Here is a 45316-nt window from a genome sequence, read left to right as displayed (position 1 = left end):
GGTGAATAGTGTTCTCTCGATTTCATTCAATACCCCCGATTGTCTCATCGTAACAATCGGGACTGTCTGTGAAAATCAGGATACCTCACAGATCGTCGAGCGCTGGATCCTGGCCCGTCTACGCCATCAGACCTTCTTCTCGCTTGCCGAACTCAACCAGTGCATCCGTGCCTTGCTGAACGAACTCAACGAGCGTCCGTTCAAGCAACTGCCCGGTAACCGACGTGACGCATTTGAGCAGTTGGACCGCCCGGCACTGGGACCACTGCCGGTGCATCCCTATCGCTATGTCGCCATCAAAACGGTCAAGGTCAACATCGACTATCACGTCAGCTATGAGCAGCACCATTACTCGGTGCCACACCAGTATGTGGGTCAGCAACTGGAGCTCCATGCAGGCGACACACTGCTTCAGGTCTATCACCAGCAACAGCTGGTCGCGAGCCATCCACGTAAAACCATCCCGGGGATGAGCACGCTCCCTGAGCACATGCCGGAACGTCACAGCAAGCAGCAACGCTGGACCCCTGGGCGTCTTAAACAGTGGGCTGCTGACATCGGACCGGGCACCTTGTGCTGGGTTAGCGAACGGCTGGAAGAGAAAGCCCATGCCGAGCAGGCATACCGGCTCTGCCTGGGGCTACTGAGTCTTAGCTGGGAGTATCCGCCATCACGGGTCGAGGCTTGCTGCCAGTTGGCTAACCGGGAAGGACTGGTGCGGCTCAAGCAGCTCAAGTCGGTGCTGGCCAGTGGCCGCGACCAACTGCCCGCAAGCCCGCTGAGCTACCCAGAGTTGCCGCAAGAGCACGAGAACATCCGCGGCCCCCAGAGCTTCCACTAAAGAGGATACGCCCCATGACCCAACAAACCCTGACCCGCCTGAGAAACCTGAAACTGACCGGCATGGCGGATGCCGTGCAACAACAACTGGAACAGGCGAGTACCTACGAAGGGCTGCCCTTCATCGAGCGGCTAAGCCTGCTGGTCGAACACGAACAACTGAGCCGGGAGCAGCGTAAGCAAACTCGGCTGGTCAAGCAGGCAAGGCTCAAACTCCAGGCCACGGTGCAGGAGCTGGACTACCAGTCAGCACGCAACCTGGAGCGGTCACAGGTCGCAAACCTGGCCCAAGGAGAGTGGCTGCGCCGGGGCCAGAACCTGCTCATTACCGGCCCCTGTGGCTGTGGAAAAACCTACCTGGCTTGTGTGCTGGGCTACCAAGCCTGTCAGCAAGGGCATAGCACTCGTTACTACCGGCTGCCACGTCTGCTGCTTGAGCTGAGCCAGGCCAAGGTAGATGGCAGTTACGCCAGACTGCTGGGCCAACTGGCAAGGATAGAGCTGCTGATCCTGGATGACTGGGGACTGGAGGCGGTGAATGCCGAACAGCGCAACGCACTGCTGGAGATCATGGATGATCGGTATGGGAAATACTCGACGATAGTGGTCAGTCAGCTGCCAACTGAAGAGTGGTACGCGAGCTTGGGTGACAACACCCTAGCAGATGCGATCCTGGACCGGCTGATGCACAACGCTCACCGGCTGTCACTGAAGGGAGAATCGATGAGGAAGAGGAGAAGTGAGTTGACCCAATCTGAACAGTCGAGTTAGAAACGAGATGACGTGAGCGCGTTAAGGATCAGGGTGTTCACGTTGGCCGGAATGGCTGTTCAACTTCGCCGGAATACGCAGAATATCCCGGCCATACTTTGCGACTCTCTCTATCCCTCACGCTCCCTGACCAGAGATAAGGATTACCGGATATTCAATCAGCAGAGAGCTTGGCTCTTGCCGAGCGGCGCCCCGTGAATCGTGAGCGACATATCCGAAGCGCATATCTGCACGACGCATACAAATAGCGATATCACGCAGTTAATCCTGCACGACAAAATTAATCGCAAACAGCGAGGGATATTGAGCAAAGTAACAGTGCGGTGAAACGACGGTAAAAAGGATACAAGCGAGGATGTAGATAACAGTGGGGCGAAGGGGCAGATTGGATAACCACGAGTAAAACGGCAAAAATAATGCCGCTCAAAGGCGGCATTATTCAATCTCTGAACCTGACGAATTAGATCAGGAAATCGTTCAGGTCTTTACCCAGTGCTACTTGAGCAGCAATGGCTTTCGGCATACGGCCTTGACCGGTCCAGGTTTTTTCCTGGCCATCTTCTTCGTACTTGTATTTAGCCGGACGCGGAGCACGCTTGCTCTTGGCAGCACCAGCCGCAGCAGCCGGAGCAGTGGCAGTTGCCAGCAGCTCGCGAGGATCAATACCAGCCTGCTGCAGCATTTCGGTGAATTCATTCAGCTTGCGCTGACGCTCTTCCTGTTCAGCGCGCTCCTGTTCAACAGAATCGGCGCGCTCTTGGTAAACCAGGTCAAACTTCTCTTTAGCTTCCAGCAGTTGCTCAAACGGCAGCTCACGAATAGCCGCACGCAAACTGCGAATGTTCAGCAGAACTTTCAGAAACTCGTTCATTATTTCCTCACAAAAAAGTCCGTTACAGGGATAACTGTTTCAGAATAGCATGGACGATTCGCGAGAACATACAGTTTTTCTATATTAACGTTCTTTTTTTCTTAAATTTCACCATCAAGATCGAATGCTTGCCACTATCAATAACAAACTGGCTGGAATGCAGATCTTCTGGATAGAGTGGTGATTACCATCTTGTGTTCAAGAAACATCAGTATTTCAAGACTCATTAATTTCCAGTTCAGCATCCAACAAAACTAACTCGGCAACCTGACTTATAAGCCTGAGCGCACATTTCTACCATACGTTCAACATCATGTGACAAGACTACGCCTATCTGTTTAGCAATGAACATGTCTAGATCCTGTCCCGTCCCCCGATGATGAGGGGATATCCCAACTGACTATCAACCCATTCGGCACCACCAATAAAATTACATATTAATCAATTGGTTGAGAACAACGAATGACATTTCAAATATGCTTTTCTTAGCCCGTTTGACAGACGTATTCGTCCGAAAACAGACTGTTCGGATACTGGAAGTCCAGAAGGTCAACAATAAAAAAGCCAGCCGTTTTAAGGGCTGGCTTTCTATGTAGCCAAATAGCACTATTTATTTTTGGTGATATTCTTGCCTGATTGATCAACACCGGTAATCACTGCCTGTGAAGCAGACCCAGTTAAAAGGGGCTCGGTTGGATAGAGCTTAAGTGCTTCTGCCCGCATCGCATTGGCTTCCTCCGTACGACCCAATGCATTAAGTGCGATCACCATATTGGCGTATATGTTGGCACGGGGTGTATGGCGTACGAATGCCTGCCCCCACTCCAGATAAGCTCCCAGTTCGGTCTTGTTGTTTGTCTGCAAACCCACCATCAGACGAACCGAGTTCACATCAAACTCGACTCGGGTCAACCAAGCCATGGGATTGATGATATCAAGTAGCAAGGTCGGCTCTTTATACCCACCTCTTTCGTACTTGGTGACTACCCATGCGGTGTGAATTGCTGTGAGCATAAAGGGAACAACCAGCAGCGGGATAGCGATCGCCATAAATCGCAGCAACAGCCATGGGCGGCAATCCATATCCCACCATGATGAGAAACCCTGACTCGCCAGGTTGGTCTCCTCAATTTCGGTATCGATGATATAAATCAGCATCAGCAACAGCCACCACAACACGATCGCATGGTAGAGCGGGTATTCCGTCTGGGTATGAAGCAAGATCGGTGTAACCAGAGCAAGCAATCCCATGGCATTTACCCAACGCACACTCGCCAGACGCCATAATAATACCCCCCCCATGATCACCATGCCGACCATGGGCGCAATACCGCCCTCAACAACCCAATAGAGAAACTCGTTGTGGGGGTGGTCAAGATTGTACTCAATCTGCACCATGGACGGATTCAGTGCTTTATCAGCCATGTAGTGATGAAGAAAAACAGATTCAAAACTGCCGTATCCCCATCCACTCCAGGGAGCCTGTGCAATCAGTTTTACAGCATAAGGCCAGTAAATAGAGCGCATACCACCGGACTGATAGATCTCTAATCCGCGTTTTGCTCCAGCCAGCCAATATTGTGATAACAGGCCAATCGCTACAGCCAAAATAACCAGGCCCACTATACGCCATAAAAGCCGCTGTCGATAAAGCTGAGGCATCAGTAAAAACAGTGCTAGCAGGCCGCCTAACTGCCCCACTCTAGATTGCAAAGCAACGAGCAGCAGTGCTGCAGATAGAATGACACCATAGCGCAACGCCATCAGCAATCGACCACCCGCTCGGCGTAATTCCAGCCAGATAGCAAGGGCAAGGCCAGTTGCCATAAATGTCGCCATCACATTTGGCTGTTGAAAGATCCCGTAAGGGCGATTGGCTTTGGTGTCATAGCCAATCCAGTTACCTGGCGTTAAGAGGTAGAACTGCACCAGACCCAGCACTGCCTCCATCGCGATCGCGATCAGGATGAGATAAAGCAAGCGATCACGCTGCGCCTTATCAAAGCGCCATTGATAGAGTCCAAACAAAAACAGCAGACCAGCAAAAAGCCCCAGTAATCTGGGGATGGCATAATCCTTGAGTGAAAATCCTAGATAAAGCATAGGGAGCAGCAGTAAGAAAGCCCCTACCCATAACCCAGCCTGTAATGAAGAAAATACCAGACGCTGGCGTAAGGTCACCTGCCACAATCCCAGCCCAATAGCCAACGAGGCAAACACCCATCCCCATGTGTTAAAGGGCAGATAAAGCCCTGCACCACCAGGGTTGTGCATAAAAAAATGCATGCCCAATAGCCAATAAAGCACACTTAAAGTCATCATGGTTCGCTTTAACGTCACAACCCAACTCCTTAAGCCAACCTAACATTGAAATGGCAACGAAGATATAGATAAAAGAAAGAGGGCTAACAGCCCCCTCTGCTAAACCACAAATATTATGAATCTTCTGGCCGACTAAAGGCGTGACGAACAAGAACAATCACTATACCCAACATACCGCCAAGTAAGGTGCCCAAAACAACAATCAGTGGCCGTTTCGGCTTGTCTCTGGTAAAGGGCTCTTCTGGTGAGTCGATGACATGAAATGATGAAAACTTCGAATGCGCCAAATTTAATGCTTTCAAGCTATTTAGCTGCTGGCGAACGTTGGCCAGCTCAGGATTTAATATCTCAGGAACTTTTATTCCATTTAGAATTCGCAGTTTTTCTGCCAGGCCCTTACTGCCTAAATCAATGTTAAATATTGATTCTAAGCCAATACGTTCCAAAGGCCTATCCACTCCTGCCGCCTGACTAATTTGTAGACTGTATTTGGTCTTTAGAATTTCATCTTGGAGAGTTTTAAGCGCATCAGATTTTATATTTTCATACTGAACAGACAGAACTTGTATACGACCATTCAAAATACTATTAAGCTCTTCATTTTTTTCTGCAATCTGCTGCGCCTGAATAAAATCCATATACCTTAATAAGCGCTGATTCGCCAATTCAGCACTTTCAGCAGAAAATCTCAAGGTAAAATCAGGGCTAGTTTTATCGAAAGGTATCGCTACTATATCTTTGCTGAGCTCATTCATTAATGCACGCTCACTGCGACTATCCTTGATCTCAGCTCGTTTAACTTCTTCAGCAAAAACACCTTCATTTATAAGGAATGCTTTTTTATTGCTCATACTATTAAATGCTGCAATAAAGCTTTTATATATTTCAGGACGTTCCAAGGTCGAAAAATCGATCTGTTCAGCAGCTTTGAGAGGCATACTACCTTTGATCTGTGCAACCCCCAGCGCCAAAGCATCCACCTGTTTAATTGATGGTTCGCTGATCAAGGCTTGACTTGTCCACACTTGACGAGCAAGAAAGGCATAAATAGAAGAAACACTTAAAAATATAAAAGAAAGTAACAGTATCAATAATTTATCGCGCCATAAAATAGAAATAATATCGCGAAGATCTATTTCATCTTCTGCTGAAGAAAAAGCGTTTGGCAAGACATTTTTTGATATCATTCAATCACCGATTATAAAAAACTTTCCAAAAAAAATACCACATTATACTATAAAACACCTCATTCCAATGAGGTCAGACTATAAAGTGCGGTCTTGCGTGACAACATCTGTCCACCATCACGAGTGAGCGGAACCCAACCGATAGAACCTTTAGTTGTTGTCGGGTGGATCAGCATCAGATCGAAGGGAATTGTGACATAAATGCCTTTGGTGAAGCTACCTTCACCATACTCTTCAGAAGATACGTCTGTCAGTGTGGCATAAGCACCAAGCATAACCCCTGAGTCAAACAGTTTTGAAAAATCAAACGTCGCCCCCTTATCACCAGCCAGATATCTCCCTACAGCAATTTTGGCCGTGATGTTGTCAAAATAGGGCAATTGCAAGTAACCAGTCAGGTGCCCAGTAACCACATCGTAATCTGCCATCTTGAGGGTGTTATACCAGTCCCTCTGTTTTACCCAGTTGGTATCAATACCAACCGCCCATGACTGTCCATAAGGACGATATAATGCTTCTCCTCCCACACCTGCATACATCATCTCAAGATAACCACCATACACTTGGCCATACCAGTCTGTAGATAACTGTTGTATATTAGTCAACTGCAAGTTGTTTAATAAAACATTTGATGAATCTACATACTCACGGATCCATGTTCTGACTCGTGGTAATGCCTCACCATCAGCAGGCGGCGTTTTATAATTAAACTTATCGTAATTATTAACAACATTAAGAAAAACCGTGCTATCCAATGATATCTGTTCAGACAAGTGCCAACTGGCATTACCATTTATTCCGAACTGATACATATAAAAAGACTCAGGCCCCCCAAAGGATTGATTCAAGTCAGAGTCAATTGAGTATGATATTCTATCCTTTTCCTCTTGAAATACTTTCTTGCTACTCTCATAGTCTTTACTGATAGCGCTAGTATAGAACTGCGCTTCATGCTCCTGCCCCAAAGTCTGGGTCACATTAGCGGCTCGCACCGATGGCAGATCGATAGTCGTTTCTTGTAGCTTGAAATCATCCTTGCTATCGAGGACATGGACCTTACGTACTGATTCGGGTAAATAATTTGCCGCCAGCAAACCGGTTCGGAGTGTAGATTCATCTCTATTTCTGTATTTAACCTGCTCGGCAATAATCGTTACCGATGCATCATCTTGATATATAACAGTATCTTTCCAACCTGCATTACTATTCAAGTCACTGGAAAATTGCTTCCAGTCTACATGTGCCACCGTATCTGGCACATTTTCAACCTGATATCTTTGGCGAGGGTCATCAATATGTGCTGATTTAAGTTCATTGAAATTGGTTCGCATGGTAATCCCCCACATCAAGGTATTCCCTCGCTGCCAACTCAGATGCGTATCTATATTGTCAAATACTCTATAGACTGCACCAACATTCCATGGCGATGTTTGTTTTAATGGATCATAGCTCGCGGCAAACTCTCGGCTATAATCGTTACCATCATACTCCAGTTTCAATCGTAGAGGATGCCATGGCGTTTGATATTCAACGCCACCAAATAGTGCAGTTGTCCCATGGAAGAGGCTATTCCATTCAAACTTTCCACCACTTCCTGAAACACCTTGGTTCCGCTGACACCAGCTATCTTTAATTTCACAGAATGGATTATTGATATTGCCACTTTCGGCCATATTGCCCCACCCCATGCCAAGAGTGAAATCGAAAGGCCCATAGCGCTTACTCGCAACGACATATTCACTATCAAACAACCCGGTGCCCATCAAATCTCTGAAGCCAAGAGCAACTTGGGGGGCCCATTTAGACTCCCGCATCAGTCTGAATTTGAAGTCTATTCCTTTATCTTTATAGGTTTGATCACCACTAAAATCTTCGTTTTGACTGTAGAGTTGTGTTCTCACATCAGTATAACGCAGGGTAGCTTCAAACCAATCAAAGGGTTGAACAGAAATAGACCAACGACGATATTGATCATTATCAAAATAGTTGGCGCTGAACTCCCCCTCTTTTGCCATTCTGGCAGTCGGCATCTGCATCAACCCCACACCACCAAAATCACTCTGCGATGGGCCATATGGGTCATTAGCAGAGCTTGCAGCATGCACAACACTACTTACGAAAAGCGCAATAAACGTTACTCTTGGTATCATCACTCAGGCATCCGGTTGGCAAGCAGATTAGCAATACGCAGATTTAGATTCTTATACTTGGCAGGTAACAAGTCTGTATCAAAACCGACAAATAACGTTGCTCCAGCCATCGGCTCACGATGTAATTGGTTCCAGACAGCAACAGGCACCAGCGAGACCTCGCCTGTTGGTTGAATCAAATATGCTTGAGCCAGATCGGCCCCCGCTAACAGCGAATATGCTTGCCAGTAATCAGCTAAACCAGCACCTTCGCGTAAAAGTTGTCTGGAGGCTCCATTAATTAGACCAGTAAAATAGATAAACTGACTACGAGGAGAGATGAACAGTGTGTAATCACCAGATAAGAGAGGATTCTTATCTTCATGAGCACGATTGATAACAGGATCGATTGTTATGGGTAATCGCCCTGTAACATTAAGGCGGTCAATCTCAATTAAAAGTTGCTGTGAAGATTGTACCCATGCCCCCATATTACCATCACGCATCCACTGTACTTGCAACGCCTTCAGGTCATTCAAGAGATTGATCTTAGCTGATATTATATTAGCGTGAGACTGAGGATGACTTATCTGCGCACTGCGCCAATACGTTTCAGAGGGTAATTGTGAGGATACTAAAAGATCAGCAAGCCTAGCCCCTGATAATAACTTCACAGTGGCAACTGAATGATTGGAGTAAACTACATTTACTTGACTACCTGGTTCTGCACTATGCACCGTGATGGCAGGCAATAACAAAGCGAAAAGAGTTTTAAATTTCATGATAAATATGGTTTCAAAATGGTCATTTTAATAACTGGCATATCAGGCCCCAGCTGCTGTTCTGTTCTTAGCACTTCGCCATTATGTTGATCAACCCAATATTTGTTTAACCACTGTTGATTGAGTGATGGAATATCAATCAATTCTTCAAACATCAAGGTTTGATAAGATTTCCCGAGTATCACAAGTGTGTCTGCTTGAGGAGGATTAACATTTACACGCACCTGATAGCCGCTTACATAGTCTTTAGTCCATTCACTTCTATACGACCAAGGCTGGTAGGCTTGTCGGCATTCTTCATTAGTTACGGAAAACTTGAGAAGACGCAAAGGATCAGAACTGGCTCCGATTTCATGAATACTATAGAGGTCATTATCCAAGCCAACAGTCTTAATAATACGGCCATACTTGGTAACAAAAATATTTTTGTCTGCACCCATCCAAGTAAGTGAGCTATCTGGATCAGCAAATGCTAATACTACAAATGCTTGTGGGCTATCACCTACTTGCAGATAGGCGCTGGCGTAGGGGATCTTACTCACTTGTTCAGCAGTCAGTTCAACATCTGGATTACCCCAAGCAGCATATCGTATTGTTGCAAATGTATTGGACCCAGTGGTCGAGCATCCACTTAATAAAAACAACCCTAAAAATATCAATTGACGATTGAAAACCATATCAACAGAGCTCGGTTTGAAAAGAAGAGCGCTAAAAAATAAGGCTACCAAAGGTAGCCTTATTTTTTAAGAATAAATATTCACAATTACTTGGTAGCAGTATTGGTATTGGTATTGGTACCAGTACCTGCATTGTCTTTGCTGGCTTCAGAAACAACCAGTGCGGTCAACGCAGCAACACCGACACCAATGGCAACTGCAGTGGTAGTGCCAATTGCTGCGCCAGTAGCAGCAACACCACCGGCAGTGCCACCAGTGGTAGTAGTAGCTGCTGCAACTTCTTCAGCAGCAAACGCATTAGTTGACAGAGCCAGCAAAGCGGCCAGAGTCATAGCTGACTTTTTCATGCAAACATTCCTTATCATGAGTGAGTTAAGAAGATATAGAATAATCCCAAATTGAGAATTTGACCAGCGCTCACGTGGTACATTTGAGTCAAACTCTCGTTTTGTATAGCTACCACACAAGCCACACTTATGCCACCTTACGACGCATAACGTGACGACCCAGCAGCAGCACAACACCGAACAAAGTGCCTAGTAAAGTACCAAGTACCACGATAAGCGCGCGCTTGGGCTTTAATTTCTCTTCAGCCACAACCGCAGGGTCCAGGGTTTTGAACACATACTCCTGGTTGACTTCAGCCAGCATCAGCGTTTTGGTCTGATCCTCAATCAGTTGATAAAAAACCTTCTGCATATCAGCTACTGGTGTCTTTTCAAGCTGGGACTTAAGGTAAGTAATGTTACGGATAGCATCATTCTGATCGCGCGTTTTCATGGTCGCGTTGAGATCTGACACCAACCAGTCAACCCACTGCTTAGCAAGTTGTGGGGAGTAGAAATCAACCACAACAGTCACCAACCCGGACTTGTTATCCTGGCTGACACTCGCAAGCTTGCGAAATGCCTCGACCAGCTCCCAATCCGTAGGCTCCACAGACTTTCCATTCGGCACTTCGCGAACCCACTTTTTATGGGTTAAGTCATAGATGTCTTCATTAATAATGAGCTCACCAGTTACTTTGTCTGCCCTTGAGGCTGCAATTAATGGCACCTCCAAGTGATGTTCTCGGATAAAGTGGCTTAAAAACTGACGTGATTTACCTATTTCAACAGTAATCGCCGTTTTATCGGCCTTATCACTCTTCAGATTGATACCAGCTAAATTGGCCAGCCCGCCAAACTGGGCAGCCATAGCAGCAAGCCCACCACCTTGTTGTTCAGATGACGGAGCAAGTAATGCTTCTGCTCGATAAACATTAGGGAGTGATATGGCAATAAAAATAGATATTACAGCACCGAGCAGGGTAGTCATAAATAGCCACAACTTTCCCCGCCGCAGAGCCATGAACAACTCACGTAAATCTATCTCATCATCTGTCACAGGGGGCATAGCCAGTGAAAATGAAGGCTTTTCTTTTCTGTTTGTCATATAAAACCGGATGTTAAAGAGGCCAGGCATTCTGCTTCGTCACCTGGCCAGTTAGTTATCAAAAAAAGTCAACATTACTTGACTGCACTCCAAGCAACACCCAGTTGATAGAGGACCTGGGTTGCAGAAGTCATTATGCTCAAATTATCCAGATAGTCAGAATCCACAGGCACGATAATACTGTCACCAGGCTCCAACCCTTTCCGACTACCAAACCAGCTATCACCAGGCAACATGACACTCCCATTTGCTTTTATGACATAGATACGATCGGTATCCGCTTGTTTCTTGGTTCCACCTGCGCGGCTTAGATAATCCTTAATACTCAACCCACTGTCATAAATGTGAGTAGAGGGAAACTGTACCATCCCTTGAATTGATACCACATTTTGCAAGGCCGGCACGTAAACCTTATCACCATCTTGTAGCATAACATCGGCATTCTTTTCACCGCTTAAAATAGCAGGCATATCAATCGTCATACGTCCAATAGCCTTGGTATTTTCCAGGTGATTGACAACTGTCATAGCCTCAGCAGGAGAGCTATTGTAGTTTGCTATGCTGGATTGCCGGCGCAACGTCATTGTTGCAATTTCTTGTTTCAATTCATCGCGCAATAACTCAAGACGTTCAGCTTCTTGCTTACGCAGTGCTTCCCGTGCAAACACAGTTCCATTTGGATTTGCATAGGGCGTGATACCACCAACCCGCTGAATCAAATCATGCAAACTTTCGCCACGGCGAACAGTATAAGTCCCCGGGAATTTGACTTCGCCAAAAACTTGAACAGTTGCCTCCTCACGCCATTGAGGATGCGGTAATACATTCATGCTATCTTTGGATTGAACCAATGGCGAACCGGTCACCCGATTTGCCGTAGCCAAATCCAGCCGTTGATTTTCAATCGAGATGTCGTTGCCGCGCTCGTTGACACGGGATAACTCAATTATATTAGCCTTTTCATTAAAACCGCCAGCCGCCAAGATCAAATCATGAGTGCGGCTATATCGCGTTAAAGGATAAATCCCCGGATATTTTACCTCGCCACGCACCTCGGCAATCTGCACCGGCTTACCTTGGGCAGCTTGCGCTTTCAAACGCTCCAGAACTGGGGATAGCAAAGCTTGACGAGAAGCACCGACAATTGCTTCGGTCTCTGTTGAACCGGACACCTTCGACAAAGTCATTTTGTCCTGTTTACTAATTTCACTAACTTTAACATCGGCACCAGTACTATTATCTACGGCGTCAGCTTGCTGCTGAATTCGTTGCTGAGTCAGCTGGTTAAGCCCCTCGGAAGAAGGGTGACTATTAGCCACTTGCTTCAATCTATCTGTTGCATCATTACTAAAAATCAACACCTGATCGCGCGGCTGTAAGCGGATATCATCCTCCCCACCAGGCATTTGCAATGCACGCCCCAAATTGAATTGCAGCACCTCAATATTTCGCTGAGCATCCATTTCACGCACAACCAAGGCATAGTTGAGGTCTGTCACCGAAGTCAGGTCGCGTTCAGCGCTTTGCAGCACACGACTGATCCGCATACCAGGCTCAAAACTAAAGACACCATCACGGACTACTGCACCTTTCACTACAACAGCCTGACTGTATTCTGTGGTGCTTGGCTTGACATTAATTTTATCGCCATCGCGAACGACAAACTGGCGATCATGCTGACTTGACAAGTTCAGGTTGAAAACCCGCATACCACTCTCACCATAACGAGTGACTGACACCTCATTCAGTGCCGAGGCTTTCATCCCACCTGCCAATCCCAACACATTACTCAGAGCAGCTGGACCACTCAGCTCGTAAATAGCAGGGCGTTTGACAAGACCATCAATACTCACCTCATTGCCCTTGGCTGGGACAAAGACCGTATCACCAGAGCGCAACCGAATATCCTGACTGGTGTCCCCCCAAACCAGCATCTTGTAAAGATCAACATCAATGACTTTATTACCAGCACGCTTGACCTGAATCTTGCGCAATGAGCCAACGGTATCAATACCACCTGCAGCCTGCAGAGCCTGAGTCACAGTCGCCATACCATTAACATTATAAGCACCGGGGCGATAAGCATCGCCCATGACAAATACTTGCATGGTACGCAGCGCTCCGAAGCTGATAAAGGCTTCAACCCCAATCTTCTGCTCTTTAATTCGGCTCTCAAGCTCACTACGCAATTGCTGGAATGTTTGCCCGGAAGCAGCTATTGGCCCCAGCGAGGGGAAATCGATAAACCCTTCCCGCCCTATTGCGAGGGTATAAGTCGCATTTTCCTTGCCATAAAGCTGAACCAGAATTTCATCACCAGGCCCCATAACATAATCATCTGCCACCGGCATATCGACCACCGGAGCATCTGTTAAAGGCTCACCAGCAAAAACATTGTAACCAAAAGGCTGTAACGTTCCCTCTTGCGCAACACCGGCCACCAAAGGCCGCTGGGAAGTTTGGCTATAATCAACCTCGCGAGGAGCGGCTACCGGCGCAGTCTTAACCGGTGTAACGCTACTTTTTTGTCCTGCCCCCCCGCCCAACTGAGAGGTATCGACACCATACTGTACAGCCAATGCCTGCTGCTGGGCAGGAGATAACTGCTTAAATTTCGCCATCATCTCTGGTGTTATTTGTGGTGCAGCGACTACCGTTCCAATCAAAGCTGCTGATGATAAACACAGTCCTTTCATTTTATTCATTATGTTTAATGCCTGCCGATATGAAAATTTGATCAAAGTCCGCTTATGGATTGAAAATAACAATCTAAGTGGTTAGTCGATGATAAAAAACTATCATTAAAACAATTTTAACGGTGAAGGTTCAACATGAAGTTGCCCAAACCAAACTCCACTTGAAAACGCATAACAACAACATTAGTACTTATAACCGATTAGACCATAATATTCATTGCATAGGTAGTGATGAATCTGAATAAAGAAAATCTATATTAGTTAATGTCGGCTTGTTTAACTGCCCATGACTTGTGATTCTCGCATGCCACACAAGATCACAAATACCGTCTGTTGGTGAAAAACCAGCAGGAATACCAAGTAAGAGTTCGCGAATTTTTTCGTGATCAAACTGATGACAAGCGCTGTCGAGATCCACCAAAAATGCCCGAAGTTCAGACCAAGTGAGCATCTGCTCAGATGCTTTCATTATACGCGGATGCGCAGTCCCTTCGACTTGCTCACCAATCAACAATTCTTCATAAAGCTTCTCGCCAGGTCGTAACCCCGTAATCTTGATTTCGATATCACCGTCGGGAAATTGTTCATTTCTAACACGCAAACCACTGAGGCGTACCATGCGGTATGCTAAATCTATAATCTTGACTGATTTCCCCATGTCCAACACAAATACATCGCCCCCCTCTCCCATGGCTCCAGCCTGAATCACCAGCTGAGAAGCTTCAGGAATTGTCATAAAATATCGAGTGATATCAGGATGAGTGACTGTAAGCGGCCCACCAGAGCGGATTTGCTGTCGGAATAAAGGCACAACAGATCCGGAAGAACCTAGCACATTGCCAAAACGCACCATGCAAAAGCGAGTGTGAGACTGCGCAGCTGCAAGGGCTTGAAGCACCAACTCAGCCAACCGCTTGGTCGTTCCCATGGTGTTAGTTGGTCGTACTGCTTTATCAGTAGAAATTAAGACAAATGTCTCCACTCCTGCCGAGATAGCCGCTTGAGCGCTGTATAAGGTACCAAAAACATTATTACGAACCCCCTCAACAACATTATATTCAACCAAAGGAACATGCTTATATGCCGCGGCATGATAAACTGTTTGAACTTGAAAATAACGCATCACGGCTTGTAAGCGATGCATTCTTTGTACAGAGCCCAACAGGGGGATGATTTCAACATCAAGACTCTGAGCTATACATAACTCCCTTAGCTCTTTATCAATAGCGTATAATCCATACTCTGATAATTCAAAAAGGACCAATTTTTCAGGTCGGCAGCGAATGATTTGTCGACATAATTCCGAACCGATAGAGCCCCCCGCTCCGGTAACCATGACTTTCTTGCCAGATATGTTGGCGTTCATCAAATTAGGGATCGGATCAACAGGATCCCGACCTAGCAGATCTTCGATAGAGACTTCTTTCAATTCATCAATGTGAGCCTTTCCTTCGACCAAGTCCACCATGCCAGGGATAGAGAGTACCTCGCATGGAAAGTGCTCTAAATGATTGATAACCTCTTGACGGCGAGCTCGAGATGCACTGGGCATTGCTAACAATATTTTCTTAATTTCAAACTGGGAAATCAAATTAGCTATACTTTCAGAGCTATAGACGCTGACGCCTTGAATAACAGCTTTAACCAAGGAGTTATCGTCATCGACAAATGCAACAGGATAAAATTCTTGCCCTTGATTCAAGGCAATCTGTAATTGACGTCCAGATGCTCCGGCACCATATATTAGAACCGGAACACGGGTATGTTTTCCACGGTGAATGGCCATTCTGAAGAAAAGCCTAACCCCACCAACCAATAACACTGCAAAAGAGAAATAGATAAGAGAGACTGTTCTTGGCAAAGGTACGGCAAGAAAGAAAGCCAACATGACGAACATGACGGCAGACAGAGCTACCCCCAATGACACAGTCCATAGTACTTTAAATCCCACATACCGTAATACGGCACGATAAAGACCCAATTTCATAAATATGAAAACAGTCACAGGGAGAAGCAATGCCAGGACATGCCAATAGTTGACATCGTCAAATGGCGCCTCTGCGTCAAGACGAACTCCAAACGCACCCCAGTATGCGATTGACAGTAATATCGAGTCAGCAAATACACTGATTAGTCGCTTATAGAAACGAGAGATACCTAAAAAAAGATCCAACATGATTTATCCCAGTATAAATACATATTTATTTATTTTTAATTGCATCACCACTGCCACGGCCTGTTGCGGTCATCAGTATGTAGCGAAAGTACTTTTCAATATTTAATGAATCAATCATTTCACGATCAGTTTTGGCTAACAAGGCTGGTGTAGACATATCAATATTCTGAATCTGAGCTAAACCTGTAATACCAGGCAATACATCATAAATACCCAAAGCATCACGCTCTTTGATTAGTTCTTCCTGATTAAATAGATTAGGTCGAGGCCCAACCAAGCTCATCTCACCTTTAAGTACATTAATGAGTTGTGGAAGTTCATCAATTTTAGTCTTGCGTAAAAAGGCCCCTAGCTTGGTGATCGAACTTGTGTTAGCCAAGTGGCTCGCCACCGACTGGGTATCGACCGACATGGTACGAAATTTAATCAGTCTGAATGGCTTTTTGTAACGCCCGACCCGTTCCTGTACAAAAATGGGTGAACCGGTATCAAACAGGCCGATCAAGGTGACGACCAACAAAATAGGCCAAAGCAATAACAAGCCAAAAAATGCTGCAAAAAAATCAAGCGCTCGAATCAACATCTTTCTTTATCCTCAATAAAACAGCGTTTAATCCCTTCCTCCAGCGATATCGGTGGCTGCCAACCCAATATTTTTTTGGTGTGGCTGATATCGACCTGTAGATTACCACACAACCGTTCAATTACAGCCTGCTTACCCGTTAGCTTGCCTGCCAATCGTAACCAACTCATTGGCACTGGCAATAAACGCGGAGATTTACCCGCAGCACGACTCATCTTCTCAAGTAACTGAGTGGTTGATACATCCTGATCATCACTAACCAAAAAGGTCTGATTGGTAGCATGAGGGTGGTTGATACAGGTAATGATCAAATCGACCAGGTTATCAAGCGCGACAAAACTTCGCTGATTATGAATTGCTCCAAGCGGTAACCAACGACCATGCCTCACGGCATGAGTTAACTTACCAAAGTTACCTGGAGCCTTAGCCCCATAAATTAAAGGTGGACGGATAACAACTACTTCAAGCCCAGTCTGGGAGGCAAGTTCGCGCAATGCAAACTCAGCCGAACATTTAGACGCTGTATAATCATCCCAAGGTTGAGGTGTATCATCAAAGCGAAATGGTTTTTGCTGATTATGGCCCCCATTTACTCCGATGGAACTAATAAATATAAACCGTTTAACACCCTGCTCTACGGCCTGCTTGGCTAACTTTATAGTCGCAGCACAATTGACTCGATTAAACTCGGCTTTTTTATCTGTAGAATTTTTATGAACATGGGCCATCGCAGCACAATGGATTACAACATCCGAGCCGAGTAATGCATCTGTATAGTCCACATCTGCGCCAAGATTTCCATATACATGCTGAGTTAAATCAGACTCAAAAAATGGTAATGCACGTCCAAAAGTTCGAACAGAAAACCTCCCACTTTTAATTAAGTTCTTTAGAACAGATCTTCCAACAAATCCAGTTGCCCCGGTCAACAAGATCATAAATCCCCCTACCGATAAGAAGCTACTATCTTATTTTAATGATAACAAATTAATCAACCATGATGAAATGTCATATTTCTTACGAATTTCGCTGTTAATTGGCTGATATTCAGAATGTAAAAAAGAATTTTCTATATAGGGATTTTCTCTATCAATCACGAGTATATTGTTAGGATTATAGAAATCATATTCCATTACACTCTTGTTGGTTGTAATTAATTTTTTTTGCATCCCTATCATTTCAATGGTTCGCATCGTTAATCCATTTTGATTGGGATGTTCTATATCAATCACAACTTTTGTATTAGCCAATACAGAGATGATCTCTTTTGATGTCATGGAATTAAAAGATATGTCTTTAAGAGACATTCCCTTTAGCTCACTAGTAAATAACTTCTTTAAAAAAAACACTAACCTACTGGGAGAATAATAAAATAAATAACTATTTTTTTTATCCGTCCCTAGGCTATCAGCAATAGTAGTTACTAGATTGTAGCGACCACTATGAGCAGTTCCGATAAATGCAATTTGATAATGGTGATTATTTAACCTACTTAAATCTTTAGCATACCCATCGATATAAAATAATGGTAAAAACTCTATCCTAGAATCAATGAATGAGTCTTTTTTATCGAAGGTAACCACTTTATCGAAATACCCTATCAAATTAGAGGCATTTTTTTTATTTTTTATTGAATCCCAAAGATATAGAACTGTCTTTATTTTCGGATTGTTTAACTTTAGATTTTTTATAAAATCAGCAGTAATCGTTTCTGGAGCTACCACCAGGAGATAGTCATAATCCGTGACTACAGCATTTCTCAGGATATCAGAATAATAATCATTGATACTTTTCTTAATTACAGCTTTAAAGTTAAGTCTATTCAATATTTTAGCAAAGGATGAATTAAATGGCCTTTCATCATAATAGTCAACCTGAGCACCTAATTTTGCCAAGCCACTCTTAATTTCATGCTCATATCCAAAAAAACGCGGACATATAAAAAGGACTTTTTTGCCAGCCAAATCGTTCATGTTATCTACCAATACCAAGAGAAGTGCCTTGATACTTAAGGTATCCAAGGCACAACATGAGAATAGTATTATTTATACAAGCCTTTCTTTTTCATTTCATCTATGGATTGCTCATAACGGTCACTTTGCACATCCTGCAAGTTAACCCAACTGGTAAACATCTTCATTCCCAGCTCAAAGTTGATGCGTGGCGCAAACCCAAGGTCTCTTTGAACCCTAGTCAAATCAGCATAGTTGTGACGAATATCACCAACACGGTAATTACCGCTTACGTTAATCTTGGAATCACTCTGATAGATATCTTTAAGGGTTGTAGCGACTGTGAGTACATCCGTGCATATACCAGAACCTACGTTGTAGGCCTTACCTGTAGCCTTATCACTTTGTATCGCTAAAATAATAGAGTTGACTACATCATCAATGTAGACAAAGTCTCGGCTCTCTTTACCATCTTCGAAAATATTAATATCATTTCCATTCTTTATTCGTGTAGAGAAGATTGACAAAATACCGGTATACGGATTAGACAGTGACTGTCCTGCCCCATATACATTCTGAAAGCGCAGTGCAACTGTATCAATACCCAAGCTCTTGCCGGTGATTAAAAACATCTGTTCTTGAACTTGCTTGGTGACACCATAAATAGACGAGGGATGAATTTTACTTTCTTCATCTGTCGCCAACAATGCTACATCCGTATTGCATAAAGGACACTTGACATTGAAGTCCCCTTGCAGCATAGTGGCATCATCACGCGCAGTCGGATATACAATGCCATGTTCTTGACACTGGTACTTACCCTCTCCATAGATAGAGCGTGAAGAAGCAATTACCATTCTTTTAATGCTGTGCTTTTGATTAGCTAATAAGTCGAGAAATATCGCGCTACCACCAATATTAACATCACTATAGCGCTTGATTTGATACATCGATTGCCCTGTGCCAGTCTCAGCAGCCAAGTGTACGACTATATCTACCCCTACCAACGCCCTTAACCAATCCTCTCTTGACTCAACAGTGCCTTTGATAAAAGTAACTTTATCTTTAATTGCACGATAGAGAGGCGATAACGCGGGATCATCGCCATGAATTTGCGGGGATAAATTATCCAAAACAGTTACTGAGAAACCAGATGCAACCAGCTTCAATGCCAAATTAGAACCAATAAACCCTGCACCACCAGTAATTAATACATGTCCCGTCATTTTCATTACCTATTTTAATTCTTGAATAAAAATACCATGAGAATCCGTGCGTCTCCAGATACCAAGTTGATGATCATACCTTTTTATAATTCTTGCAGGAGCACCAACAATCACACAATAAGATGGAAACGATCCTCGAACAACACTATTTGAACCAACAATAACATTATCACCAAGTTTGGTTCCAGCTTGGATGGCTGCCCCAATTCCGATATAGCAATTCTTACCAATACTAGTATCTGATATTTTATTATTCTGTTCTAAGACTGGCGTATCAATTTTGTCATACTCATGATCTATATTTGTTACAAAAACCCTAGCCAATATAACTGTTCCACTACCGATAACTAGTCTTGATGCTGATGTTATGTGAAATGATTGGCCTATTGCAACATTATCCTCAATTATTATTTCACCATCACCATGAACCTCGATTCTTGAACCAGGGAATATTCGTACACGCTTTCCTATTGATACCTTATGTAACCCCATAAAAAAAATTGGGAACGCAATATATGTAGGAAACTTTATCTTTTTAAAAAAAAGCGATAAAAATAATGCACTTAGCATCCACTTTATTTTAAATAGCATAGTTAAAATCGCCGTGAAATTACAATAATGGTTCTTCTAATGTGTTTAACGTAATAAAATACTTTAAACATAAAAGCAGCGACATTTGATAATCTTTTGCTTTTGTGTAATTTATTTATTGTATATATAGTTCCTTTATGCATGGCAGATAGATTGCTTGAGAGACCAGACTCTCCATAATTATTCTTGCCTCCACCAGTGATAACTAATGACTGAGGCATATAATAAAAATCACCAGCATCACACAACCTAAGCCACAAATCACCATCCTCAGCATGTGACATTGACTCATCATAATAACCAACTTTGTTCAAAAGTGTTTTCTTTACAATTGCAGTTGATGTCTGTGGAAACATCTTAATCAATAGTTGATGTAATGTAGCCTTATGCAAAGAGGTGATTTTTTTGCCATAAAGAGTCAGCATTTCATCATTTCTCGCACAACCAATAAAATCAATGTTAAACGGGGATGATTTAATTACTTTAAATTGTTCTGATAATTTATTAGGAAGCCAAATATCATCAGAATCGATAAAAGCAATCCAAATTCCGCAGGAAATATTAATTCCTAAGTTTCTCGCGCTTGAGACTCCTCCATTCTCTTTGTAAATATATTTAAAATTAACGCTGGAATTTTCCCCCATAAACTCCCTGATTAGCAAGTCAGAGTTATCTGTTGACCCATCGTTAATTATAATAATTTCACTAACTAATCCGAACGAGGTTTGATTAATTATGGAATTTAAACATTGAACTATCGTTTTTGAAGAGTTATATACAGGGACAATAATTGAAAGCATGTTAGAGCAAACCTCTCCATTTATCTATTATATTAGATTCATTCCACTGCCGCCCCTTAACAAAGCCATTTTCTGACATTGCCGCCCTCAAATCGTTGCATAACATTAACTCTGTCAATCTTTTTTGATACAAAGTGAAATTATCCATCTCGACTAAGAAACCATCCACTTGATGACTTATTATGTCTTTAGGGCCAGAAGGACAATCAAAAGATATAACTGGCAATCCAAATGATAATGCCTCTAAAACGACCATTCCGAAGCCTTCACTACTCGAAGTAAGAGCAAATATTGATGCTTTAGTGTAAAGCTCATCAACATTTATTTGCGGGGGGACTATTTGAACATTATCACATATATTTAGTTCAGATATAATTGAATTTATATCATTTTGCAATTCCCCAGTCCCAACCAATAAAAGAACCCAATCTTTGAGTTGTGTATTATTTTTAATAATGTCAGCCCAGAGTTTTATTAATAAAATTTGTCTTTTATCTGGAGTAAAACGACCTATGTTAATAACAGTTTTTTGGGCTGTATCTGTTTTTTTGTACTTTAGTGGGGGACGCAGATGCGGTATATGTATGGCAGGAAAACCATTAGATGCAAAAAAATTATAATCATCTGTAGTCGGTAATACATATGCCCTAGATAACTTATACGCTAACTTTATTGCTCTATACACAATATTGTAATTACTTCTTGCTCCATGCTCTGATGCTATAATATCCCGCCCACTCTTTAAGACCAAAAGGCACTCTAAATATGAGCGAGGGGTTGTAACATATACACAATCATAATCATGATCTTTAAAGTAAAAATGTAACTTACGTATTGAATCAATAATATTCCCTAAAATTCTTCTAGCTCGTTTAATTCTACTACTCATATCAAAAACAAGTGCAGAATTAATTGAATCAAACTTTATTCGATCATCAATAACATAAAAAGATGATGGTTTATCTTTCACCAAAATAGTAACTTCATTATCAATACAGAGAACATTAGCCAATGTTGCGACTACTCGCTCAATGCCACCAGCAGGCTGCATACTATCAAGATAAATTAAAACACGCTTCCTCATTAATACACCTAATAATTAAAGTATAGGTTTATTTAAACATATGAAACTTAGTATAAGTTACTCATCAACTTTTATTTAGATGGTTGCAACTTCTTATAAAAATAATTAATAACAGAAAAACAGCTAATGACATTACATACGACATGAAGTCATTAATCCAGCCATGTAGAATGAAAAGTACCATGGACAAAAAAGATAGTTCTAATACAGCACCATTACGATCGATAGTTTTGGATAAAATGACTGCCGCGAAGAGAAGTAATATGGATATAAAAAAATATAGAACAAATGACACATCATCAATAAAAATTAATCCAGGCACCCCCACAGGAACATTCCAATCAAAGGTCTCCCCACCACTAACATAGCTTCCAATGAGCTTATAAAACTGGTATGGCGTATTCGGTAAGCCAATGAGGTTTTCAAAAATCCTTTGAGTTGTTGGATACATCAAACTAAAATCATATCCAGAGAGAAACCTGTTAACGCCGTTCGAGTTATCAAATATAAAGCTGATATTTGATACATGTTGAAAGCGCTCTACAGTCTCATTAAAATATTTTATATATGTTACATAAAAATCATTCTTTCCCCAAAAAGCTATAAAACCATCGAAAAATGACATGTTTCTAAACTCATCAGAGATGACAGTTAGTAACATGTAGTGCTTAAGGGAACGCACGAAAGGAAAGAGTGAAAAAGCGATCACAATCAAGATGAAATTCAATCTAAGATTCACCCTTCCCTTATCGTAGAACGCAGCTAAATTTATTAATGCCAGTAGATAAATAAAAATCCCGGTTCGCCCTGAATACAAATAGATGATAATTGTAATAACTAGATTAATATAATAAAGTACGCTTCTGAACTTTATGCAATAAAATAAATATATAAGCAGCAGTGTATCTACGGATAAAAGATAATTGAACATCAGATAGAAAAATGAACGTTCAACATCTGATGAGGGTGATATATAACCATTAACAAGCCCGTTGAGGTGAGTCAATGCCAGAGCAAAGAATATTACATCAAGGCGCTTAGAGTTTACTGTCGCGACGTTATAGGTTGACATTACTTCAAAGGACTTGAATATTAATACATACCCCCCCCAGCACATCAGTATTAAAAACAATGCCATGGATAGGCTTTCGGGTACAGCTGGATAATTCCCAGCAAAATCCCCACCCAGCCGCCCACTAAACGAATAATAAATAGTAAAATATATGTTAGAAATTATGTACAATGACAAATATACAGTTCTATTCTTTTTCAAACCGTTGCTATTTAAATTCATCACATTATTTCAATTTTAGATTTAACGATCTCAAGGAATTTTCTTTCATATTTCAGACATGGTTCAATATAATTACCCTCTCCCCATTCATTCCAAGACTTTATCATTATCAATCTTTCAGACTCAGGAATATGAGCCGTCTTAAGCAAACACTGATCAAGATGAGCTGCAAACGCGGCAGGAGTCGCGTTAGTCAACACCACACCACGTCGACCATGTCTGATTGAGGAGTCCCAACGTGGAAATACCACCGGTATTTCATTATGTGCCACATCTACATTAGCAGTAAACCTTTGCATTCTTTCACTGTAATCATACTTTCTAAGGCAGACTGGAATTTTTTTGTTTAAAATAATCCTGATTTTGTCAGTAATTTTCTGTTGTAGTGAACGCCCCTTCATAAAATTACAGCTATTTAAAAACCTATCAAACCCATAATATTCAGCAATATGAACATCGCTGTTTTCAGCGATAAAGAAGCAACCATCAAACCCATGCTCTTTTGCCATCCTATTAAACGTATCCATAAACAAAGCACAGTTAGATGCCTCACTAGGATTGTAAATAAAAAATACGGGCTTATTATCTATTTTAGTATATCTATCATCCATAAAAAATGGCAGCAGATAATTAAAATGCTTTTTAATATCGTAATCATACCTCTGTTTCTTCAATAGCAATCCCTTGGACTTGTTGTACCAAGTATGATTAGCCCAAGCAAAACAAAATTTAACATCAATATCACTAGACAATATTAACTCAGCTGGCTTATGTAGTAATTGTTCATTATCACCAAACCAATAATGCCAAAATGCAAATGTAGATATAGAATGCTGCTTCGCTAGTTGGTATTGCTTTTCAACAACAGAGACATCCTCTAAAGAGTAATACCCAAGCTCTCCAACTTTAGGTATATCATGCCCTGAAAACAAAGCCGCAGCAGACTTCAGCAATGACCACTCCGTGAATCCATTCCCCCACCATTCATTATTTTCAGGGATTTCATGAAATTGTGGCAAGTAATATGAAAAGACTTCTCTTATCTTAATTTTCTGCATTTTATTTAAAACCTATTAAACGAACCATCATTTCTCTGAGAAAAATGTTTCTGCTGTACTCATGAAACTAAGCACTGAATCTGTATTCTTCTTATCATTATTTCTTATAACATCAAGCTTTAATCTTCTTGTTTCTCTTGCATAGTCAATATCATCAAAGCCATATGCTATACCATATCTATTTTTTTCATCTGGATACCACTCTGTTTTGCTCAAACAGTCATCTGGTATTACCACTGAATCACAACCACAAAGCACAGCGAATGTTGAATATGCAGAATATAAATCATACGATATAAAACATGTAACACTCTTGAATACTCTAGCTATTTCAGCATGATCCATTCCATCTATCAATATTGCATCCTTAGGATGGTGGATCAGGGGCTTATCAGACCCTTTTCGGATTGAATATGCAACGCCACTTCTTACTGAGTAGGTGTTGTTATCATTATAAACACTTGGAACATGAATCACTTTCAATGGTGAAGAGGAGATTTCTGAACCATAGAAAGCAAAATCATCAACTAAGCCATCATCAAACTTGAAATACAACTCACCGGGTCCATAATAAATATCACCGGTGAAATATCCAGGCTTATTCAACAACCAACGAATAACTCTTTTAGCTTTCAGAGGATTGCCAAAAACAATTTCAGGATATATGACAATATCATTGTCTGACAGCACATTTCCAGTGTGTACAGGTGTATTAAAGTCAACGTTAGTTTTATATTTTCTAAATAAGCTGCCAATAGTATTGCGCATCAATGAGACGCATCCTGACATGTCTTTCTTTGTTATTTTGAACTGTGGGAACCACGGATATAAAACTGCATTGCCACCACATTCATTAATGATGTGGCATAGTTTATGTAATACGACTATCCCCCCAGCATTGGGAGTATAGGAGGGCGAAAAAATAACATATCTGGTAGCCATTACATGCCCTTATCAAATTGCTTTTATGTATTTATTTCTGGTTGTAATAAATTCATCTTTCATAAAAATACAGCAACACAATAACCAAAAAAGGCAAAACAACAATAATCCGATGAGTGATGAAAGGATTATATTTTCATGGAAAAATGATGAGGCAATAAAAAGTGCAACAATAAGCGCAAGACTATTTGAAAGATAAATTTTATACGTTAGTTTAAACTGTTGAATAGTAGTTAGCCCACCAACTTTCTCACTATAAAAGCAATTAACGAATAGGCTTAATATAGAAGATGTCATCATTCCAATACATAAACCAATGACTCCAAATCTAAACGAGCAAATAATAGTCAAGACTCCAATTATCTTTTTTATAACTTCAGCCTTTAAAAACATATCTGAACGTTTTTTAACCTGAAGCAGATTTAAGTTGAATACGTGTATAGGATAAAAAACATAGCAACCACACAATATGATCAAGTATTTTGATGCTGCAAGCCAAGCGGGCCCCAATAGATAATAAAAAAATGCATCTGATAGTACAACAAGAATACAGACTAAAGGCGTGAATATAAATGTAGACAATATGATACTATCACTAAATATTTTATTTATTTCCGTAGCGTCATGAGCCTTACTCATTAAAGGAAGATTAACTCTTTGTATAATGCCAATAAATGAACTTGTTGGCAATTCAATTAATCGCTGCGCTTGATAAAACAATCCAACCTGACTAGATGAATACAGCTTACCAATTATAACAATGAAACTATTTGCATATATAACTTCAATGAGCGAGGATAAAATTAGTTTGTAGCCATAACCAAACATATCTTTAAACTCGTTAACATCAAACGCTTTTATTGGCCGCCATTTAAATATATATACATATAAACACATTGATATTATTGCATTAAACAGAGATTGTGCAACCAGAGCCCAAACACCATACCCATGGTATGCCAACGCAACACCGATTACTCCACTTGCTAAAGATGAAGATACAGTAACCTTTGATTGAGATTTAAAATCTAGGGCTACATTTAGTTTTGCACGATAAACTACGGTTAGAGAATTAACAAGAATGACGCAACCTAATACTCTTAGTACATCTTGTAATATAGGTTCATGATAAAAAAATGAAATCAATGGTGCGGAAAAATATATTATTATATATATAAAAAAGCCAACCACTATATTAAAATAAAATGCTGTCGAATATTCAATTTCGGAGGGTTTCCCTTTGCGAATTAACGCACTAGTAAACCCGCCATCAATTAATAACTGTGCGATTGAAATAAAAATTGATGTCATTGCGATGACACCAAATGCATTTGGAGTAAGCAGCCTTGCCAAAACTAATAGTGTAAGAAACTGAACCCCCTGTGATACTATTTTTTCAATTGCACTCCACTTTAATCCATTTTTCACATGGCTCACTTAATCACCACTCTTAAAAATACTTGAAAAATGTTATGTTAACTCATGTCGAAATGTTTAAAACATACAATGAGCAAGTATCAATCAAAGATACTCATAACGTATAAGCTAGACACTAGCCTCAAAGCTCAATAACGTTTTCATCTTTATCACCTTGGAATGATTTAAAAGATAGATACAGCAAGTGGATTCTACATCGCCTCATATAAATGGTCTATAAACTACTCTTATCCATAAGTTCAACTTCAAGTTCTAACATAGATTTTTTTCTATTTTTTATTTTTTTTGCAGGAACTCCCATATAAATGCTAAATGCTTCACAATCAGTCCTGACCATTGATAGTGCCCCAACAGCAACACCTTCATGTAGGGTAATTCCAGGCAATAATAAAGAACCACTACCGATGACTACATGCTTCTCTAATTTTACATCGGCATGCTTAACATTGGTATATTCACTAGGAACCATTGGGTTCGTCATAAACGAACCACTATAGTCATCATTACTTGAGTATATTGCGACTTTTGAAGATATATTGCAAAAATCAGAAATTATTATTTTCCCAGCACCAATAAGTGAACTATATACAGCAATATGAATGTAATCACCAATATCGATACCGCCGCTGCCTGCAGAAAGCACACAAAAATCATCAATTCGAACATTGCTGCCGATACGAATACGAGCAGCACCATAAATTGATGCTTTATCAGAAATAAGGACATTACTACCGATTGACAAAAAACCCATATCTTGCAACTGTTGCACATTCAGATATGCCATACTCACGCCTCATTGATTAATTTTATTATATTTAATTGATCTTCTAATTTTAGCGTATCAAATATTGGTAAGCATAAAACTTTATCTGAAACAACATTGGCATGCTCTAAATTTTTAGCATTAGAGCTAACTAAACCACGATACATTGGCATATTGCTAATAAGGGGATAGAAATAACGTCTTGACAAGATGTTATTATCTTTTAGCTTTTCATATAGTTCATCTCGACTAAGTTTATAGTCATTATCTACAAGTATCGGAAAATATGAGAAATTACTATTCGCATAAGGATTATGTTTATACATCGTAATGCCAGGCACATCTCTCAACGCAGTACGGTAACGCTCATCAATAATTTGCCTAGATTGCATTGCTTGATCTATATGTTTTAATTGAACCAAACCAAAGGCAGCATTAATTTCACTCATCTTTCCATTAATGCCAGGAGCTGTAACTGTTAATTCATCTGCAATACCAAAGTTCTTCAAACGATCAATTCGCTGTTTAGTTTTAGCATCTGGACTAATAATTGCCCCCCCTTCAAAAGTATTAAATACCTTAGTGGCATGGAAGCTCAAAATTGAAAGATCACCCCAATTAAGTATACTCTGCCCTTTATATTTAATGCCAAACGCATGTGCTGCATCATATATTACTTTCAGACCATAGTTATCTGCAATCTTTTGAATTGCCTCAACATCACAAGGGTTAGAATAACAATGTACAGGCATGATAGCTGTAGTACGTGGCGTTATAGCAGCTTCAATTTTCTCAGGATCAATATTAAATGTAGTTGGATCAATATCTACAAATACCGGTTCGAGACCATTCCACATAATAGAGTGGCTAGTTGCCACAAAGGAGTATGGCGTCGTAATCACTTCCCCATTAATTCGCATTGCTTGCAATGCTGTAATTAGTGCAATTGTAGCATTATTAAATAGTGATACATGCTCTACCCCTAAATATTCTGCTAGTCTGACCTCAAGCTCTTGATGAAAAGGCCCATTATTTGTTAACCATCTATTATCCCATATTTTCTCAAGGTACGGGATAAACTCTTTTAATTCAGGCAAAAATGGCTGTGTGACAGGAATGTTTTTTTTCATATCGAAACCTATTTACATCTATTTTATGTTATTTGCCATGTGACAATATCTATATAAAATAGAACTAATTCATGGCAATTTAAATTGAAATTACTTTATGAACAATAGTTCGCACAATAATATTGGTTTCAACCGACTTGACCATTACGTCAAAATAGAGTTGCTTTATTCATACAAGGTTGATTCATATCTTTATGCGATAAATTTAAATTTAAATTTTCTACAGGCCATTTTATCGATATATTTTTATCATCCCATTTTATTCCTCTATCACAATCTAAATTGTAATAATTTGTAGTTTTATACAAAAATTCAGCTGTATCAGTCAACGTCAAGAAGCCATGCGCAAATCCTTCCGGAATCCACAGTTGCCGCTTGTTCTCCCCTGAAAGGTGTACCCCAACCCATTGGCCGAAAGTCGGCGAACTTTTGCGAATATCTACCGCTACATCAAATACTTCGCCTGCCACACAACGCACCAACTTGCCCTGGGCATGAGGCGGCAACTGATAGTGCAAGCCACGCAATACTCCTTTCGAAGATTTTGAGTGATTATCCTGCACAAAAGTAACCGAATATCCTACCGCCTCTTCAAACAACTTGTGATTGAAACTCTCAAAGAAAAAACCACGCTCATCACCAAATACTTTTGGTTCAAAAATAAGCACATCAGGAATAGCGGTCTTGATTACATTCATCTTTATATCCATACGTAATTCAATTTTTATGGGGAGGCAGTTCTCCTCCCCCATATCACATCAGGCTTTGGCGACCATTCTTAACAAATATTGTCCATAGGCATTCTTTGCCAACGGAGCAGCAAGTTCACGGACCTGGTCAGCATTGATAAACTTCTGGCGATAGGCGATCTCTTCCGGACACGCGACTTTCAACCCCTGACGTGTCTCGATGGTCTGAATAAAGTTGCTCGCTTCAATCAGGCTTTCATGGGTGCCGGTGTCAAGCCAGGCATAACCACGACCCATCATCGCCACCGACAAGTTACCTTGTTCCAAGTAGATCCGGTTCACATCGGTGATTTCCAGCTCACCGCGTGGCGATGGCTTCAGGCTCTTGGCGATCTCCACCACGCTGTTGTCGTAGAAATAAAGGCCGGTCACCGCATAGTTGCTTTTCGGTTCCAGGGGCTTCTCCTCAAGTGAAATAGCGGTTCCCTGTTCATCAAATTCCACAACTCCGTAGCGCTCCGGGTCATGCACATGGTAGGCAAAGACGGTTGCACCACTGTCTTTACTTGCTGCCGCTTCCAGTTGTTTCTGCAGATCATGGCCGTAGAAGATGTTGTCTCCCAGCACCAGTGCACAGGGGTCTGAACCGATGAACTCTTCGCCCAGAATAAAGGCTTGCGCCAATCCGTCCGGACTTGGCTGGACCTTGTATTGCAAATTCAGGCCCCACTGGCTGCCATCGCCCAACAACTGTTCGAAACGGGGGGTATCTTGCGGGGTGCTGATGATCAAAATATCGCGAATACCCGCAAGCATCAGGGTGCTCAGCGGATAGTAGATCATCGGCTTGTCATAGATGGGCAGCAGCTGCTTGCTCACCGCCATGGTGACTGGATAGAGACGGGTGCCAGAGCCACCGGCCAGAATAATGCCTTTACGTTTGGTCATGATGCTTGTTTCTTATTTTTAAATTGCAAAAGCAAAGGGTGGCTTGCGGCCACACCTTTTTCGTTTTATCCCTTCCAGTCAGGGATGCAGTCACTACCCCCCTGACCAGTAATTTATTTGCCCAGGATCTCGGTCAACATCCGCTCCACACCGACCGTCCAGTCCGGCAGCACCAGATCGAAGGTGCGCTGGAATTTGCCGGTATCAAGGCGGGAGTTATGGGGACGTTTGGCCGGAGTCGGGAAGGCGCTGGTCGGCACCGCATTGAGCTGTGTCACCGCCAGTTCAACGCCAGCCTCTCTGGCTTTGGCAAACACCAGCTGGGCGTAGTCAAACCAGGTGGTGGTACCGGAGGCAATCAGATGGTAAAGCCCGGCGACCTCGGGTCTGCTCTGCGCCACGCGGATCGCATGAGCGGTGCAATCGGCCAGCAGCTCGGCACCGGTCGGGGCGCCAAACTGGTCATTGATAACCGACATCTCGCTACGCTCTTTGCCAAAACGCAGCATGGTCTTGGCAAAGTTGGCACCACGGGCGGCGTAGACCCAGCTGGTGCGGAAGATCAGATGACGAGAGCAAAGCGCGGCGCCTTGCTCACCCGCCAGCTTGGTTTCACCGTAGACGTTAAGCGGTGCCGTTGCATCGGTTTCCACCCAAGGACGCTCGCCGCTACCATCGAACACATAGTCGGTAGAGTAATGCACCAACCAGGCACCCAATGCTTCCGCTTCTTTGGCAATCGCAGCCACGCTGGTCGCATTGAGCAGCTCGGCAAACTCCCGCTCGCTCTCGGCTTTGTCGACTGCGGTATGGGCCGCGGCGTTGACAATCACATCCGGTTTTACCAGACGCACTGTCTCGGCCACCCCTGCCGGATTGCTAAAGTCACCGCAATAGTCGGTGGAGTCAAAATCAACGGCAGTGATGCGCCCCAGCGGCGCCAGTGCGCGCTGCAGCTCCCAGCCTACCTGGCCGTTTTTGCCAAACAGCAGAATATGCATCAGGCACGCTCCCCATCGTTCTGTTCAATCGCGGAATAGTGCTGCTCAATCCAGGATTGGTAGGCGCCGCTCTTGACGTTACTCACCCACTCCTGGTTATCCAGATACCACTGCACGGTTTTGCGAATGCCAGACTCGAACGTTTCTTGCGGTTGCCAAGCCAGCTCACGGCTCATCTTGGTAGCATCGATGGCATAACGGCGATCGTGGCCGGGACGATCCGCTACATAGGTGATTTGATCGCGGTAACTTCTCCCCTCACCCCCTAGGGGCGAGGGAGACAGAGGTACCATCTCGTCGAGCAGATCGCAGATGGTGTGGACCACCTCCAGATTCTGCTTCTCGTTGTGACCGCCGATGTTGTAGGTCTCCCCGACCAAGCCAGTAGTCACCACCTTGTAGAGCGCGCGCGCATGATCTTCTACATAGAGCCAGTCACGGATCTGGTCGCCCTTGCCATAGACCGGCAGCGGCTTGCCATCCAGTGCATTGAGGATCACCAGCGGGATCAGCTTCTCGGGGAAGTGATAAGGGCCGTAGTTGTTGGAGCAGTTGGTGACAATGGTCGGCAGGCCGTAGGTACGGCGCCAGGCGCGTACCAGGTGGTCACTGGAAGCCTTGGAGGCAGAATAGGGGCTGCTGGGGGCATAGGGGGTGGTTTCGGTAAAGAGCGGCAATGGCTCACCAGGGGCGACTTCATCCGGATGAGGCAGATCCCCATACACCTCGTCGGTGGAGATATGGTGGAAGCGGAAGGCCGCCTTTCGCACCTCGTCCAGACTGTTCCAATAGGCTCGTGCCGCTTCCAGCAACATATAGGTGCCAACGATATTGGTCTCGATAAAGTCAGCCGGCCCTGTGATGGAGCGATCAACATGACTCTCGGCAGCCAGGTGCATCACCGCATCCGGTTGGTGCTGGGCAAATACCCGATCCAGCTCGGCGCGATTGCAGATATCCACCTGCTCAAACGCATAACGATCGCTTGTCGATACACTGGCCAAGGATTCCAGATTGCCGGCATAGGTGAGTTTATCGAGGTTGATAACGGCATCCTGAGTATCACGGATGATATGGCGCACCACGGCAGAGCCGATAAAGCCTGCGCCACCGGTAACGAGAATTTTCATAGATATGTGTTCTCTTGCGAAGAGTTGGTTTGAGAGAGGGGGCGGGCTAATGCAAAAACAAATTACAGCTCAGGGCTGTGGTCTTAAACATCAACATCACTACAAGGCATAGCGATAGGCGATGGGTAAAACCCAAACAAATCAGCAGTAAATTCATTGGCTACCGCCCCTGGGTTACAGCCCCCAGTTTGCTGCTTTTAACCTGATTGTGCTTGCTGTTGGTCATCGTGTCCTCCAGCATTATTTTGTCTTGATGGTGCTTTACCATGCGGCTACTTCGCATATTTCAGCAAGATAGCGCTCGTACATGGCAAGAACGATACACCGTACCAGCCCGATAGAGCGGAAGATTCTATCTCGATTACGACAAGACTGCACACCAAAAAGTGTCCTAATCTCTCGTTTTTAATCAAGAGTCGATGGAGAACCAAAAGAGCTGTATGACCCCTCCATATAAAGTGGTAAAAGAACAGCCAAATATGAGCGATATGGAGAAAAATGGGGCAACCATTTTGGTTGCCCCATTCACAGAAGGAGACTCTAATGAGGTCAACCCTGGCGCCTGCAGGTTAGTTCAGAGAACAATAGCCAGCTAGCCATCCAGCCATCAGTCATGTTTTGACTCATGGGTATGGGTCAGGCGCTCTGCTTTGCTGCTGTGTTTGGTGAAGTAGCGCATCACCAATACGAAGAAGAGGGGTACGAAGAAGATGGCCAGCACGGTGGCACTGATCATCCCCCCCATCACGCCGGTACCGATGGCGTTGCGGCTGCTGGCACCTGCGCCGGAGCTGATCACCAGCGGCAGCACCCCGAGGATAAAGGCGAGCGAGGTCATCAGGATCGGACGCAGACGCAGACGCGCCGCCTCCACCACGGCTTCACCCAATCCCATCCCCTTGTCGTAGAGCTCTTTGGCAAATTCCACGATCAAAATCGCGTTTTTTGCCGACAAGCCGATGGTGGTGAGCAGACCAACCTGGAAGTAGACGTCGTTCTCCAATCCGCGAAGGGTGGCAGCCACAATGGCCCCCAGAACCCCGAGCGGTACTACCAGCATCACCGAGAACGGAATGCTCCAGCTCTCGTAGAGGGCTGCCAGACAGAGGAACACCACCAACAAGGAGATGGCGTAGAGCGCAGGTGCCTGTGAACCGGCCTGACGCTCCTGGAAGGAGAGCCCGGTCCACTCGATACCCACCCCTTCCGGTAGCTGTTTCACCATCTGCTCGATGGCGGCCATCGCATCACCGGTACTCTTGCCGGGCGCCGCCTCACCGACGATCTCCATCGCCGGTACGCCGTTGTAACGCTCAAGACGCGGTGAGCCGAAGCTCCATTCGGTGCTGGCAAAGGCGGAGAAGGGCACCATCTGACCGGCACTGTTGCGCACATACCAGAGTTTCAGATCTTCCGGGTTCATCCGGAAGGGGGCATCCGCCTGCATGTAGACCTTCTTGATCCGGCCACGGTCGACGAAGTCATTGACGTAGGAAGAACCCCAAGCGGTAGCCAGCGTGTTGTTGATATCCGCGATGGAGAGCCCCTGCGCCAGCGCCTTCTCGTAGTCGATCTTGATATCGAGTTGCGGCGTATCTTCCATCCCGTTCGGGCGTACCCGCACCAGAGTGGGATCCTGCGCCGCCATGCCGAGCAGCTGATTGCGCGCCGCCATCAGCTTGTCGTGACCGATACCGCCGCGATCCTGCAGGAAGAAGTCAAAACCGGTCGCCGTCCCCAGCTCCGGGATCGGAGGCAGGTTGAAGGCGAACACTTGCGCCTCCTTGATGCTGAACAGATAGCCCATGGCGCGGCCGATAATGGCATTGGCGCTGCGCTCCGGGCTCTTGCGCTCGCTCCAGTCCTTGAGCTTGATAAAGGCCATCCCCGCGTTCTGGCCACTACCGGCGAAGCTGAAGCCGGATACGGTCAGCACAGAATCGACATTATCCTTCTCGTTTTTCAGGAAGTAGTCGCGCATGTCTGCCAGCACCACCTCGGTGCGCTGCTTGGTCGCCCCCACCGGCAGTTGCACCATGGACATGATGACCCCCTGATCCTCTTCCGGCAGGAAGGAGGTGGGCATTCGCATAAAGAGCACTGCCAGTACCGCCAGCATGGCACCGTAGATCAGGCTGTAGCGCACGCCCTGTTTGATCACCTTGCGCACGCCGCTCTGATAGCGGTTGGTACCGGCATCAAAGGCGCGGTTGAACCAGCCAAAGAAGCCGCGCTTGGCACCAAACTCGCCATGTTTCATCGGCTTGAGCAGGGTGGCACAGAGCGCTGGGGTCAGGATCAACGCCACCAGCACCGACAGCACCATGGCCGAGACGATGGTCAATGAGAACTGGCGATAGATGGCACCGGTCGAGCCGCCGAAGAAGGCCATCGGTACGAACACGGCGGAGAGCACCAGGGCGATCCCCACCAGCGCGCCGGTGATCTGGGTCATCGACTTGCGGGTCGCTTCCAGCGGGGAGAGATCCTCCTCGCTCATCAGCCGCTCCACGTTCTCCACCACCACGATGGCGTCATCCACCAGCAGGCCGATGGCCAGCACCATACCGAACATGGTGAGGGTGTTGATGGAGAACCCGAACGCTGCCATCACCCCGAAGGTACCGAGCAGCACCACAGGCACCGCAATGGTCGGGATCAGGGTGGCGCGGAAGTTCTGCAGGAACAGATACATGACGCAGAACACCAGGAAGATCGCCTCGATCAGGGTCTGCACCACCTCCTCGATGGAGATCTTCACAAACGGTGTGGTGTCGTAGGGGTAGACGATCTCCATGTTGGCCGGGAAGTAATCCGCCAGCTCATTGAGCTTGGCACGCACCTTCTCGGCGGTATCCAGCGCGTTGGCACCGGTCGCCAGCTTGATGGCAACCGCGGCGGTAGACTGGCCGTTGTAGAGCGCATCGGCGTCATAGCTTTCGCCTGCCAACTCGACCCGGGCCACATCTTTCAGCCGTACCTTGGAGCCATCCTGATTCACCCGCAGCAGGATGTCGTTGAACTGCTCCACGGTAGAGAGACGGGTCTGCCCCATGATGGTGGCGGTGAACTGCTGATCTTCCACCGATGGTGTGCCACCCAGCTTGCCAAACGCGACCTGGGCGTTCTGCGCCTTGATGGCCGCCTGCACATCCCCCGGGGTCATCTGCACCCGGTTAAGCTTGTTGGGATCGAGCCAGACCCGCATGGAATACTGGCTGCCGAACAAGGTGATATCCCCTACCCCGTCCAGACGACTCAGAGGCTCCTTGATGTTGGAGACCACATAGTCCGCCAGATCGTCGTTGTTCATCGAGCCATCGCTGGAGATGAACGCCGCGACCATCAGGAAGCTGCTGGAGGTCTTCTGCACCCGGATCCCCTGCTGCTGCACCTCTTGCGGCAGCAGCGACATCGCTTGTTGCAGCTTGTTCTGCACCTGCACCTGGGCGATATCGGGATCGGTCCCCGGCTGGAAGGTGAGGGTCACCGACACTCGCCCCGCGGAGTCAGACTGGGAGGACATGTAGAGCAGGTGATCCAGCCCGGTCATGTTCTGTTCGATGATCTGGGTCACCGAGTCTTCCACCGTTTTGGCAGAGGCGCCCGGATAGCTGGCGGAAATACCAACCGCGGGCGGCGCAATGCTCGGATACTGGGCGACCGGCAATTTGATGATGGCCAGGCTGCCCGCCAGCATGATCACCAGCGCGATCACCCAGGCAAAAATGGGTCTGTCTATAAAAAATCGAGCCATGAGGCGACTACTCCATCCTACTTGTTGGCCGGGGTGTTGGACGCAGCTTGAGCAGACGGTGCATCAGCACCCTGCTCGGCGGGATTGACCACGGCGCCCGGTCGTACTTTCTGCAAGCCAGCCACGATCACCCGCTCGCCGGAGGTGAGCCCTGACTCCACCACCCAGTTGCTGCCGACGATACGGCTCAGCTGCACGTTGCGCAGCTCCACCTTGTTGTCAGCGGTTACCACCATCACGGTGGCGCCGCCGTTGGGGGTGCGAGTCACGGCAGTCTGCGGCACCAGCAGCCCTTGTGCCCGCTCCCCCTCTTGCAGGGTGGCGCGCATAAACATGCCGGGCAGCAGCAGCTGGTGAGGGTTGGGCACAATCACCCGCAGGGTCACCATGCCGGAGGTCTCATCCACGGTCACATCGGAGAACTGCAGCGAGCCCTCTTCGCCATAAGTGGAGCCATCTTCCAGCTGGAAGGTCACCTTGGCCCCTTTCTGCTCGTCCTGGGTCAGCTTGCCCTCGGCGACCAGTCGCTTGAGGCGCAGCAGATCGGCGGTGGACTGACGCACATCCACATACATGGGATCGAGCTGCTGGATGGCGGTCAGGCTGTCTGCCTGCTGGGCGGTCACCAGCGCACCCTCGGTCACTGCGGATTTACCGATGCGGCCGCTGATGGGGGCTGTGATGCGGGTGTAACCGAGATTGATCTCGGCAGTGCGCAGGGCCGCCTTGCTCGCCATGATCTCCGCCTTGGCCTGCTTCCAGCTGGCGTCGGCGTCGTCATAGTCCTGACGGCTGATGGATTTGACCTTGAGCAGCTCCTGATAGCGCTGCGCCTTGAGACGGGCGCTCTGCTCGTTAGCCTCGGCCTTGGCCAGATTGGCTTTGGCGCTGGCAACCGCCGCCTGATAGACAGCCGGGTCGATCTGATAGAGCAGATCACCCGCCTTCACATCGCTCCCCTCGGTAAAGAGGCGCTTGAGGATAATGCCGCTCACCTGCGGACGCACTTCGGCCACTCGCAGCGGGGCGCTGCGGCCGGTTAACTCGGTGGTCAACATCAGCGGACCGCTCTGCAGGGTCACCACGTTGACCGCCGCGGGGGGCATGCCGCCCTGTCCCTGGGGCGCGCCACCCTTGTCACCACAACCTGCCAGCAAGCCTGCAGCCAGCAAGGCAAGACCAACTGAACGAGCAAGAATATGTTTATCCATGAAACACCTGAGCCTTTGCCAGTCAACGAACATTAAGGGCCAACTGACCCCTGTTGGAGAAAATCAAAAAGATGAGGCAATATACATACATCCATAAATGTATGTAAGTGGATTTACTTACATGAGGTATCTATCGCAATGGCCAGACGAACCAAAGAAGAGGCGCAGCAAACCCGCAGCCACATCATGAGTACGGCGCTGGATCTGTTCTGCTCGCAAGGGCTGGCCAAGACCAGCCTGACCGACATCGCCAGGGCGGCAGACCTGACCCGCGGGGCCATCTATTGGCACTTCAAGAACAAGGACGAACTCTTCATTTCGCTCTGGCAGGAGCTCTGCAGCCCCCTCGCCCACCAGCTCGATGCCTGCCTCAATCCAGATGAGCCGGATCCGCTGGGGCAACTGCGCCTCTTCTTCGAAGGGGTGCTCCACAGCTTCATTCACAATCCGGCCCAGCGGCAGATGTTCACCATCCTGTTCAATCTCGAATCGCTGGAGGGGGAAGCCATCTCACTGCGCGAGCATATCCGCAGCGAGTCCGCCCACTTTTTTCGGGAGCTGGAGACGACCCTGGCCAATGCGGTACGGCGGGGCCAGTTGCCAGCCAACCTCAACCTGCAGCGCGCCGCCACCCTGCTCCACTGCACTCTGGATGGCTACATCATCAACTGGCTCCACTTTCCGGGGCGGATCGACCTGCAGGGCGAATCCGCCTTTATGATAGAGAGCATGTTCACCATGCTGGCCCAGCCCCACGGGCCTGCCTGCGGCCGCTAATCAGCTCCGGCAACTTCCTCACATCCAAATCGGGGCCTGACCGCGCGCTTTGGCAGTCAGGCCCCGATTTGTTACCCTGTGCGCCCCCTGCTTGAGGTAACCCCTGTGCCACACTCTGACGCCATCCCCGCATCCTTGTCATTGAACGACCAGCGCGCCCACGCTCGAGCTGCCTTTGTGGCGCGCCTTAAACCCGGTGCTCACCTGCTCAATGGTCAGTGCGGTATGGGGGAGGATCTGTGCTGGCTGCGTGCAGAAGGGTATGTGGTCACCGCCTGTGACGCTGTGCTGGATGATGCCAAAGTCGCCTCGCAGCAATCTGGACAAGCGGTGCGGGTCTGCCCGCTGGCGAAGATGCACTCGGTGCTCCCTTACGATGGCATCTGGCTGAGTCGCCCGCTTGATAGCGACGCAGCCACCCTTGTCCCCCTGTTGCAACAATTGGCAGCCCTGCTCAAAGCGGGCGCTCCGCTCTGCTTCCCTCTGCAGCCAAGCGGCGAAATGAGCCACGCTCAGTTACAGCAACTCGTCACCACATCCGGGATAGCACTGCAACTGGCGCCGATGGAAGCCGTATCAGCCAACACGTCAGATTCCGCAAATCAAAACGCCAGCCACTACGTCATCTTGCTGCGTGGCGATCATCAGGCCACCTAACGGGCTAATTCATCACGGATTTCCCCGTTCAACGCCAAGCCGACAGCTAGTCGGCGATCTTGGCTTTCGACAATATTTAACTCGGCGTTAACGCATAAAAGGCAGACATAACACGGCTTACGTGTTAAAAAGTGTGATTAACATCAAAATTTAATAACAAAACAGACAATACAACCAACTCCGGATTTCCTTATGAAACTTGTCCTGAAACTCATTGCTGGCATCCTTGCCGGTCTCTTGCTCGGTCTCTACGCCCCTGAGTGGGTGGCGCGCGTGCTGTTTACGGCCAAGACAGTGATAGGTCAGCTGATCACCTTCACCATTCCGCTCATCATTCTGTTCTTTATCATGAGCGGCATCGCCAGCCTGCCGAAGAACTCCGGCAAGCTGCTGGGCAAAACCGTGGCTCTCTCCTACTGCTCCACCATTCTGGCGGGGCTGTTCGCCTTTACCGTGGCGAGCCACCTGATCCCGCAGCTCACCACCGCTGCCGAACCCACCACGGCCACGGCCATCAAACTCGCCTCCTACGTCAATCTCGAGATCCCGCCGCTGTTTGGCGTGATGTCGGCACTGGCTGCCGCCTTCGTGTTCGGCATTGGCATCAGCGCCACCCAGGCCACCGATCTGCGCCGGGTCGCCGACCAGGGTCGTGACATCATCGACCGCCTGCTGGCCAAGGTGATCATCCCGCTGCTGCCGTTCTATATCGCCGGGGTCTTTGTCGAGATGACGGTAGAAGGCACCGTATTCGCTACCCTGAAAACCTTCGGTGTAGTGCTGGTGATGGCGATCCTGATGCACTGGATCTGGCTCTCCGTGCTGTTCGTCGGTACCGGTCTGGCCCTTGGCCGCTCACCGACCCAGCTCATCAAGAACATGCTGCCCGCCTACTTCACCGCACTGGGGACCATGTCGAGCGCCGCCACCATCCCGGTCGCCCTGCAGTCGAGCAAGAACAACGGGGTGAGCGACGGTATCGCCAACTTCACTGTGCCGCTGTGTGCCACCATTCACCTCTGTGGCTCCACCATTACCCTGGTCACCTGTGCCACCGCGGTGATGTTCCTCTCCGAGCATCTGGCCATTCCGGGCATCGAGACCATGCTCCCCTTCATCATGATGCTGGGGGTGATCATGATCGCCGCACCGGGCGCGCCGGGTGGTGGCGTGATGTCGGCGCTGGGCCTGCTCACCTCCATGCTCGGTTTCGGTGAAGCCTCCATCGCCCTGATGATCGCCCTCTATCTGGCGCAGGACAGCTTCGGCACCGCCTGCAACGTCACCGGTGACGGCGTGATTGCCCTGTGGGCGGATCGCTTCGCCAACGGTAGCGAGAGCGCAGCCCCCGTGGCCGAGGCCGAACAGGCGTAAGCTCGCCGGGAAGGCCCGACCATCCTCTGCAAAAACCGCAGGCCCGAACCTCTGTTCGGGCCGGCCTCGTTTCTGCCCCCTTCCCTGCTTTTGTACGTATTCCTCCTCCCCCCTCTTTACCCCTCTCTGCCGTAAACAACACTCACGCTACCCTCTGCCCTCGACAAAATTATTGGCATATGCCACATACAAGCGTATAAATGGCGTATGCCAATTAGGAGCCACCATGCCAAGACCCAAGATTGCCCGCCAGATCTGTGGCCGCCCCGCCAACAGCTGCTTCAAACCCAACGGCCGCCCCATGCATCAGCTGGAGCAGGTCACGCTGGCCCCTGACGAGTTCGAGGCGCTGCGCCTCGTCGACCTTCAAGGAATGCAGCAGCAGGAGGCCGCCCTGGTGATGGGGGTTTCCCGCCAGACCTTGGCCAATATCCTGAAAAAAGGGCGCTACAAGGTGGTGGAGTGTCTGAGTCTGGGCAAGGCATTGATGATGCAACCCGCCGAGCCCGACCACCAAACCAGTGGAGAAGAGCCGACATGAATGCTGTCACAACCATGACCACCAACCTCAGCAACAGCGCCCTGATGCTGAATCAGGGGTTGCTGGCTGGCCACTTTACCCGTGCCGAGCAGTTGCAGATCCTCAGCCCCGAAGGGAACGTTATCGCCACCATGGCCAACCCGGCCGCCGCCGAAGGCTGCCACGGCAAGCAAGCCTTGCTCGACTCCCTCGCCCATCATCAGGTGGGCCAGGTGGTGGTGCGCAATATCGGCGAGCGGATGCTGGGTCGCCTGCTGGCGGCCAATATCCGGGTGCTGCAGTGCCGCTCTGCCCGCCTGCCGCTGCCCACGCTGCTGGCCCCCGCCAATCTGCAGCCTCTCACCGAGGTCAGTCAGGGCCGCCCGTCTCGCCGTCATCAGAGCAAATCGGCGATCCGTGCCATCCAGCCTGTTGGCGCAGGCCAGAGTCATGCCCATTGTCATGGTGGTTGCAACAGTGGTTCCGATCACTGTTGCGCCAGTGGTGGCCATCAGGCAGATAGCCCACGACAAGGCCATACTTGTTGCCACGGCAGTGAGGGCGCAGGCCAACAGGGCGGTTGCTGCCATCATCACTGATGCCATCGCCGTGCATGTCATCACCACCAAGGAGAAGAGATCATGTCCATCTGGTTGTTGAGCCTGCTCGCCTCGTTCGTGCTGATCCTGGCCATGGGCACCATCATCTGGTGGCGCCAATACCAGCTTGCCCAGAAGCGGGAGGATAAAGAGGTGCGCCCCTGTGGCTGCTCCAGCGCCTGCGCAGATCACCTCCACCAAATCAGCGAGCCGACGCCCAAAAAGTAACCTGGCCGCGGCCGCAATAGCCGCAGATACAAGGTCAGCAAAATGAAGGCGCATTGAATAGAAAGGCGCATAAAAGAGAGGGGACACCGCCGGTGCCCCCTCTCCTGTTAATCCTCGTCATGCTTGACCCGCCGCTTTCCCCCCGCACTCACCACGACCGCTCAACCCGGCTCTGCGCCGCTGGCCGTCTCTCCCGCCGGACGGGCTGGATCCTGATACTGCTGATAGATGGCATAAAGCTCGGCCTTGTTGTGCAGGGCCGCGGCAACACAGGCGGGATCGAACTGGCTGCCGGCATGCTCCTCCAGATAGGCAAAGGCCGCCTCGAACGGCCAGGGCTGCTTGTAGGGACGCTCGCTGGTCAGGGCATCAAACACATCAGCCACCGCCACGATGCGCGCCGCCAGCGGAATCGCCTCCCCCGCCAGTCCCAGCGGATAGCCGGTGCCATCGAAGCGCTCGTGATGGCTGGCGATGATGTTGGTCAGCATATCGGTGTGGTGAATACCGTCGAGGCCGAACTCGCTGATCATCAGGCTGATCATCTCCCGCCCCTTGCCGGGGTGGATCTTCATGATCTCGAACTCTTCCGGGGTCAGCTTGCCCGGCTTGAGCAGGATGCCGTCCGGCACCGCAATCTTGCCGATGTCGTGCAGCTCGGAGAAGAGGTAGATAAACTCCACCTCCTCATCGCTCAGCCCGCAAGTCGGGGCCAGCGTCTTGGCGATCAGTCGGGAGTAGGCCGACATCCGGTGCAGATGGTTGGCGGTCTCCTCATCCCGATAGCGGCTGAACTCCCGCGCCGTGGTCAGCGCCCCGCCAAGGGTCTGAATGGAGAAAAACTCCACCGCTATGATGGCAGACAGCATCTGGGCGTAGGCCGACAGTTCGCTTCGGATCGGTTCGTTGAAATAGTCCGGCTCCATGGCATCGCAAAACAGAAAGCCAAACAGCTTGCTGTTGAACAGCAGCGGCTCGGTATAGCTGGAGGCATAGCCGGCCTCCAGCAGCTTGCGGCTGTGCTCAGACGCAGAGTCTCGCAGGGCATCGAGATTGCCGAGCACACGGGAATGGTGATTCTCTGCCAGATAGCGCAGGGAAGGCACATCGCTCAGCTTCACCTCATACTGCACCAGCGGCGAGTGCCCCTCGGTACTGTGGGCAAATGTCTTGAGCTGATCCGTATGGGGATCATAAATCGCGATGGCCACCCGGCTCAGCTTGTCAAAACGCTCCCTGAGCGTGGCGTGTACGCTCTGCATCCTTTCGCCAAATGAACTCTCCATGACCTTCTCCACCGGATCCCCGTGGTGGGAGTATAGTGACTCCCTCTGTCCCCCTCACCTCTGTTGACATGAAAACCAACAAAGCGGGATCCCGATAACAACCCCGTCCCGCGGGGTCAATAGCCCCATTGATGGCAGGCCATTGGCGGCAATTCACACCGCCCAATCCTGCCCACTCGCAGATATTGTTCGGTTCTCCCGGCTCCGCTGTATAGTTTTTGGTTAACCATTCCGGTAAAATCCGCGCCCTTAAAGAAGAGCCACCTAAGAGTGATTGAGCGATGTCCAACACAAAACAGGCCCCCAAAGTAGGATTCGTCTCCTTGGGTTGCCCCAAAAATCTGGTCGATTCAGAACGCATCCTGACCCAGCTGCGTACCGAAGGGTACGATGTGGTGCCCAGCTATGACGATGCCGAGCTGGTCGTCGTCAACACCTGCGGCTTTATCGACAGCGCGGTGCAAGAGTCGCTGGAAGCGATCGGCGAAGCGCTGGCCGAGAATGGCAAGGTGATCGTCACCGGTTGCCTCGGCGCCAAAGAGAACCAGATCCGCGAGATCCACCCCAAGGTGCTCGAGATCACCGGCCCCCACGCCTACGAAGAGGTGCTGGGTCACGTCCACAAATATGTGGCCAAACCGGAACACAACCCCTTCACCAGTCTGGTACCGGCCCACGGCGTCAAGTTGACCCCGCGCCACTACGCCTATCTGAAGATTTCCGAAGGGTGCAACCACCGCTGCACCTTCTGCATCATCCCCTCCATGCGCGGAGATCTGGTGAGCCGCCCAGTCGGCGACGTGCTGGCCGAAGCCAAGCGCCTGAAAGAGGCGGGTGTGAAGGAGATCCTGGTGATCTCCCAGGACACCTCCGCCTACGGCGTCGATGTGAAGCACCGCACCGGTTTCTACGACGGCATGCCGGTCAAGACCAGTATGGTCGCCCTGTGCGAAGAGCTGGCCAAGCTCGATATCTGGGTACGTCTGCACTACGTCTACCCCTACCCGCACGTGGATGACGTCATCCCGCTGATGCGCGATGGCAAGGTCCTGCCCTACCTCGATATTCCGCTGCAACACGCCAGCCCGCGTATCCTGAAACTGATGAAGCGTCCGGGTACCGTCGAACGCACTCTGGAACGGATCCAGAAGTGGCGCGAGATCTGCCCCGAGATCACCCTGCGCTCCACCTTTATTGTCGGCTTCCCGGGCGAGACCGAGGAAGAGTTCCAGATGCTGCTGGACTTCATCGACAAGGCGGAGCTGGATCGCGTCGGCTGCTTCAAATACAGCCCGGTCGAAGGGGCGCTGGCCAACGAGCTGCCGGATCCGGTACCGGAAGCCGTACAGGAAGAGCGCTTCCAGCGCTTTATGGAGCTGCAACAGCAGGTCTCCATCCGCAAGCTGGCCCGCAAAGTGGGTCAGGAGCTGACCGTTATCATTGACGAGGTGGATGAAGAGGGCGCCACTGGCCGCTCCTTTGCCGATGCGCCAGAGATCGACGGTCTGGTCTACCTCAACGGCGAAACCGGCCTCAAGCCGGGGGACATGGTCAAGGTACGGATCGACGAATCCGACGAATATGACCTGTGGGCCAGCCTGATCAGCTAATTGAGGCTTTACCAGCCAAATGAAAAAAGCGCCTGCGGGCGCTTTTTTATTGGCTGAATGTCGCAGGCAAAACCGCTGGCCTAGCTCAAATCATGGAGCGCCTTGCCAAGAGGCGGGGTGAGGCGCAAGTCAGAGAAGCGCACCGCCAACCCCTGCCGCTCCGGCGTGCAGCACATCACCCCGATAAAACAGCGCTCGCTTGGCGGGAACGGGGCGAGGCGCAGCAACGGCCACACCTTGCCATCGGTGGAGTATTGCAAACGCAGGCAGTCCGCCAGCCGGGTCAGCCGCAGCCAGAAGCGGCGCGGATTGCCGGGGAAAATGCCGGTGGCCCAGTCAGAGCGCGGATTGGTCAGCACGCTGCCGATCATCGGCTGGGCATCGTTGTACTCGATCCCCGCTTTCAGCCAGTGCGCCTCGTCTTGCAGCAGCATCACCCCCGCCTGATCGTAGAGGGTGGTGAACTCCCCCTCGACACAGACCTGAAAGGTAAACTCCCCCGCCACCTCGCAGCCATAGAGATGCCCGCTGTGGCGCTCGAAGCCATACCAGGTGCTGCGCCAAAAATCGGTCTGCTGGTCCGTTACTACCTGCAAACCGTCGTCTGTCTGGTGCCACTCGGCCGGTTCATTGAGCCAGCGCCACTGCGTCCCTTCCATCATCTCGTTCAACTCCTGTTGCCTCGCCAACTTGCCACTGGCGCCAGCGTCCACCGTCACAGCGCCAACAAGAAGATGAACGACTCAAGGTCGCCATTCGGGCTGCTCACAGCAAGACGCGCCAG

At 47.6% G+C, this 45316-nt stretch carries 40 protein-coding genes; 9 read left to right on the top strand and 31 right to left on the bottom strand.

All coding sequences use genetic code 11. The annotated features are described in order from the left end of the window. Together ACW5W8_RS15980 and istB are read left to right on the top strand one after the other, a co-directional pair. A partial coding sequence (locus tag ACW5W8_RS15980; protein ID WP_498628679.1) for a Mu transposase domain-containing protein occupies positions 1-841 on the top strand: 841 nt, incomplete at its 5' end. Between the two features lie 14 nt (positions 842-855). After that, positions 856-1611 carry an IS21-like element ISAs29 family helper ATPase IstB gene (istB, locus tag ACW5W8_RS15975; protein ID WP_498628678.1) on the top strand — a complete coding sequence of 252 codons (756 nt, stop codon included), beginning with the start codon at positions 856-858 and terminating at the stop codon, positions 1609-1611. A 460-nt stretch (positions 1612-2071) separates the two neighbouring features. Here istB and ACW5W8_RS15970 read toward each other — a convergent pair whose 3' ends face one another. The 29 genes from ACW5W8_RS15970 to ACW5W8_RS15830 all read right to left on the bottom strand — a co-directional run bounded on the left by ACW5W8_RS15970 (position 2072) and on the right by ACW5W8_RS15830 (position 37481). After that, positions 2072-2482 carry an H-NS family histone-like protein gene (locus ACW5W8_RS15970; RefSeq protein ID WP_064338382.1) on the bottom strand — a complete coding sequence of 137 codons (411 nt, stop codon included), beginning with the start codon at positions 2480-2482 and terminating at the stop codon, positions 2072-2074. Positions 2483-3088: 606 nt separating this feature from the next. Further along, entirely contained in the window at positions 3089-4804 is a 1716-nt protein-coding gene (locus ACW5W8_RS15965) for a PglL family O-oligosaccharyltransferase (RefSeq protein ID WP_498628683.1), read from the bottom strand. A gap of 113 nt (positions 4805-4917) precedes the next feature. Continuing rightward, positions 4918-5991: an LPS O-antigen chain length determinant protein WzzB gene (locus tag ACW5W8_RS15960; protein WP_482320428.1), complete on the bottom strand. Its 1074-nt coding sequence runs from the start codon at positions 5989-5991 to the stop codon at positions 4918-4920. Between the two features lie 59 nt (positions 5992-6050). Then, on the bottom strand, positions 6051-8141 hold the full coding sequence (locus ACW5W8_RS15955) for a YjbH domain-containing protein (RefSeq protein WP_498628681.1): 2091 nt from the start codon (positions 8139-8141) through the stop codon (positions 6051-6053). Beyond that, positions 8141-8902, bottom strand: coding sequence for a capsule biosynthesis GfcC family protein (locus ACW5W8_RS15950; RefSeq protein WP_080938065.1), 762 nt, complete (start codon positions 8900-8902; stop codon positions 8141-8143). The genes ACW5W8_RS15955 and ACW5W8_RS15950 overlap by 1 nt, the downstream gene beginning before the upstream one ends. Beyond that, positions 8899-9579 carry a YjbF family lipoprotein gene (locus tag ACW5W8_RS15945; protein ID WP_155400134.1) on the bottom strand — a complete coding sequence of 227 codons (681 nt, stop codon included), beginning with the start codon at positions 9577-9579 and terminating at the stop codon, positions 8899-8901. The genes ACW5W8_RS15950 and ACW5W8_RS15945 overlap by 4 nt, the downstream gene beginning before the upstream one ends. Positions 9580-9665: 86 nt before the next feature. After that, the gene (locus ACW5W8_RS15940; protein WP_320657384.1) at positions 9666-9926 is read right to left on the bottom strand and encodes a hypothetical protein; all 261 of its coding nucleotides are present in this window, start codon (positions 9924-9926) and stop codon (positions 9666-9668) included. 127 nt (positions 9927-10053) lie between these two features. After that, on the bottom strand, positions 10054-11043 hold the full coding sequence (locus ACW5W8_RS15935) for a Wzz/FepE/Etk N-terminal domain-containing protein (RefSeq protein ID WP_482320431.1): 990 nt from the start codon (positions 11041-11043) through the stop codon (positions 10054-10056). 44 nt (positions 11044-11087) lie between these two features. Next, entirely contained in the window at positions 11088-13718 is a 2631-nt protein-coding gene (locus ACW5W8_RS15930; protein ID WP_498628674.1) for an SLBB domain-containing protein, read from the bottom strand. Positions 13719-13923: 205 nt separating this feature from the next. Then, on the bottom strand, positions 13924-15885 hold the full coding sequence (locus tag ACW5W8_RS15925; RefSeq protein ID WP_482320433.1) for a polysaccharide biosynthesis protein: 1962 nt from the start codon (positions 15883-15885) through the stop codon (positions 13924-13926). A 25-nt stretch (positions 15886-15910) separates the two neighbouring features. Further along, on the bottom strand, positions 15911-16468 hold the full coding sequence (locus ACW5W8_RS15920; RefSeq protein WP_498628672.1) for a sugar transferase: 558 nt from the start codon (positions 16466-16468) through the stop codon (positions 15911-15913). Beyond that, positions 16462-17406 carry a UDP-glucose 4-epimerase family protein gene (locus ACW5W8_RS15915; protein ID WP_482320435.1) on the bottom strand — a complete coding sequence of 315 codons (945 nt, stop codon included), beginning with the start codon at positions 17404-17406 and terminating at the stop codon, positions 16462-16464. Before ACW5W8_RS15915 ends, ACW5W8_RS15920 begins: the two co-directional genes overlap by 7 nt. Before the next feature lie 30 nt (positions 17407-17436). Further along, entirely contained in the window at positions 17437-18441 is a 1005-nt protein-coding gene (locus ACW5W8_RS15910; RefSeq protein WP_498628669.1) for a WaaS/CpsH family glycosyltransferase, read from the bottom strand. A 68-nt stretch (positions 18442-18509) separates the two neighbouring features. Continuing rightward, positions 18510-19646: an NAD-dependent epimerase/dehydratase family protein gene (locus tag ACW5W8_RS15905; RefSeq protein ID WP_498628668.1), complete on the bottom strand. Its 1137-nt coding sequence runs from the start codon at positions 19644-19646 to the stop codon at positions 18510-18512. Between the two features lie 9 nt (positions 19647-19655). Further along, complete coding sequence (locus tag ACW5W8_RS15900) at positions 19656-20237, bottom strand: DapH/DapD/GlmU-related protein (RefSeq protein ID WP_448007378.1); 582 nt, start codon at positions 20235-20237, stop codon at positions 19656-19658. 2 nt (positions 20238-20239) lie between these two features. Further along, entirely contained in the window at positions 20240-21037 is a 798-nt protein-coding gene (locus ACW5W8_RS15895; protein ID WP_448007379.1) for a glycosyltransferase family 2 protein, read from the bottom strand. A 1-nt stretch (position 21038) separates the two neighbouring features. Then, positions 21039-22121, bottom strand: a complete 1083-nt coding sequence (locus ACW5W8_RS15890) for a glycosyltransferase (protein WP_482320437.1) — start codon at positions 22119-22121, stop codon at positions 21039-21041. 64 nt (positions 22122-22185) lie between these two features. Further along, on the bottom strand, positions 22186-23415 hold the full coding sequence (gene wzy / locus ACW5W8_RS15885) for an oligosaccharide repeat unit polymerase (protein ID WP_482320438.1): 1230 nt from the start codon (positions 23413-23415) through the stop codon (positions 22186-22188). Beyond that, complete coding sequence (locus ACW5W8_RS15880; RefSeq protein WP_448007362.1) at positions 23415-24473, bottom strand: glycosyltransferase WbsX family protein; 1059 nt, start codon at positions 24471-24473, stop codon at positions 23415-23417. Before ACW5W8_RS15880 ends, wzy begins: the two co-directional genes overlap by 1 nt. Positions 24474-24500: 27 nt before the next feature. Further along, entirely contained in the window at positions 24501-25415 is a 915-nt protein-coding gene (locus ACW5W8_RS15875) for a hypothetical protein (protein ID WP_498628665.1), read from the bottom strand. A 12-nt stretch (positions 25416-25427) separates the two neighbouring features. Continuing rightward, positions 25428-26852 (bottom strand): lipopolysaccharide biosynthesis protein, encoded by a 1425-nt coding sequence (locus ACW5W8_RS15870; RefSeq protein WP_482320440.1) that lies wholly within the window; start codon positions 26850-26852, stop codon positions 25428-25430. Positions 26853-27066: 214 nt separating this feature from the next. Then, a complete protein-coding gene (locus ACW5W8_RS15865; protein WP_045789385.1) occupies positions 27067-27636 on the bottom strand; it encodes an acyltransferase in 570 nt (189 codons plus the stop codon). Positions 27637-27638: 2 nt separating this feature from the next. Further along, a complete protein-coding gene (vioA, locus tag ACW5W8_RS15860) occupies positions 27639-28745 on the bottom strand; it encodes a dTDP-4-amino-4,6-dideoxy-D-glucose aminotransferase VioA (protein ID WP_045789384.1) in 1107 nt (368 codons plus the stop codon). A 149-nt stretch (positions 28746-28894) separates the two neighbouring features. Next, entirely contained in the window at positions 28895-29443 is a 549-nt protein-coding gene (rfbC, locus tag ACW5W8_RS15855) for a dTDP-4-dehydrorhamnose 3,5-epimerase (RefSeq protein ID WP_045790994.1), read from the bottom strand. Positions 29444-29503: 60 nt separating this feature from the next. Next, the gene (rfbA, locus tag ACW5W8_RS15850; protein ID WP_045789383.1) at positions 29504-30382 is read right to left on the bottom strand and encodes a glucose-1-phosphate thymidylyltransferase RfbA; all 879 of its coding nucleotides are present in this window, start codon (positions 30380-30382) and stop codon (positions 29504-29506) included. 113 nt (positions 30383-30495) lie between these two features. Then, positions 30496-31383, bottom strand: a complete 888-nt coding sequence (gene rfbD, locus ACW5W8_RS15845) for a dTDP-4-dehydrorhamnose reductase (protein ID WP_482320442.1) — start codon at positions 31381-31383, stop codon at positions 30496-30498. Then, entirely contained in the window at positions 31383-32513 is a 1131-nt protein-coding gene (gene rfbB / locus ACW5W8_RS15840) for a dTDP-glucose 4,6-dehydratase (RefSeq protein ID WP_498628661.1), read from the bottom strand. Before rfbB ends, rfbD begins: the two co-directional genes overlap by 1 nt. Positions 32514-33120: 607 nt before the next feature. Continuing rightward, the gene (locus tag ACW5W8_RS15835; RefSeq protein WP_498628659.1) at positions 33121-36270 is read right to left on the bottom strand and encodes an efflux RND transporter permease subunit; all 3150 of its coding nucleotides are present in this window, start codon (positions 36268-36270) and stop codon (positions 33121-33123) included. Between the two features lie 17 nt (positions 36271-36287). Further along, positions 36288-37481, bottom strand: coding sequence for an efflux RND transporter periplasmic adaptor subunit (locus tag ACW5W8_RS15830; protein ID WP_498628657.1), 1194 nt, complete (start codon positions 37479-37481; stop codon positions 36288-36290). 138 nt (positions 37482-37619) lie between these two features. Between ACW5W8_RS15830 and ACW5W8_RS15825 the strand changes: the two genes are divergently transcribed. The 6 genes from ACW5W8_RS15825 to ACW5W8_RS15800 all read left to right on the top strand — a co-directional run bounded on the left by ACW5W8_RS15825 (position 37620) and on the right by ACW5W8_RS15800 (position 41636). Beyond that, entirely contained in the window at positions 37620-38258 is a 639-nt protein-coding gene (locus ACW5W8_RS15825) for a TetR family transcriptional regulator (RefSeq protein WP_498628656.1), read from the top strand. A 105-nt stretch (positions 38259-38363) separates the two neighbouring features. After that, a complete protein-coding gene (locus ACW5W8_RS15820; protein ID WP_498628654.1) occupies positions 38364-38915 on the top strand; it encodes a hypothetical protein in 552 nt (183 codons plus the stop codon). A gap of 192 nt (positions 38916-39107) precedes the next feature. Continuing rightward, on the top strand, positions 39108-40289 hold the full coding sequence (locus tag ACW5W8_RS15815; protein WP_498628652.1) for a dicarboxylate/amino acid:cation symporter: 1182 nt from the start codon (positions 39108-39110) through the stop codon (positions 40287-40289). A gap of 226 nt (positions 40290-40515) precedes the next feature. Next, a complete protein-coding gene (locus ACW5W8_RS15810; protein ID WP_005344221.1) occupies positions 40516-40830 on the top strand; it encodes a DUF134 domain-containing protein in 315 nt (104 codons plus the stop codon). Further along, positions 40827-41408, top strand: a complete 582-nt coding sequence (locus tag ACW5W8_RS15805; protein ID WP_498628650.1) for a NifB/NifX family molybdenum-iron cluster-binding protein — start codon at positions 40827-40829, stop codon at positions 41406-41408. Before ACW5W8_RS15810 ends, ACW5W8_RS15805 begins: the two co-directional genes overlap by 4 nt. A gap of 42 nt (positions 41409-41450) precedes the next feature. Then, the gene (locus ACW5W8_RS15800) at positions 41451-41636 is read left to right on the top strand and encodes a hypothetical protein (RefSeq protein WP_127008414.1); all 186 of its coding nucleotides are present in this window, start codon (positions 41451-41453) and stop codon (positions 41634-41636) included. 161 nt (positions 41637-41797) lie between these two features. Here ACW5W8_RS15800 and ACW5W8_RS15795 read toward each other — a convergent pair whose 3' ends face one another. Further along, the gene (locus tag ACW5W8_RS15795; RefSeq protein ID WP_498628648.1) at positions 41798-42922 is read right to left on the bottom strand and encodes an HD domain-containing phosphohydrolase; all 1125 of its coding nucleotides are present in this window, start codon (positions 42920-42922) and stop codon (positions 41798-41800) included. Positions 42923-43203: 281 nt separating this feature from the next. On the opposite strand from ACW5W8_RS15795, the gene rimO reads away from it, so the two are divergent. Beyond that, a complete protein-coding gene (gene rimO / locus ACW5W8_RS15790) occupies positions 43204-44532 on the top strand; it encodes a 30S ribosomal protein S12 methylthiotransferase RimO (RefSeq protein WP_498628646.1) in 1329 nt (442 codons plus the stop codon). A gap of 80 nt (positions 44533-44612) precedes the next feature. Here rimO and ACW5W8_RS15785 read toward each other — a convergent pair whose 3' ends face one another. Then, positions 44613-45194 (bottom strand): DUF1349 domain-containing protein, encoded by a 582-nt coding sequence (locus ACW5W8_RS15785; RefSeq protein ID WP_498628644.1) that lies wholly within the window; start codon positions 45192-45194, stop codon positions 44613-44615. Positions 45195-45316 lie beyond the last annotated feature (122 nt).

The sequence above is a fragment of the Aeromonas aquatilis genome, from assembly GCF_054052405.1.
Note: the sequence above shows the minus strand (reverse complement) of the source record. Positions and strands in the feature narration are given on the sequence as shown.

Excerpts from the sequence above, each read along its gene's own strand:
- istB (WP_498628678.1), top strand. The coding sequence starts at position 856 with ATGACCCAACAAACCCTGACCCGCCTGAGAAACCTGAAACTGACCGGC.
- ACW5W8_RS15970 (WP_064338382.1), bottom strand. The coding sequence starts at position 2,482 with ATGAACGAGTTTCTGAAAGTTCTGCTGAACATTCGCAGTTTGCGTGCG.
- ACW5W8_RS15965 (WP_498628683.1), bottom strand. The coding sequence starts at position 4,804 with ATGATGACTTTAAGTGTGCTTTATTGGCTATTGGGCATGCATTTTTTT.
- ACW5W8_RS15960 (WP_482320428.1), bottom strand. The coding sequence starts at position 5,991 with ATGATATCAAAAAATGTCTTGCCAAACGCTTTTTCTTCAGCAGAAGAT.
- ACW5W8_RS15955 (WP_498628681.1), bottom strand. The coding sequence starts at position 8,141 with ATGATACCAAGAGTAACGTTTATTGCGCTTTTCGTAAGTAGTGTTGTG.
- ACW5W8_RS15950 (WP_080938065.1), bottom strand. The coding sequence starts at position 8,902 with ATGAAATTTAAAACTCTTTTCGCTTTGTTATTGCCTGCCATCACGGTG.
- ACW5W8_RS15945 (WP_155400134.1), bottom strand. The coding sequence starts at position 9,579 with ATGGTTTTCAATCGTCAATTGATATTTTTAGGGTTGTTTTTATTAAGT.
- ACW5W8_RS15940 (WP_320657384.1), bottom strand. The coding sequence starts at position 9,926 with ATGAAAAAGTCAGCTATGACTCTGGCCGCTTTGCTGGCTCTGTCAACT.
- ACW5W8_RS15935 (WP_482320431.1), bottom strand. The coding sequence starts at position 11,043 with ATGCCTGGCCTCTTTAACATCCGGTTTTATATGACAAACAGAAAAGAA.
- ACW5W8_RS15930 (WP_498628674.1), bottom strand. The coding sequence starts at position 13,718 with ATGAATAAAATGAAAGGACTGTGTTTATCATCAGCAGCTTTGATTGGA.
- ACW5W8_RS15925 (WP_482320433.1), bottom strand. The coding sequence starts at position 15,885 with ATGTTGGATCTTTTTTTAGGTATCTCTCGTTTCTATAAGCGACTAATC.
- ACW5W8_RS15920 (WP_498628672.1), bottom strand. The coding sequence starts at position 16,468 with ATGTTGATTCGAGCGCTTGATTTTTTTGCAGCATTTTTTGGCTTGTTA.
- ACW5W8_RS15915 (WP_482320435.1), bottom strand. The coding sequence starts at position 17,406 with ATGATCTTGTTGACCGGGGCAACTGGATTTGTTGGAAGATCTGTTCTA.
- ACW5W8_RS15910 (WP_498628669.1), bottom strand. The coding sequence starts at position 18,441 with ATGAACGATTTGGCTGGCAAAAAAGTCCTTTTTATATGTCCGCGTTTT.
- ACW5W8_RS15905 (WP_498628668.1), bottom strand. The coding sequence starts at position 19,646 with ATGACGGGACATGTATTAATTACTGGTGGTGCAGGGTTTATTGGTTCT.
- ACW5W8_RS15900 (WP_448007378.1), bottom strand. The coding sequence starts at position 20,237 with ATGCTATTTAAAATAAAGTGGATGCTAAGTGCATTATTTTTATCGCTT.
- ACW5W8_RS15895 (WP_448007379.1), bottom strand. The coding sequence starts at position 21,037 with ATGCTTTCAATTATTGTCCCTGTATATAACTCTTCAAAAACGATAGTT.
- ACW5W8_RS15890 (WP_482320437.1), bottom strand. The coding sequence starts at position 22,121 with ATGAGGAAGCGTGTTTTAATTTATCTTGATAGTATGCAGCCTGCTGGT.
- wzy (WP_482320438.1), bottom strand. The coding sequence starts at position 23,415 with ATGAATTTAAATAGCAACGGTTTGAAAAAGAATAGAACTGTATATTTG.
- ACW5W8_RS15880 (WP_448007362.1), bottom strand. The coding sequence starts at position 24,473 with ATGCAGAAAATTAAGATAAGAGAAGTCTTTTCATATTACTTGCCACAA.
- ACW5W8_RS15875 (WP_498628665.1), bottom strand. The coding sequence starts at position 25,415 with ATGGCTACCAGATATGTTATTTTTTCGCCCTCCTATACTCCCAATGCT.
- ACW5W8_RS15865 (WP_045789385.1), bottom strand. The coding sequence starts at position 27,636 with ATGGCATATCTGAATGTGCAACAGTTGCAAGATATGGGTTTTTTGTCA.
- vioA (WP_045789384.1), bottom strand. The coding sequence starts at position 28,745 with ATGAAAAAAAACATTCCTGTCACACAGCCATTTTTGCCTGAATTAAAA.
- rfbC (WP_045790994.1), bottom strand. The coding sequence starts at position 29,443 with ATGAATGTAATCAAGACCGCTATTCCTGATGTGCTTATTTTTGAACCA.
- rfbA (WP_045789383.1), bottom strand. The coding sequence starts at position 30,382 with ATGACCAAACGTAAAGGCATTATTCTGGCCGGTGGCTCTGGCACCCGT.
- rfbD (WP_482320442.1), bottom strand. The coding sequence starts at position 31,383 with ATGCATATTCTGCTGTTTGGCAAAAACGGCCAGGTAGGCTGGGAGCTG.
- rfbB (WP_498628661.1), bottom strand. The coding sequence starts at position 32,513 with ATGAAAATTCTCGTTACCGGTGGCGCAGGCTTTATCGGCTCTGCCGTG.
- ACW5W8_RS15835 (WP_498628659.1), bottom strand. The coding sequence starts at position 36,270 with ATGGCTCGATTTTTTATAGACAGACCCATTTTTGCCTGGGTGATCGCG.
- ACW5W8_RS15830 (WP_498628657.1), bottom strand. The coding sequence starts at position 37,481 with ATGGATAAACATATTCTTGCTCGTTCAGTTGGTCTTGCCTTGCTGGCT.
- ACW5W8_RS15825 (WP_498628656.1), top strand. The coding sequence starts at position 37,620 with ATGGCCAGACGAACCAAAGAAGAGGCGCAGCAAACCCGCAGCCACATC.
- ACW5W8_RS15815 (WP_498628652.1), top strand. The coding sequence starts at position 39,108 with ATGAAACTTGTCCTGAAACTCATTGCTGGCATCCTTGCCGGTCTCTTG.
- ACW5W8_RS15810 (WP_005344221.1), top strand. The coding sequence starts at position 40,516 with ATGCCAAGACCCAAGATTGCCCGCCAGATCTGTGGCCGCCCCGCCAAC.
- ACW5W8_RS15805 (WP_498628650.1), top strand. The coding sequence starts at position 40,827 with ATGAATGCTGTCACAACCATGACCACCAACCTCAGCAACAGCGCCCTG.
- ACW5W8_RS15800 (WP_127008414.1), top strand. The coding sequence starts at position 41,451 with ATGTCCATCTGGTTGTTGAGCCTGCTCGCCTCGTTCGTGCTGATCCTG.
- ACW5W8_RS15795 (WP_498628648.1), bottom strand. The coding sequence starts at position 42,922 with ATGGAGAGTTCATTTGGCGAAAGGATGCAGAGCGTACACGCCACGCTC.
- rimO (WP_498628646.1), top strand. The coding sequence starts at position 43,204 with ATGTCCAACACAAAACAGGCCCCCAAAGTAGGATTCGTCTCCTTGGGT.
- ACW5W8_RS15785 (WP_498628644.1), bottom strand. The coding sequence starts at position 45,194 with ATGATGGAAGGGACGCAGTGGCGCTGGCTCAATGAACCGGCCGAGTGG.